Origin of the sequence: Candidatus Thiosymbion oneisti, assembly GCF_004359955.1 — a bacterium.
GTDB lineage: Bacteria > Pseudomonadota > Gammaproteobacteria > Chromatiales > Chromatiaceae > Thiosymbion > Thiosymbion oneisti.
In genome coordinates, this window is record NZ_SMSC01000001.1 from 1 (window position 1) to 57,671 (window position 57,671).

Annotated in this window: 51 protein-coding genes, 1 tRNA gene and 2 pseudogenes (1 of these 54 running past the window's edge); 19 read left to right on the forward strand and 35 right to left on the reverse strand. The window is 58.8% G+C overall.

From position 1 onward, the window contains the following. The first annotated feature begins 123 nt into the window (after positions 1-123). From ssb to E1958_RS00025, 5 genes are all read left to right on the forward strand, one after another. Positions 124-540: a single-stranded DNA-binding protein gene (ssb, locus tag E1958_RS00005; protein ID WP_133510051.1), complete on the forward strand. Its 417-nt coding sequence runs from the start codon at positions 124-126 to the stop codon at positions 538-540. 294 nt (positions 541-834) lie between these two features. After that, complete coding sequence (locus E1958_RS00010) at positions 835-1,416, forward strand: Uma2 family endonuclease (RefSeq protein WP_133510052.1); 582 nt, start codon at positions 835-837, stop codon at positions 1,414-1,416. A gap of 172 nt (positions 1,417-1,588) precedes the next feature. Next, on the forward strand, positions 1,589-2,029 hold the full coding sequence (locus E1958_RS00015; RefSeq protein WP_133510053.1) for a ParA family protein: 441 nt from the start codon (positions 1,589-1,591) through the stop codon (positions 2,027-2,029). Then, entirely contained in the window at positions 1,945-2,400 is a 456-nt protein-coding gene (locus E1958_RS21795) for a ParA family protein (RefSeq protein ID WP_133510054.1), read from the forward strand. The genes E1958_RS00015 and E1958_RS21795 overlap by 85 nt, the downstream gene beginning before the upstream one ends. After that, positions 2,397-2,870, forward strand: coding sequence for a ParB/RepB/Spo0J family partition protein (locus E1958_RS00025; protein ID WP_133510055.1), 474 nt, complete (start codon positions 2,397-2,399; stop codon positions 2,868-2,870). Before E1958_RS21795 ends, E1958_RS00025 begins: the two co-directional genes overlap by 4 nt. 1,502 nt (positions 2,871-4,372) lie before the next feature. Here E1958_RS00025 and E1958_RS00030 read toward each other — a convergent pair. The 4 genes and pseudogenes from E1958_RS00030 to E1958_RS00045 form a co-directional block, all read right to left on the reverse strand. After that, positions 4,373-5,365: pseudogene (locus E1958_RS00030) on the reverse strand (IS481 family transposase). A gap of 228 nt (positions 5,366-5,593) precedes the next feature. Beyond that, on the reverse strand, positions 5,594-7,120 hold the full coding sequence (locus E1958_RS00035; protein ID WP_133510056.1) for a M35 family metallo-endopeptidase: 1,527 nt from the start codon (positions 7,118-7,120) through the stop codon (positions 5,594-5,596). 21 nt (positions 7,121-7,141) lie between these two features. Beyond that, entirely contained in the window at positions 7,142-7,690 is a 549-nt protein-coding gene (locus E1958_RS00040; protein ID WP_133510057.1) for a hypothetical protein, read from the reverse strand. 1 nt (position 7,691) lies between these two features. Then, positions 7,692-8,981 (reverse strand): dicarboxylate/amino acid:cation symporter, encoded by a 1,290-nt coding sequence (locus E1958_RS00045; RefSeq protein ID WP_133510058.1) that lies wholly within the window; start codon positions 8,979-8,981, stop codon positions 7,692-7,694. 2,379 nt (positions 8,982-11,360) lie between these two features. On the opposite strand from E1958_RS00045, the gene E1958_RS00050 reads away from it, so the two are divergent. Next, positions 11,361-11,744, forward strand: a complete 384-nt coding sequence (locus tag E1958_RS00050) for a formylglycine-generating enzyme family protein (RefSeq protein ID WP_133510059.1) — start codon at positions 11,361-11,363, stop codon at positions 11,742-11,744. Between the two features lie 548 nt (positions 11,745-12,292). Here the strand turns inward: E1958_RS00050 and E1958_RS00055 are convergent. The 8 genes from E1958_RS00055 to thiD all read right to left on the reverse strand — a co-directional run bounded on the left by E1958_RS00055 (position 12,293) and on the right by thiD (position 19,373). After that, on the reverse strand, positions 12,293-14,359 hold the full coding sequence (locus E1958_RS00055) for a bifunctional DedA family/phosphatase PAP2 family protein (protein WP_133510060.1): 2,067 nt from the start codon (positions 14,357-14,359) through the stop codon (positions 12,293-12,295). A gap of 691 nt (positions 14,360-15,050) precedes the next feature. Beyond that, the gene (locus E1958_RS00060) at positions 15,051-15,542 is read right to left on the reverse strand and encodes a hypothetical protein (protein ID WP_133510061.1); all 492 of its coding nucleotides are present in this window, start codon (positions 15,540-15,542) and stop codon (positions 15,051-15,053) included. Then, the gene (locus E1958_RS00065; RefSeq protein ID WP_133510062.1) at positions 15,539-15,826 is read right to left on the reverse strand and encodes a hypothetical protein; all 288 of its coding nucleotides are present in this window, start codon (positions 15,824-15,826) and stop codon (positions 15,539-15,541) included. The genes E1958_RS00060 and E1958_RS00065 overlap by 4 nt, the downstream gene beginning before the upstream one ends. 9 nt (positions 15,827-15,835) lie before the next feature. Further along, positions 15,836-16,210, reverse strand: coding sequence for a hypothetical protein (locus E1958_RS00070; RefSeq protein ID WP_133510063.1), 375 nt, complete (start codon positions 16,208-16,210; stop codon positions 15,836-15,838). 86 nt (positions 16,211-16,296) lie between these two features. After that, entirely contained in the window at positions 16,297-16,563 is a 267-nt protein-coding gene (locus tag E1958_RS00075; protein WP_089728994.1) for a hypothetical protein, read from the reverse strand. 61 nt (positions 16,564-16,624) lie between these two features. Beyond that, positions 16,625-17,911 (reverse strand): glutamate-1-semialdehyde 2,1-aminomutase, encoded by a 1,287-nt coding sequence (gene hemL, locus E1958_RS00080; RefSeq protein ID WP_133510064.1) that lies wholly within the window; start codon positions 17,909-17,911, stop codon positions 16,625-16,627. After that, positions 17,908-18,570: a thiamine phosphate synthase gene (gene thiE / locus E1958_RS00085; protein WP_133510065.1), complete on the reverse strand. Its 663-nt coding sequence runs from the start codon at positions 18,568-18,570 to the stop codon at positions 17,908-17,910. Before thiE ends, hemL begins: the two co-directional genes overlap by 4 nt. Further along, positions 18,567-19,373 carry a bifunctional hydroxymethylpyrimidine kinase/phosphomethylpyrimidine kinase gene (gene thiD, locus E1958_RS00090; protein WP_133510201.1) on the reverse strand — a complete coding sequence of 269 codons (807 nt, stop codon included), beginning with the start codon at positions 19,371-19,373 and terminating at the stop codon, positions 18,567-18,569. Before thiD ends, thiE begins: the two co-directional genes overlap by 4 nt. Before the next feature lie 108 nt (positions 19,374-19,481). Between thiD and E1958_RS00095 the strand changes: the two genes are divergently transcribed. Beyond that, a tRNA-Thr gene (locus E1958_RS00095) sits at positions 19,482-19,557 on the forward strand. A gap of 131 nt (positions 19,558-19,688) precedes the next feature. Continuing rightward, entirely contained in the window at positions 19,689-21,356 is a 1,668-nt protein-coding gene (locus E1958_RS00100) for a hypothetical protein (RefSeq protein ID WP_133510066.1), read from the forward strand. Here E1958_RS00100 and E1958_RS00105 read toward each other — a convergent pair. Continuing rightward, positions 21,353-21,847 (reverse strand): hypothetical protein, encoded by a 495-nt coding sequence (locus E1958_RS00105; protein ID WP_133510067.1) that lies wholly within the window; start codon positions 21,845-21,847, stop codon positions 21,353-21,355. The genes E1958_RS00100 and E1958_RS00105 overlap by 4 nt on opposite strands. A 229-nt stretch (positions 21,848-22,076) precedes the next feature. Between E1958_RS00105 and E1958_RS00110 the strand changes: the two genes are divergently transcribed. Further along, positions 22,077-22,394, forward strand: coding sequence for a BolA family protein (locus tag E1958_RS00110; protein WP_089724896.1), 318 nt, complete (start codon positions 22,077-22,079; stop codon positions 22,392-22,394). 312 nt (positions 22,395-22,706) lie between these two features. Here E1958_RS00110 and E1958_RS00115 read toward each other — a convergent pair whose 3' ends face one another. Beyond that, entirely contained in the window at positions 22,707-24,131 is a 1,425-nt protein-coding gene (locus tag E1958_RS00115; RefSeq protein ID WP_424945056.1) for an alanine/glycine:cation symporter family protein, read from the reverse strand. Positions 24,132-24,390: 259 nt separating this feature from the next. On the opposite strand from E1958_RS00115, the gene E1958_RS00120 reads away from it, so the two are divergent. Beyond that, on the forward strand, positions 24,391-24,576 hold the full coding sequence (locus E1958_RS00120) for a hypothetical protein (RefSeq protein ID WP_133510069.1): 186 nt from the start codon (positions 24,391-24,393) through the stop codon (positions 24,574-24,576). A 154-nt stretch (positions 24,577-24,730) separates the two neighbouring features. Here E1958_RS00120 and E1958_RS00125 read toward each other — a convergent pair whose 3' ends face one another. The 5 genes from E1958_RS00125 to E1958_RS00145 form a co-directional block, all read right to left on the reverse strand. Then, complete coding sequence (locus E1958_RS00125; RefSeq protein ID WP_133510070.1) at positions 24,731-24,961, reverse strand: FeoC-like transcriptional regulator; 231 nt, start codon at positions 24,959-24,961, stop codon at positions 24,731-24,733. 22 nt (positions 24,962-24,983) lie between these two features. Further along, positions 24,984-27,314 (reverse strand): Fe(2+) transporter permease subunit FeoB, encoded by a 2,331-nt coding sequence (feoB, locus tag E1958_RS00130; RefSeq protein ID WP_133510071.1) that lies wholly within the window; start codon positions 27,312-27,314, stop codon positions 24,984-24,986. Further along, complete coding sequence (locus E1958_RS00135) at positions 27,311-27,547, reverse strand: FeoA family protein (protein WP_089725624.1); 237 nt, start codon at positions 27,545-27,547, stop codon at positions 27,311-27,313. The genes feoB and E1958_RS00135 overlap by 4 nt, the downstream gene beginning before the upstream one ends. Positions 27,548-27,782: 235 nt before the next feature. Further along, complete coding sequence (locus E1958_RS00140) at positions 27,783-28,028, reverse strand: FeoA family protein (RefSeq protein WP_243725206.1); 246 nt, start codon at positions 28,026-28,028, stop codon at positions 27,783-27,785. 10 nt (positions 28,029-28,038) lie between these two features. Further along, positions 28,039-28,392, reverse strand: a complete 354-nt coding sequence (locus E1958_RS00145) for an HMA2 domain-containing protein (protein WP_133510072.1) — start codon at positions 28,390-28,392, stop codon at positions 28,039-28,041. 186 nt (positions 28,393-28,578) lie between these two features. Here E1958_RS00145 and E1958_RS00150 point away from each other — a divergent pair, with 186 nt between their 5' ends. The 6 genes from E1958_RS00150 to E1958_RS00175 all read left to right on the forward strand — a co-directional run bounded on the left by E1958_RS00150 (position 28,579) and on the right by E1958_RS00175 (position 34,855). Continuing rightward, positions 28,579-28,764 (forward strand): addiction module protein, encoded by a 186-nt coding sequence (locus E1958_RS00150; protein ID WP_243448427.1) that lies wholly within the window; start codon positions 28,579-28,581, stop codon positions 28,762-28,764. A gap of 52 nt (positions 28,765-28,816) precedes the next feature. Beyond that, positions 28,817-29,038 (forward strand): hypothetical protein, encoded by a 222-nt coding sequence (locus E1958_RS00155; RefSeq protein ID WP_207787761.1) that lies wholly within the window; start codon positions 28,817-28,819, stop codon positions 29,036-29,038. Positions 29,039-29,317: 279 nt separating this feature from the next. Then, the gene (locus E1958_RS00160; protein WP_089726329.1) at positions 29,318-29,554 is read left to right on the forward strand and encodes a hypothetical protein; all 237 of its coding nucleotides are present in this window, start codon (positions 29,318-29,320) and stop codon (positions 29,552-29,554) included. 5 nt (positions 29,555-29,559) lie between these two features. Beyond that, positions 29,560-29,997: a putative toxin-antitoxin system toxin component, PIN family gene (locus E1958_RS00165; protein WP_243725207.1), complete on the forward strand. Its 438-nt coding sequence runs from the start codon at positions 29,560-29,562 to the stop codon at positions 29,995-29,997. A gap of 333 nt (positions 29,998-30,330) precedes the next feature. After that, positions 30,331-33,495, forward strand: a complete 3,165-nt coding sequence (locus E1958_RS00170; RefSeq protein ID WP_133510074.1) for a hypothetical protein — start codon at positions 30,331-30,333, stop codon at positions 33,493-33,495. A gap of 301 nt (positions 33,496-33,796) precedes the next feature. After that, positions 33,797-34,855 (forward strand): Fic family protein, encoded by a 1,059-nt coding sequence (locus tag E1958_RS00175; protein WP_133510075.1) that lies wholly within the window; start codon positions 33,797-33,799, stop codon positions 34,853-34,855. A gap of 103 nt (positions 34,856-34,958) precedes the next feature. Here the strand turns inward: E1958_RS00175 and E1958_RS00180 are convergent, their stop codons facing one another. Both E1958_RS00180 and E1958_RS00185 read right to left on the reverse strand, forming a co-directional pair. After that, positions 34,959-35,243 (reverse strand): type 2 periplasmic-binding domain-containing protein, encoded by a 285-nt coding sequence (locus E1958_RS00180; RefSeq protein WP_133510076.1) that lies wholly within the window; start codon positions 35,241-35,243, stop codon positions 34,959-34,961. A gap of 152 nt (positions 35,244-35,395) precedes the next feature. Then, entirely contained in the window at positions 35,396-35,890 is a 495-nt protein-coding gene (locus tag E1958_RS00185) for a peroxiredoxin (protein ID WP_133510077.1), read from the reverse strand. Positions 35,891-35,982: 92 nt separating this feature from the next. Here E1958_RS00185 and E1958_RS20725 point away from each other — a divergent pair, with 92 nt between their 5' ends. After that, entirely contained in the window at positions 35,983-36,105 is a 123-nt protein-coding gene (locus tag E1958_RS20725) for a cobaltochelatase subunit CobN (RefSeq protein ID WP_207787763.1), read from the forward strand. Between the two features lie 507 nt (positions 36,106-36,612). Here E1958_RS20725 and E1958_RS00190 read toward each other — a convergent pair. The 3 genes from E1958_RS00190 to E1958_RS00200 are packed head-to-tail and all read right to left on the reverse strand — an operon-like array spanning position 36,613 to position 40,396. Then, entirely contained in the window at positions 36,613-38,388 is a 1,776-nt protein-coding gene (locus E1958_RS00190; RefSeq protein ID WP_133510078.1) for an AAA family ATPase, read from the reverse strand. A 23-nt stretch (positions 38,389-38,411) separates the two neighbouring features. After that, positions 38,412-40,187, reverse strand: coding sequence for an AAA family ATPase (locus E1958_RS00195; protein ID WP_133510079.1), 1,776 nt, complete (start codon positions 40,185-40,187; stop codon positions 38,412-38,414). A gap of 2 nt (positions 40,188-40,189) precedes the next feature. Then, the gene (locus E1958_RS00200; RefSeq protein WP_089726609.1) at positions 40,190-40,396 is read right to left on the reverse strand and encodes a hypothetical protein; all 207 of its coding nucleotides are present in this window, start codon (positions 40,394-40,396) and stop codon (positions 40,190-40,192) included. 196 nt (positions 40,397-40,592) lie between these two features. Between E1958_RS00200 and E1958_RS00205 the strand changes: the two genes are divergently transcribed. Then, positions 40,593-41,768: an IS4 family transposase gene (locus E1958_RS00205; RefSeq protein ID WP_133510080.1), complete on the forward strand. Its 1,176-nt coding sequence runs from the start codon at positions 40,593-40,595 to the stop codon at positions 41,766-41,768. A gap of 43 nt (positions 41,769-41,811) precedes the next feature. Here E1958_RS00205 and E1958_RS00210 read toward each other — a convergent pair whose 3' ends face one another. The 11 genes and pseudogenes from E1958_RS00210 to E1958_RS00260 all read right to left on the reverse strand — a co-directional run bounded on the left by E1958_RS00210 (position 41,812) and on the right by E1958_RS00260 (position 56,060). After that, the gene (locus E1958_RS00210) at positions 41,812-42,258 is read right to left on the reverse strand and encodes a DUF29 domain-containing protein (protein WP_133510081.1); all 447 of its coding nucleotides are present in this window, start codon (positions 42,256-42,258) and stop codon (positions 41,812-41,814) included. Positions 42,259-42,329: 71 nt separating this feature from the next. Further along, complete coding sequence (locus E1958_RS00215; RefSeq protein WP_133510082.1) at positions 42,330-43,484, reverse strand: FlgD immunoglobulin-like domain containing protein; 1,155 nt, start codon at positions 43,482-43,484, stop codon at positions 42,330-42,332. A gap of 4 nt (positions 43,485-43,488) precedes the next feature. Beyond that, complete coding sequence (locus E1958_RS00220; protein WP_165742345.1) at positions 43,489-44,376, reverse strand: TolB family protein; 888 nt, start codon at positions 44,374-44,376, stop codon at positions 43,489-43,491. Between the two features lie 312 nt (positions 44,377-44,688). Further along, positions 44,689-45,018 (reverse strand): type II toxin-antitoxin system RelE/ParE family toxin, encoded by a 330-nt coding sequence (locus E1958_RS00225; RefSeq protein ID WP_089725798.1) that lies wholly within the window; start codon positions 45,016-45,018, stop codon positions 44,689-44,691. Positions 45,019-45,023: 5 nt separating this feature from the next. Beyond that, positions 45,024-45,254, reverse strand: a complete 231-nt coding sequence (locus tag E1958_RS00230) for a hypothetical protein (protein WP_089725800.1) — start codon at positions 45,252-45,254, stop codon at positions 45,024-45,026. Between the two features lie 250 nt (positions 45,255-45,504). Next, positions 45,505-45,699: a hypothetical protein gene (locus E1958_RS00235; RefSeq protein ID WP_089725802.1), complete on the reverse strand. Its 195-nt coding sequence runs from the start codon at positions 45,697-45,699 to the stop codon at positions 45,505-45,507. A gap of 15 nt (positions 45,700-45,714) precedes the next feature. Continuing rightward, entirely contained in the window at positions 45,715-46,803 is a 1,089-nt protein-coding gene (locus tag E1958_RS00240) for a transposase (RefSeq protein ID WP_133510084.1), read from the reverse strand. A gap of 90 nt (positions 46,804-46,893) precedes the next feature. Continuing rightward, positions 46,894-47,436, reverse strand: a pseudogene (locus tag E1958_RS00245) (transposase); the annotation flags it as partial. Between the two features lie 541 nt (positions 47,437-47,977). Then, on the reverse strand, positions 47,978-52,129 hold the full coding sequence (locus E1958_RS00250) for an RHS repeat-associated core domain-containing protein (protein WP_133510085.1): 4,152 nt from the start codon (positions 52,127-52,129) through the stop codon (positions 47,978-47,980). Continuing rightward, the gene (locus tag E1958_RS00255) at positions 52,129-52,599 is read right to left on the reverse strand and encodes a voltage-gated chloride channel family protein (protein ID WP_133510086.1); all 471 of its coding nucleotides are present in this window, start codon (positions 52,597-52,599) and stop codon (positions 52,129-52,131) included. The genes E1958_RS00250 and E1958_RS00255 overlap by 1 nt, the downstream gene beginning before the upstream one ends. Positions 52,600-52,628: 29 nt before the next feature. Then, positions 52,629-56,060: a PKD domain-containing protein gene (locus E1958_RS00260; RefSeq protein WP_133510087.1), complete on the reverse strand. Its 3,432-nt coding sequence runs from the start codon at positions 56,058-56,060 to the stop codon at positions 52,629-52,631. A gap of 378 nt (positions 56,061-56,438) precedes the next feature. On the opposite strand from E1958_RS00260, the gene gpmI reads away from it, so the two are divergent. Beyond that, positions 56,439-57,671, forward strand: partial view of a 2,3-bisphosphoglycerate-independent phosphoglycerate mutase gene (gene gpmI, locus E1958_RS00265; protein WP_133510088.1) — the 5' portion only. 417 nt of this gene lie beyond the right edge of the window; only the first 1,233 of its 1,650 coding nucleotides appear in the window; it begins with the start codon at positions 56,439-56,441; the stop codon falls past the right edge of the window.

Here is a 57,671-nt window from a genome sequence, read left to right on the forward strand (position 1 = left end):
TCCAAAAATATCGAGCATGACACCGCAAATCAGGTGGCAGCAGGATGCACTTCAGCCACCGATAGCGGCGGATGTCGATCAGCGTCCTGTTGTCATTTATTTCTACTGCGCAGGAGAGAAAAAATGGCACGTGGAATCAATAAGGTCATTCTGATCAGCAACCTGGGTGCTGACCCGGAGGTACGCTACATGCCCGACAGCAATGCTGTCGTGAATGTAAGTTTGGCAACTGGTGAGTCCTGGAAAGACCGGGATACCGGCGAGGTGAGGGAGCGTACCGAGTGGCATCGGGTCGTCTTCTTCGGGAAGCTGGCCGAGATTGCCAAGGAGTACCTACACAAGGGGTCCAAGATTTACGTTGAAGGTAAGTTACGGACCCGCAAGTGGCAGGATCAGGGTGGGCAAGATCGTTACACCACGGAAGTGGTGGTCGATTTCAACGGCACCATGCAGATGCTCGATGGTCGGAACGGGAGTTCGGAGTCTTCGGGTGCATCGAAGAGTGGTACTTCGGGACCCGACGATGGTGCCCCGTTCTGATTTGGGTATTGTAAAGTGCCGGGATTCCTCGGCACTTCATGCCTATGGGCATTGGAGCCAGCGGCAGGGATGCCGGCCTCGATGCTATGGGCTGGTCCAGGAATGTGAAGGAGAATCAAAGTGCTAGTCACTGAAGAAGCGGGCCCGCGCTGTTGGGCCTATAGTGAGTCCGGCTCGATTTGTGGTAAACTAGTTATCATTGTCGATCCGAACCGTGGTTGCACGGTCTGTGCCGACCACGTTGACCCTATACTGGAGGGAAGGAGAAGTGGATTGGAGAGGGAGGAGTAATCGATGGAACCAGCACTTCAACCCACCCTCTACAAGTCTCTGGAGGCCCTGCCTGAAGGGGTGACCGGGGAGATCCTGAACGGACAGCTGCATACTCACCCACGACCTTCTGTAGCTCATGTGAACGTCGGCTCTATGCTAGGTGCTGAATTAATCGGCCCCTTTCGTAAAGGCAATGGAGGCCCTGGCGGCTGGTGGATCCTTGTCGAGCCGGAAGTGCACTTCGTGCGGAATGTGGAGGTGGTGGTACCGGATCTGGCCGGTTGGCGACGGGAGCGGATGCCCTACTTTCCGGAGGATCATCGCATTGAGGTGGTTCCTGACTGGATTTGCGAGATCCTATCCTCATCCACGGCAAGCAGGGATCGTGAAGTCAAGATGCCATTGTATGCCTACTATGAGGTGCAGTATGCATGGCTGATCGATCCGGCTAAGCGCATGCTGGAGGCGTACCGACTCGATGCCGGCGCCTGGATCGCGATCGGTCGCTTTGCCGATACCGATCAGGTTGCCGTACCGCCATTCGAGGCGGTGAGCCTTGATCTGAGTGCTCTTTGGCCGCCTCAGCGGCCGGTTGTGGTGTAACTTTGGGTAATGTTCCTACCTTACCCATTTAGGATGAGGTAGGAATTTTTCTTTGTAAACCTTTCCTCGAGGTGCCCTGAAAAGTTTCGCATGCGAAACTTGCACTACTGAATATTTATTGTAATTATTCCCATTCCTTCCTGCCCCTGTGGCACGGCCTAGAGAGGTGATCATGAAGATTCTAGCAATTGCGAACCAGAAAGGGGGCGTCGGTAAATCGATGCTCGCCGTTCACTTGACCTGGCTGGCACTGGAGCAGGGCCAGCCAGTCTTGCTGGTTGATCTGGACGGACAGGCAAACAGTTCCCATACCTTCGTTGATGAGTTCAGTGGCCTGACCGCATCGATGCTATTCACCATCGAGCCCGGATCGCTCACCGAGGTTCCACAGACCATCTCCGAACAATTTTCTCTGATCTCAGCCGATACTGCGGTCAATGATGTCGAAGGCCTCGATCTTGGGACCATCGAGAGACCCATTGCGCATCTCCGCAACCTCGTGCAACCGAGTTCGGAGAAAGATTTCACATGCGAAGAAGTTTCGCATGCGAAACTGCTAGACCCAGAAATCCTGGTCATCATCGACACGCCCCAACCCTCGGGCGGCGACTGATCGCTGCACTTATTGCAGCAGATGCTGTGGTGTCACCACTAACACTCAACGGATATTCAGTCCAAGGGATCACAGATCTACTGAAGACAGTTCAAACGGTTAGGAAGCGATTCAATCCGACCATCAAGAACCTGGGGCTCTTAGCGAATATGGTGAACGCCCGGTCCGGTACGCACCGACAGATGTTGGCTGAACTCAGAGATACCCTTGGTGACAAATTCCTTCCCTTCGTGCTTCACAACCGAGTTGCAATCTCAGATGCGATCGACCAGCGAAAGCCAGTCTGGAGAGGTGCGAAAGGACAAAGCTCGCAGAGCACAGCACAGGAGATGCGACAAGTCTGCACGGCGATCCTGGAGCAGCTGCAATGAGCGTTCAGGGAATCAAAAATCTCGCAGAGTTGATCGATGAAGCAACGAATAAGGATGAGCTACGGACGATTCCTCTGTCCATCATCGATCCTGACCCGGACCAGCCAAGGACCCACTTCGATGAAGGGCGCCTGAACGCCCTGGCCGACTCGATCAAAGCGCAGGGAATCATCGAACCCCTGATCGTATCCCCACACCCAGACGATCCACGGCGTTATCTACTGGCAGCCGGAGAGCGTCGGTGGCGGGCCGCTGAACTTGCTGGTCTCGCTGAAGTTCCCGTTGTGATTCGGGAATTTTCCAAAGGACAGCGATTAGCAGTCCAACTCGTCGAAAACATTGATCGGGAAGCGCTGTCCCCTACCGAGGAGTCACTGGCAATCCTACGCCTAACCGAGAAGGGAATACAGAGCCCACATCAACTGATGATGAGAGCGAAGGGCTTATGCAGGACAAGCTCTACTACGTGAAGGCCCAGGATACTATCCAAGACCTGTTGGGAATTTCCACACCAATCCGAGCACCTGGTCCTAACAAGCCTGGCGAGATAAAGATCAAATTTAGAGATAGAGCCGAGCTCGAAGATATCCGACGACTCCTCAATGGAAGCTAATGTCCATTCCCAACGATATAAGGCGCTCAGTGATATCAGCATACCGATATCACTGTGATCGCTCACCTGCAGAATCCGCAAAGTTGCTGGTAGCCTTTGCTATCGATCGTGGCTTCTCGAAGCCACGTAAGCCACCGCCGGGTACTGCGCTGGAGCGGTGGGCTACGGTAACCAAAGCACCCTTGTGGGCAGTTCGAGCTGCGGCTGCTTGGCTTGATTCCAATGTTACGGTGACTGATCAGAATGAGCGAGCCGCCGTCACTGAGGTGCTACAGCGAATCCGGGGTGATGATGGATCGTGACTTTCGCATGCGAAAGAGTTATTTTCTGTGCTAGTGATTCTGCCAACCTGTGTCGGTTTCCCCTTCGACGAGGGTGGCCATAAGTGCATATTTGGCCGGGCAGGAAGCCTGGCTGGACGTAGAAGCCAGGGAGGGCGAACAGGGATGATACCGAGAGGGCATGGATGCCGTCTCGGATTGGTGCAGGGATGCGTGCCTGTCTGTCAGCTGGCAGTGGGGTAACTCCCGAGGTGGTGTGCTTGGCGATGACGAGGCGCCTACGCGGTGTGAGGAGAGACGACGAACATGCGTGGATCGCCGAGGAAGAGTAAGCACATGAGCGAGGAGGCACGTTTACATGAGCTTCACCTTCCGTGGTTCCAACTTGATCATCAATACTAGTACCTAGTGTAGTGCGCCATTCTGTTTGGAACTTAAGCGGCGATTGCGCGCGTCGGGCGTCAAATCGATCGCGGCGCCATTCGCATTCTCTGCCTCTTGTCTGCATCGGCTCTCTACAACCGACCGGGGGCGGCTTTGTTAGTTCTACTATTTACAGCGCACTACACTAGTTTCGACCGTTGTTGTAAGTTCATCGTATCTGCTGACTCACACGCTTGACTTATCCGCTCCAGTATGGGGACTAGTAATATCGACCGAAACTAGGTACTAGAACTTGATTGAAGCATCATGAAAGCTCGCGACAGAAACTTATCTAAAACGGTCAGAAAACCACCTGTAACTCCACCTAAAAGCATTCAGGGGTCTGCTCACGAAACGGGAAAAATCGCACGCTACTAGGGCTCATCGGGCGTTCGAAGCGGCCGGTATTTGCCCTCCGGGCAGCCAGCGTAAGCGAGAGGGTCTGTATGGGTAGCAAATTGTCTAAAGGATCCAAGGGAGTTAAAAGACCACCTGCGGTTCCACCTAAAAGTCTTCAGTACGATCTCTTCACTACATTCCTCGGGGACGCTCCTGAGCTCTCAAACACCATTGAGCTTTGGGATGCAACCCCTAAGTATGCAATCTCTCCCCGTGCTCAAAATGCACTGCGTAGCCCTGAAGGAAGGCTACCTGTTCATGAATGTTGCTTTGTGTCAAATCCCGCCAGATTATAGACACATTTTTTGAACAGATTAGGCTGTTTTTGATACCAGTTTTTCATGGCTTGAAGGGGCGGGATGTGACCCAAAGCCTTTTGGGGAAGGTGTTGATTATAGACCTGGACGTAGCGTTTGAGGGTCTCGGCCAAATGCGCGGATGAATCGAAGCGGGTGGTGCGCAGCACGTCAGCGATACGGCCATTGAAGCGCTCGATCATGCCGTTAGTCTGCGAGGTTCTGGGCTTGATCAGGCGATGTTCGATGTGGTTGTCGGCACACACCCGATCAACAGCGTGGGCGCCGGTGGGCTGGTGCTGGCCGGTGGCACAAAAGCGGTCGGTAAGTTCCTTGCCGTTGTCGGTGAGGAGCTTGGTGATCGTAAACGGCGCCTTCTCGATCAAGCGTTTGAGGAAACCGCTGGCGGCGGCTGACTTGTCCGGGAGGAGTTCCACGTAAACCCAGCGGGTGGCGCGGTCGATGGCGGCGAAGAGATACTGCCGGTGGTCCTCATCGGGCATTTGGGGCAGGTACTTGACATCGACGTGCACGAAGCCGGGCGCAGAAGGACTTTATACGCCTTCCGGTGTCTTAGCGCCTTCCTCCTGGGGCATCAGCGCCTTGAGATTCGACACGCCGTGGCGGCGCAGACAGCGGTCCAGGCCCGAGCGCGAAACCTCCGCGTGGATGAACTCGCGGGTCACCGCCAGCAGGTCGTCCAGGGGCAGAGGAGGGCTCTGGCGCAAGGCCACCACCACCGCTTCCTGGGCCGCGCTGAGGGTCGCCTGGAGCCGGTGCGGACGGTGTAAGGCATCGGCTGTCCCTTCGCGTTGACGCCATTTCGCTACCGTGTGGCGGTTGAGGTGATAGGTTTCCGCCAACCTCCGGTTGCTCACCGACGCGGGCTGAGCCTGGAGTTCCAGACGGATGGCCGGGGTAGTGCGGGCGTTCTGGTGCAGCTGGATGTTCATGATGGGTGTGATCGCTCAACTCAATTGGGGTAGGCTATGAGCTCGGTCAAACACTGCCGACCGGCCCCTCGCTTGCCGTCACGTTTCCTTCCGCGTCCTCTCCCGCTAGCAAGCGTAAAACTTCTCGGGCTTGCAGCAAAGGATCGCTCCTTCTCGGTATATAATCACACGGAACCTGACAACTAACTTGTTAGTGAACCACTCCTTCGGCACAGCTGTACTAGCTTTTCAATACTGCGGACAGGCACTGATCTTACCGTTCAGTGTGAGCGCATCGTTTCCCTGCGCACCGTTCAGGACGTCAAGGGCAATCCGAGACAAGGCGTATTCGGTCGCCCCTTCGTTACTCCCGCCATGGCTGTTGCGCCATTCTTGGCGGCGAGACTCCAAGAGACCGAGATAAAACCCCCTACCACTCGGACCCGGCTCTGCATCTCGATTGAACATATTGCGATAGAGATTGTTGATCAACTCGCTGTCACTCAGCCCGCTGAACCGATTGGTGTACTCTTGGGAGGTCCCAAAGGCCGCAATGATCGAGCCGAGATCACCCCCCTCCGCGTCCAAGCGGGTGCACCAGTACTCGAACCCTTCAAACTCAGCACAGCGGGCATAGTAGCCGATATAGGCCTTGTGAATCCAACGCTTCGCTTGGCTACTACACATCGACAGGGGCGGCGTATTTTCGGCAAAGTACAAGTAGCTGTCTGCGTTATCAATCGCCAGTGACGGGTAACGGGAGGCGAGGTTTATCGCACTGTCTTGACCATAGGCGTAATCATCCGTACCGGCAACGTTCGTGAAATGCGAGATCTCGTGGACGATGGTTCCAGCTTGCGAGTCGATGCCCAACCGTGGAGCCGACCAGAAAACATTGCAAAGATAGATCTCGTAAGGGCGGTTCGCATAAACATAAGCGTAGCTATTATCGTTGCAGCCGCAATCGAAGGTAATATTCCCATCATATAGGGCATTGGAGATCGCACGGAAATTCGATTCCACCGTCGCATACCGCGATTGGGTATAAGTACCGAACCACCGCACATATCGCGGAGCGGTACTGCGTTGATTGGTCGGTGTACTAGTCAACGTGGAGGCCGCCTCATTCGCTATCTGTTGGGCCGAGGCGAAGGCGCTATTGATCGTACCCTGTTGGCTCCCCGTACAGCCGGTGAATGTCGCCTCCTTGGCCATAGGGGACAGTGGAAGCGGGCGATCCTCGCTCAGTACCAGGGTCGCCGCGGCGCTAACGCTCGATGCGGCACCGACCCCGTATGCCTTAGCGTTCGGGCCTCCCAGGATTGCCAGATCCGCATCGTAAGTGATCAAGTAGCTGCCTACATCATAGATAGCATAACCCTCGGCGAGATCCAGCATCGCTGATACGACCTCACCCGGTTCGATCGTGATGTAATCATCGGCGGTCGGGGCGGGGCGCTTGACCATCCGTCCGATATATTCGATCGCTTGCCCACTCTTCTTCACTTTGAAGATCGGCGCTTTGAATTCCTCCTCCAATGGGGTATTCCAAGGCAACACCTGCACGGGTTCGGAGCCATGATTGGTAAGCGAAAACTCAAGGATCAATGCATCATATGCATGATGCGAGGATTTATACACCGCAAGCGATGCCTGTAGGGATCCCGTTGCCGCAACCACGCATTGCAAAACGCCGAGCATGGCAAAAGCCACGAGGGTAAGCAGGAACTGCCCGACCAGGTTTCGACGCATGTATCCTTTGGAAAGATTTGTCATCAGTTCACTCGCATTGCTTACTTAGGGTGCGCGTATAAATTCGATAGGATTCGATTGTACTGCCTGCATTTCCGACTCAACGGAGCCATGTCGCTTGTGGTGTAGCACCGATCGCCGATAGCGCACGAAATAGCTACCTGGTTTATCGAGCGCATACCCTTGGGCCAAGTCGATCTCGGCGCTCAGAACAGCGTTCGGCTCCAGGGTGACAAAATCGCTTGCCGTAGGCGTACCTCGTTTGACGGAAGGTCCCCGATAGGGCACTGGCGTCGCGTGAGGACCAAGCTCGACCGCGAACATGTCGCGTAAGAGTTTCCCCTCCAAGGGCGTGCCCCACTTCAACACTTCCATACGCTCGGGGGTATGGTTTCTCAGCTCGAAGCGAATCAGGACTGGCTCACCGAGCCGATAGGAGGCATTGCCCTCAATGAAGACCTCGAGACCGGGGGATGGGGAGGGCTTTTCCGGATCCTCGAGGAAGAACCCCATAGCGAGTGTCTGTGGGTCCGCAGCGGCCCCGAGTAATCCGGGGCAGATGGCGGCCATCAAGAGAACGAATCGCAAGATCATCTTATGCCCTCCGAGGTTGCTCCTCCAGGATGCCCTGTTCTCCCTCCAGCTTGCCGATGATGACCGCCCCGGCGGAATCGCTCCAGACATTGGTAGCCGTGCGCAGCATATCCAGGACGCGGTCCACGGCCAGGATCAGTCCGATGCCCTCCACCGGCAAGCCCATGGCGGCGAGGATGATGGAGATAGCAACCAGGCTGGCGGCCGGGATTCCGGCCACGCCGATGGATGTCAACAAGGCGATGAGTACGATCGTGAACTGGCTGGCGAAAGTGAGCTCCAGCCCGTAGGCCTGGGCGATGAACATGGCGGCCACGCACTCGTAGAGGGCGGTGCCGTCCATATTGACCGTGGCCCCCAAGGGGAGGACGAAGCTGGTGGTGCGGTTGGACACCCCGGCGTTCTTCTCTACGCACTCCATGGTAATAGGAAGGGTCGCCGAGGAGGAGGCGGTGGAGAAAGCGGTGAGCAGGGCCGAGCCCATGGCCTTGAAGTGCCGGACGGGGTTGACCCCGCCCACGAAATAGAGCAGCAGGGGCAGGGTGACCAGAAAGTGAATCGCCAGTGCCGCTAGGACGCTGAAGAAGAATGTCGCAAGCGGCACGAAGGCGTCGAAGCCGGTGCTGGCCACTACCTTGGCGACCAGGGCGAACACCCCCAGGGGGGCGAAACGCATGATCAGATCGGTGATCTTGAGCATGACCTCGAACACGCCCTGCCAGAAATTGTACTGGACCTCGGCATAGCCCGCGGCGATGCGGGTCATGAAGAAGCCGTAGAGCAGACTGAAGAAGATCAGGCCCAGCATCTGGCCCGCGGCGGCGGCCGCCACGATGTTGGTCGGGACCATGCGCAGGAAGACCTCGATGACATCGCCGGCGCCTCGGCCGGCCACCTGGTCCTCGAAGGTGCTGACGTCGGTGGTAAAACCGATGAGATCTTTGGCCGGCTGGCCGTCAACGATGCCCGGGGCGATGGCGTTGACCACCATGAGCCCCACCAGGATCGCCAACAGACTGGTGCTCATATAGTAGAGCAGGGTCTTGCCGCCGAGCCGGCCAAGGTTCTGAGAGCCGCCGATGCCGGCGATGCCGACGATGATGGAAGAGACGATCAAGGGGACGATCAACATCTTGAGGGCATTGAGGAAGAGCTTGCCCACGAAGTCGAACACCGAATAAAAGGTGACGCCGAACAGCCCCGCCTCGGTGCCCGTCAGCAAGCCGGCGATCACGGCCAGCGCGAGTGCGATCAGGATCTGCCAGTGGAGCTTGAGTCTGAGGAAGGCCATCGGTTATCTCCAAGCGACGTGAAAACCTATAGGTGGCGCCATTCATCTGCCCGCGGGGAGGGTCAACCATAGCATAAGTCCTTGCGAAAAATGCTCCGCATGGGCGCAAAGCAGGGCAACCGAATGATAAACCCTGTTGAAACCAGCTGTTGGCAGGTTAGTCAATGGGAGGGGGCGGGTCATCAGCCCGACTCTTTGGAGTGCGCCGGCAAGACGCCGCGGCCGGATCGGTTCCTAGCGGTGTGCGCTACCAGCGCGGCATTTGCTTAAGAATCGGTAGTACCTAGTGTAGTGCGCCATTCTGTTTGGAACTTAAGCGGCGATTGCGCGCGTCGGGCGTCAAATCGATCGTGGCGCCATTCGCATTCTCTGCCTCTTGTCTGCATCGGCTCTCTACAACCGACCGGGGGCGGCTTTGTTAGTTCTACTATTTACAGCGCACTACACTAGTTTCGACCGCTGTTGCAAGTTCATAGTATCTGCATGCTCACACGCTTGGCTCACATGCTCCAGTGTGTGGACTAGGGGGTGTTGACATTCCGAAGGTCCGCGCAGCGGACCCTACTATCCAGCTGATTCTCTCGTTCCCACGCGCTGCGTGGGAACGCGGAAGCTCCGCGCCGCGGAGTGTCTCGGAGCGGACCTGTGGGATGTTGCGGCCATCTAGCCTGTGAAAACCATTGGTTAGTGCAGATAACAACCGGAAACAGAACCACGGATGAACACGGATCGACACGGATTGGTCTCCATCCGTGTCTATCCGTGGTTCGAGATAGCGAGGATTTTGGCTCGTTCCCACGCTTCAGCGTGGGAATGCCGTTGTGCCGCTCCAGCGGCCGAGATCCCTCGTTCCGCTCGGGACAGGGTTTCATGACGCTGGAGCGTCAGATCCCTCCTCCGTCGGGACCAGGTTGGCTCCCACGCTGGAGCGTGGGAGCCAGAGGTAACCCCAACGCAAGAAAAACGACGCGGTATGAGTATAGGAAAAATGATCCGGTCCTTGTGCTGAGGCTACGGAATAGCTCGCGTAGACCAAGTTAGCCCCGCGGAGCGGTGGGTAACCCAATGCCATTAATTAGCTGTTGGCCGCTTGTCGTGGTGGGTCGGAATACGAAAGAGAAAACGACGGACTGGTGCTGAATCGGCGCGAAGCCATTGGTGAGGATTCGCGGATCTGGGTCGTTTCCTCGCCGTCGGGTTAACATTTTACAATTTGACTCCACGTCTGCCGACAAAACGAAGAGGCTTTTTTACATGGATTCCGGATCATGGAGGCGCCGGCAGCGGCGCGACCGCATCGAACCCTCAGCCACGGGGATACCAGCGGCGTTGGCCGGGAATCCGGCCCTTCGAGTCTCCACCATATGCCGCGGCGTGACGGCGCTTTCCCTGGCCGCAACACCTTTGTTGGGGACGGATGCGGTCCAATCCAAAGCGGCGGCAGATGGTGCCACTTTGGCCGATCCCCTCGGCTTATGCCTCGCGCTGTCGGTTCCGGTAAGCAGCGGGTGAAGTTGCCGCCGCACTCCAAAACGTCCAGTGGACCCTTCTATGATCGTTGGCAGTCCGGAATCCATGTTAATGAAGAACAGGGCTAAAGACATGGCCGACATCTTCATCAGCTATTCGCAACAGGACGCTAACGGGTCGAGCCCCCTGGTCGCCACCTTGACCGCTGAGGGCTCATCAGGTCTGGTGGGACCCGGAGATAGCGTGCCGGTGAGTCCTTCGATGAACTCATCGAGAGCACGCTAGAAAAGGTGCGGTGCGTGGTTACCCCTTTGGTCGCAACACTCAGTCGTCCTTCCAAGGTACGCCGAATCGGCCTGGGCGTATGACCGCGGAAAATTCGTCTCCCATCCGAATCGATGAGGGCAATCGAGCTCCCCTGAAATTTACAAATGTCCATACCCGCAGCCTGGTGGTTGGACAGGCGTCCGGATGCCAGCCGTACTCGGACCTACTGGCGGATATTGCCAGGATCGCCGGCCCGCCCTCGACGCCCGACCGGCCTCCAGCGCCGGAACCAAGGCCTGTACTAACCCCTCCTCAAGATCTGTCGGCGGATATCTCCAAAGCCGGCAGTGCACCCTTGCCGCCCAGTCCAGGGTCCAACGAATGCCCTTAAAGCAAACTTCAATTTCGCCCTGACGGCGGAGTGGCGTGGCCGGGTTGGCTGTAATCGGGACGTTGGTTGGGGTATTGTCATGTTCGGTCCAGGGATAAGCCTGTTCCAGGCGGCACTGTGCCAACTTTGCCATCCCAAGCAGGGACGCCAACACCCCTCGGTATCACTTCGCCAGCCTCGGAATCAGAGAGAGATTCATTTCCCTGACTGTCTTCCACGATACCCTCAAAGACGGCTCCCAGGGACCGGCGATGGTGGTTATCCCCGGCGGCAGCTTCCAAATGGGCTCCCCCACCACCGAGCCTGAGCGCAGTGATAACGAGGGACCGGTCCATGAGGTGACGCTGCGTCCCTTCGCCATGGGCCGTACCGAGGTTACTTTTGCCGAATACGATCATTTTGCCGCGGCCACGGGGCTGCAGCCGACGATGGGCTGGACGGACAAGCGGCCGGTGATTAATGTCTCTTGGGAAGACGCTACGGCATATGCGGCCTGGTTGAGTGATCAGACCGGCGAGCGCTATCGCCTGCCTACCGAGGCCGAGTGGGAATATGCCGCCCGGGCCGGTATCCTCGACCCCTGGACTGGTAATTGTATCCACACCGACCGCGGGCCAACTACGGCGGCAATCTGACCACAACGGCTGTGGGGCCAAGACCGGGGTCCATCGACGGACGGTCTCGGCCGGCAAGTCTCGTCGGCCAATCCCCTGGGGGGCTCCGTGAGATCGTCGGCAAATGTCTGGGGAACGGGATTGCTGGCAAGAACCGGGGTGCCCCCCCGTCCGACGGCAGTGCTTTTGAGTCGTGTTCCGGCGCGACCGTACCCGGCGTGTGGCTCGCGGCGGTGGCTGGACTTCCATCCTTGGTTCTCCGGTCGGCGAACCGGATCAGGTTCACTCACCAGTTTTGCAACGTCATCCTTGGTTTTCGTCTCGCCAGGCGTTAAGACCCTTTGTTCCTCTTTGTGTTTTGTCCCTGTGCAAATTGCATTTTGAATCCAGATTACGCAGATTTTCACAGATTAAAAAATGAAATAATCTGCGTAATCTGTGGAAGAAGCCGCGAACCGCATCATTGATGCGGTTCGCGTCTCCCTCGTAATGCCATCCCAGAAGACCAACCGCGCCTCACCGCATCCTACAAATGGACGCAACAGGTCAAGATTTGTCGATAATGTGAGTTAACTGCGACCGATTTGGTGTTTATTCGCGTTCATTTGCTGCAAAAAATCCGGTGATCGGTAGCCGGACCGGCTCATTAGGAGGCGAGGTTCGGGGATTTGAAGCAGCAGGGGAGCGGTCTGGTCCGGGCGGAAGGGGTGCAGTGTGGAGAGGTCTTCTTGCACGGAATCCAGGGGGCTGTGGGTGTCGGCGTCCGTGGTCGGTACGGCGAGCAGATCGAGAACGACCCGCTTGTGTTGAGCGGTGACGTTTCCGATCCACAGGGGCGTCTCACCATCGATGCGATAGCTGGTCGGCCACAGACGCAACACCAGCCGGCGCTTACCGGGGCCTTGTTTGACCAAGGTCAGGGCTTCGTGGCGGCCTTCGTGGACATGGGGAATGACGGGAAGCTCCGCGAGGGGCAGGGAGGGGGACAGCAGTTTTATGGCCCTGCCCCAGCTCAGCCTGGGTCCCGGCTCCCAACCTTGGTGGGCGAGCTGGTCGCGCAGGTCGGCGAGCTGGCCGGCATACTGGAGGTTCAAGGGATGATGGCCGGCCTGCCGCAGGTCGTCCCGGGTTTGCGGCAGGATACGCCAGACCTTGGTCCTCCAATCGGCGTCGGTGATGGCGGTGGTCGCTAGGGGCCGGTCGTGGAAGGCAGGATCGGGATCTTGAGACAGGATGCTTTGGAGGCCGAAGGCGACTGCACAGGTCCCTAGGGCAATAGATCCGAGCCGATGCCAGGCGGGCTCGCTCTCCCGGTGGCGACGATAGGCCAGTCCCAGGGTAGCCACCCAGGCCAGCCCGAGGGTGAGGCTGCCCAGGACAGCGGTGAGCCAGTGGGCGCCGAAGTAGAGCCGGGAGATGCCCACCAGGGTGATGAGCATACCGGCCCAGGCGTAGGGCAGCCAACGCCAGGTCGGGGTCATGCCGCCGGCGAGCACCACGGCGAGGAAGCCGTAGACCACCGTGGCCCGCAGGGTGTGGCCGCTGGGGAAGGCCCAAGGCGTGAGTCCGTCCGGCCCGGGGTCAGGGCGCGGGATCTGGAGCAGATACCCGAGCAGCGGCCCGGCGAGGATAGCGAAGGTCCCCGCGGCGAGCCAGTAGTTGGCATGACGGTGCTCGCCGCGCCGGTACAACCAGCCGCAGACCACCAGGATCAGGGGCAGGATGACGGCCAGGTCCCCGAGACGGCTGAAGCCGGCCATGAGCTGGTTCGCCGTCGGGGTTTGGAGGCTGAGCGCGAGATGCAGCACCGTCCGGTTCAGCGGTAGATCCGATGCCCCGGCGACGGTGAAGCCGGTGACCAGGGCGAACAACAGGGTGGTCAGGAGCAGGACCCCGGCGAGTGCGGTCAGGGTCGCGGCATCCGGGTGTCCGGGATCGGCGAGGGCACGGGCGATCTCGCCCATCCGCGGATGAAATTCCGCCCGGCGCAGCAGGCCTTCGATCCAGCCCTTAGCACGGGGGCTGTAGCGCAGAAAGACCTGCCGTACCCCCCAGGCCACGGCCCAGACCACGACCGCCAGGGCGAGCAGCAGCAGCACCAGATGGAAGGCGGCCTCGGCGGCCAGCTCCAGGGAGGCGCCGAAGACGATGCCCGGCAGCAGGTAGGCGGGGGCCCAGGCGATGGCGGAGAGGATATTGGCGACCAGGAAGCGCCCCACCGGCATGCCCAGCATACCGGCGACCAGCGGAATGACCGCCCGGATGGGACCCACGAAGCGCCCGAAGGCGACGCTCTTGCCGCCGTATTTTTCGAAGAAGCGGACCCCGCCGGCGAGGCTGTCCGGATAACGGGTGAAGGGCCAGAGGCTTGTCAGCCGTTCCCGGTAGTGGCGCCCGAGCCAGTAGCTGAGTCCGTCCCCGACCACGGCGCCGACGATCGCCCACAGGCACACGGGCCAGAAGTCCAGGGCGCCGGCGGCGATCAGGGTCCCGGTGCCGACCATCATGATCGCACCCGGCACCATGAGCCCGACGATGGCCAGGGATTCGGTCAGGGCTACCAGGAAGACACCCAGATAGGCCCAACCGGGGTTGGCCGCGACCCAGGTCAGCAGATCCCGGAGCAGCTCGGCCATGGGGTAGTGGTCGGGGTCGGCCGACTACTACCTAGTTTCGACCGCTGTTGCAAGTTCATAGTATCTGCATGCTCACACGCTTGGCTCACATGCTCCAGTGTGTGGACTAGGGGGTGTTGACATTCCGAAGGTCCGCGCAGCGGACCCTACTATCCAGCTGATTCTCTCGTTCCCACGCGCTGCGTGGGAACGCGGAAGCTCCGCGCCGCGGAGTGTCTCGGAGCGGACCTGTGGGATGTTGCGGCCATCTAGCCTGTGAAAACCATTGGTTAGTGCAGATAACAACCGGAAACAGAACCACGGATGAACACGGATCGACACGGATTGGTCTCCCATCCGTGTCCATCCGTGGTTCGAGATAGCGAAGATTAGATCGTTTGTTAATTGCGAACACCCCCTAGCAATATCGATCGAAACTAGTGTAGTGCGCCATTCTGTTTGGAACTTAAGCGGCGATTGCGCGCATCGGGCGTCAAATCGATCGCGGCGCCATTCGCATTCTCTGCCTCTTGTCTGCATCGGCTCTCTACAACCGACCGGGGGCGGCTTTGTTAGTTCTACTATTTACAGCGCACTACACTAGGTACTACAGCAGTGCCGAAATACCAATGACATGAGAATTCTCTCTTGCCCCGAATGGACGCAAATGGACCCGGATAGATGTAAAGCAGGAGCAACCGTTAGAGGAAGGTCAGAACCATTGATGGCGCAGATAGAGACCACCCTCCAGTTCTGGAAAATCGATGAAGTTTCCGCCCTTGATGGCGGGCCGAATCTTGTTGAACGCTTTGGGGAAGACCTGCTCGCTGTCGGCACACTCGGCGCCAGGCTCCTTGGCAAAGGCGGGCTCGAAGGTCCGGTTCTTGTTCTCTTCCACACTACCTTCCCGATCCCAGATCGCTTCGGCCGCCTCTGTCGAGACCTTCTTGCAGATAGCCTTTACCTGGGGCAAGGTATAGTCGCCGATCCCGATATAGAAGCCGAGCAGGTCGGAGATCAGATCCTCCTGGCTGAATCCGCTGTTGGTAACGACGTTCCAAGGAAAACTGTTCTGGAACCCCTCGAACAGCACCGAGACCTCCATGAAGATCGCCAAGGCCACCGCGCGTTTTTCCTGCCAGGAGAGTCCGTAGCGGACCAGATAATTGCGCTGGGTACCTGCCGTAAGGCCCCATTTACTCATATCCTGTCTATAGGTGAGGTGACCTTGTATCCCGGCGCGCCGTCGTGAAAATGGGCGAGCCGTTCCAGAGGGTCCACATAGGGAAAACCGCTCGGACCAGGGCGGTCATAGAGCCTGCGAGGATCGACCCCCGGTGGGAGATCGCCGCCCCGGATCTGCTTCCAGAGATTCTTGACGCCGACGAATTCATATTTGGCGTCGTCCTTTACATGGCCCAGATCGATCCAACCACAGTTGCAGGTGTAGATAAGGCGTTTACTTTTAATGTCATCACGATTCGACACCGGTTACTCCTATTCCAGATAGGTGATTTCAAATCGGTCCGGTGGCATGGCTACCAACCTAAGCCAACGGTCATCCTGATGGAAATAGAGGTATTCCCGATCATAAATTTGTCGCTCCGGCCCCTGATAGCCCCGCTCCAGGAGCAGAGCTTGGTAATGGGCGATGGCAGCAGTCGGATCGGACGTATAGCAGTAGCGCGTAACCGTCGAAGGCTTAGGTCCATCGCCGGCACTAGAATGGTAGAGGGCGGGTCCGGTGCAATAATCCAGCGGTAGGTGGTGGATGATGTCCGGTACCAGGAGCCAGTAATCGAGCGAGCAACGCCGGAAATAGCGTGACTCGTCGAAACCGATGGTTAGGAGCCACCAGAATACGACGAGCATTACCAGAAGGATGCCGGTGACAGTCAAAAAAATCGGCGCGCGCATAGCAGCAGCTTGTCGCCCTGTTCGCCATTGATGTAGCCGCGTTAGAAAAAGCTCTTTAGGATCAAGGCTACAATGCCGGCGAATGTGGCACTCAACATCCATTTGACGAGGCGGAACTCGCCATCCATACGCAGCTCAAGTCGCTCGATGTCCTGCTTGAGTCGCTCGATGTCCTGCTTGGTTGCCAACTCTGCCTCACCGGAAGCCTCCTTGAATGCTTCGGCAACGGCTTCGGCCTGGGCCTCCGGGATGCCGGAATCCTTGAGGCGGCGAACGAACTTCAGGGTATCGAAAGTTATGCTGGCCATATTCCGAAGGGTTCCTTGTGGATTTCAGACTTGGTTCACATCCGCATGGGCCGGCCCGACGTTATCCGGGAACAACCGCGAAGGCCTCCGCCGCCGCCCGCAGGGTGGCGGCGATATCTTCCTCGCTATGGGCCGCGGAGAGGAAGCCCGTCTCGAAGGCGGAGGGGGCGAGGTAGACCCCCCGCTCCAGCATGGCGTGGAAGAAGGCGCGGAACTGGTCCTGGTTACAGGCGGTGGCCCCTGCGAAGTCGGTCACCCGTTCCGCGGCGGTGAAGAAGAGACCGAACATGGCCCCGACCCGGTTGCTGGTCAGGGGTACGCCAGCGGCCGCGGCCTGCGCTTCGAGCCCGGTGACCAGCTGCTCGGTCTTGGCCTCCAGGTCCTGGTAAAAGCCAGGCCTACTGATCAGCTCCAGGGTAGTGAGCCCGGCGGCCATAGTCACCGGGTTGCCGGAGAGGGTGCCGGCCTGATAGACGGGACCTAGGGGGGCGATCTTTTCCATGACGTCCCGGCGGCCGCCGAAGGCCCCCACCGGCAGACCGCCGCCGATGACCTTACCCAGGGTCGTGAGATCGGGGGTCACCCCGTAGCGCCCCTGGGCCCCGCCGAGCGCCACCCGGAACCCGGTCATGACCTCGTCGAAGATGAGCAACCCGCCGTAGCGGTCGCACAGCGCGCGCAGTCCTTCCAGAAATCCCGGCTCCGGGGGGATGCAGCCCATGTTGCCGGCCACGGGCTCGACGATGATGCAGGCGATCTCTTCCCCGCTGCGGGCAAAGGTGTCCCGGACCTGATCCAGGTCGTTGTAAGCGAGGGTTACCGTGAGCTCGGCCAGGGCCGCCGGTACGCCGGGCGAGCTGGGCTCGCCCAGGGTCAGGGCGCCGGAGCCTGCCTTGACCAGCAGGGAGTCGGCGTGGCCGTGGTAGCAGCCCTCGAACTTCACCAGCTTGTCCCGACCGGTATGGCCGCGGGCCAGCCGGATGGCGCTCATGGTGGCCTCGGTGCCGGAGCTGACCATGCGCACCAGGTCCAGGGAGGGTATCAGCTCGCAGAGCTGGTCCGCCATCCGGGTCTCCAGCTCCGTAGGGGCGCCGAAGGAGAGGCCCTTGTGCATGCGGTCGGTAACCGCCGCCAAGACCTGGGGGTGAGCATGGCCCAGGATCATGGGGCCCCAGGAGCCCACATAGTCCAGATAGCGGTTGCCGTCCGCATCGAACAGGTAGGGGCCGGCGGCATGCTCGAAGAAGATCGGATCGCCACCGACGCCGCGGAAGGCCCGGACCGGGGAGTTGACGCCGCCGGAGATATGGCGCTGGGCCGCGGCGAAAAGGTCATGGGATCGGGTCATGGGTCGCAATCTCTGGCGTGAAAGAGCGCGTCGAAGGCGGCGGCCGCGGCGCGGATGTCGGGTTGGCCGAAGACGGCGTCGACGGCGGCCAACATGTCCGCGCCGGCCGCAATCGGTAGAGTGCCATTCTCGGGAGTAATACCGCCGATGGCAACCAGCGGCATCGTGAGGTGCCGGCGGGCCTGCCGCAGCAGTTCCGGCGTGGCCTGAACGGCCAAGGGCTTGGTGGTGGAAGGGAAGAAGCGCCCGAAGGCAACATAGTCGGCGCCGATTGCCTGGGCCTGCAGCGCCCGTTGGAGCCGGTCGTAACAGGAGACGCCGATGATGGCCCCCGGTCCCAGGCGGCTTCTCGCCTCCCGCGGGTCGGGGTCGTCTTGGCCCAGGTGCACCCCGTCGGCGCCGATCCGGGCCGCCAGGTCCAGGTCGTCGTTGACGATGAGCGGGACGGCGGCGGCGCGGCAGACCGCAAGCAGGGAACGGGCCGTGCGCAAGCGTGCGGCCGGATCGCCGCCCTTGCTCCGGTATTGGATCAGCCGGGCACCACCGGCGATGGCCTGTTCGACCTGCTCTATCAGGGGCTCTATCAGGGGCGGGGCGGTCCTCGGGAGCTGGCTCGGGACTTGGGGGGTGATGGCGTAGAGCCCGTACAGTCGGCTCATTGCGGTGGTCCCGGACTATCGAGGGCGAAGAGCCGGTTGGGAGTGAGCTGGCAGCGGCCGGTGCGCAGGGCGCGGTTCAGGCTCTCCCAGGTGTAGGCCTGGGCCTCGGCGACGGCGTCCTCCGGATCCAGGCCCCGGACGATCCGGGCCGCGACGGCGCTTGCCAAGGTGCAGCCGGAACCATGATAGGTGCCTTGCAGGCGCGGCCAAGACCACTCCCGGCGGCTGTCATCGTGACCGTAGAGCCGGTTGATCACTTCATCCCCCGGAGCATGGGTGCCGGTGATCAGCACCCAGGGGCAACCGGTCTGCAGTAACCCTTGGGCGCAGTCATCCGGCTCCTTGAAGCTGCTCAGGATCCGGGCCTCCGGGAGGTTCGGCGTCACCAGGGCGCAGCGTCCGAGCAGCTGGTTGCGCAGCTGGTTGACCAGGGCGGTGTCTGCGACCCACCGCCCTTTGCCGGAGGCGAGCACCGGGTCCAGGATCAAGGGTAGCTGCGGATGCCCGGTAGTGAGCTCGCAGAGGACCCGGACGGTCCGCGCGCTGCCGAGCAGGCCGATTTTGAGGGCGCCGACACGGCTGTCGGCGAGCACCCGGCGGCATTGGTCCTCGATCATCCGGGGCCCCTGGGGCCACAGGCGGACGCCGCCGCAGGTGTCCTGATCGGTCAGGCAGCTAATGACGCTGCAGGTATGGACCCCGACCGCCCGCGCGGCCTCCGCATCGGCCTGAATGCCCGCTCCGCCGCTGGGGTCATGCCCGCCTACGCAGAGTAGGACCGGCTCGAGATCAGCGGGTATCATCACCGCAGGTGCCGATCTTTCGGCACCTGGTCGTCGCCTTCATTGGGCTGTCACCGCCGGTAGCTTGAGGGTGTTTTGTCGTTTGCATATAATTAAATGTTCACCCATGCCGATGTAGCTCAGCCGGTAGAGCAACGCATTCGTAATGCGTAGGTCCGCGGTTCGAATCCGCGCATCGGCTCCAAAACCATGGGGTCGCAGATGGTTCCAAACGGCCCCGTGCATCCGTATCTGGCCTTGGATCTCGACGCCGACGGCCCCGCGACGGGGAGCGGTTGACGCGGAGCGATTATAGTGGGTTTTCGGAGGGAGGTTGTGAGCAGGCGTTGCTTCTATCCGCTACCGGTGCTCGTGGCGGTCGTCATGTTCGTCAGCGGCTGCGGCACCACCAAGCTACCTGACCTCGTGGACCTCAGGGGGAACCGGCCATGGGTCTTCCTCGCCGATGCCGAGGTACAGCAGGCGAAATCCCTCGCGATGGGATCGGCGGTAACCAAGGGTTGGAAGATCGCCGACGCCTCGGGCGATAAGCTCCTGGTCAGACGTCCGCTGAGTACCACCACGGCAATGGCAATCGCAGGTGAGCCGGTCTCGACGGCTGCGGTAGAGGTGAAAACGGATTTCAACCAACGCCGAGCGGGTGTCGATGTGGTTGTCGCCGCCACCATGGTGGCCGACAAAATAACGGCCAAGGGACAAAAGTCAGTGCTCAGAATCGATGTTACGGATAGCTACAGAAATGAATTGGATCTTTCTCTTAACGCGTTACGACGGTCGTGGGAGGAGAACCGCTGGCGCATTGCCGCGGCCATGCGGCCCTTACCAACCAAGGATGTGGTCTCCAAAGGCGAGGACACGGAAGATACCTTCGGCGCGATAGCGGGCAGGGAGACCGATACCGCAGCGGCGTCCCCGCCGGAAAAAACCGCCGCGGCACCAATTGCGGCCTCGAGTACCGACGACAGGGCCATGACCGCCGCTGTACCAAGTACCCGCGGCCAGGCCGCGCCGGTCGAAGATCGAGCCCTATCGGCGCCGCCCCCTATTACATCGGGCACCACCGACAGGGCCATGACCGCCGCTGTACCAAGTAGCCGCGGCCGGGTCGCGCCGATCGAAGATCAAGCCCCATCGGCGCCGCCCCCTATTACATCGGGCACCACCGACAGGGCCATGACCGCCGCTGTACCAAGTACCCGCGGCCAGGCCGCGCCGATCGAAGATCAAGCCCTATCGGTGCCGCGCCCCATTACCCCGAGCGCCACCGACAGGGCCATGGCCGCCGTTGCACCAAGTAGCCGCGGCGGGGTCGCGCCGGTCGAAGATCGAGCCCTATCGACGCCGCGCCCCATTACCCCGAGCACCACCGACAGGGCCATGGCCGCCGCTGTACCAAGTAGAAGTAGCCGCGGCGGGGTCGCGCCGATCGAAGATCAAGCCCTATCGGCGCCGCGCCCCATTACCCCGGGCACTACTGACAGGGCCATGGCCGCCGCTGTACCAAGTAGAAGTAGCCGCGGCGGGGTCGCGCCGGTCGAAGATCGGGCCTTATCGATGCTGTACTCCATTACCCCGAGCACCACCGACAGCGCCATGACTACCGCTATACCAAGCGGGGTGGGGGGTATCAACGATGGGGCTATGACCGCCGTTCCACCAGTTGGGGTCTCGAGCAGGGCTGCGCCGATCGAAGATCGTGCCCTATCGACGCCGCGCCACATTACACGGAGCACTCCACCAAGCACCCTATCAGCAGTAGGCCCGACCGGCATATCCGCCCTGGATTATGCGAGGAAAGCGGGCGCTTGGGCCTACTACGCCGAGCAGTATGCAAGGACCCACGGGTGTGAACCCTTGGGTGGCAGGACTACCCTCGAATATACGCATCCCAAGTTCGAGCTGCACCGAGTCCGGTGCGAAAACGGAGGCAATCTTTTCCTCAGATGTAGCGCGGGGACCTGCATCAGGGTGGCGGAAAACTAACGGGGCAACTTGGCCTTTCTCACGGCCTCCTCTGGCGTGAGAAGCAGTCCGGAACCCAACACCCATTGCATCTGTTGCGGCGCCAACGGCGGACCGAATCGACAATGGGCGTAAGGGGCGAAACAGCGCAAGTACCTGATCTGGGGCGAAGTCCCACGGTCCATCCGGAGGGTGGTCTCCTGGAATAGGAGGTCATCGCAACCAAAGCCTCCTATTCCCGCCGGCATCCGCGTGTTGTAATCCCGGATGAATGCCTGCTCGATCCGACCCACCAGGAAGCGCCCGGGCTCGATGCGCCGGGGCTGCTCCGAGACCTCGTCGGTCTCGAGCTCGCACCAGGGATCATAACGATTTACGCCTTGTACCTTACGGCCACGTTGGAATTTCGCGTGCGCCTGATGCGGCGGGATTATGAGCGGCTCTTCGAGCACGAGGAAAAGGGGTGTCCGTACCTCATTGCGTTGCAGACCTTCGCAACCTACGACGAGCAAAACGGCGCATACGATCGGAAGCGCGAAGCTGAAACGCAATCGGCTCGGTGAGAAAGACAATGACGGGAACCGGTTCGGAAACACAATATTATGGATAGTGTTTTAATCTTGTTGTTGCCGAGTACAGGGAACCTTGAATTCTGTGCGTAGCTGTGGAGTCATTCCATCATGCAAATGACTCACTTTACCACTTGAAAATTACCACTACCAAAAATCCGAGTAGGGGCCCATGAACCGTAGAGAACGTATCCAAGAACAGCTGCAATCCACGCTGTCCCCGACTCACCTGGAGGTAACGGACGAGAGCCACATGCACAATGTGCCCGCGGGGGCCGAGTCGCATTTCAAGGTAGTGGCGGTCAGTGAATCCTTCGCCGAGCACAGCTTGGTGGTGCGCCATCGGTTGGTGAATAAGGCGCTTAAAGGGGAATTCGAAAGCGGTCTGCATGCCCTCGCCCTGCATACCTGGACGCCGCAGGAGTGGTTCGAGAAGGGAGGAGTCGCACCCGATTCCCCCCAGTGCATGAGTGGCTCCAAGTCGGATTGAGAAGCTGGGTAGTGGTTAAGGCCTGAATGGAAACAGCGCCACTCGCAGTATATTGGGCACGCCACACACTGTACTCCCTCTCCCTCCGAGGGTGTCGCAAAAGCCCCTCTCCCGCCGGGAGAGGGGTCGGGGAGAGGGGATCAAAAAATCTCCACTTGAGAATTTACCACTACCGTCCTGAATTATCCGGCGTTGGTTGTGGGACAAAGATCCCTCCTGCGTCGGGACAGGTTTGACATGTCGGGTTACGGCATGTTCGGTCCTGTCGCTGTGCTTTCGGGATCAGACAACGCCGAATAATTCAGGATTGCTTCAGACCTTACCCGCCGCCTGGAAATAATCCCGCGTTATCTTGAACACCACGGGACTCAGCAAGAGCAGCGCAATCAGATTCGGCACGGCCATCAAGGCATTCAGGGTATCTGCGACAAGCCACATGAAATCCAGGCTGACGGTTGCCCCGAAGGGGATCGCGAGTACCCAGAGCACCCGGAACGGCACGATGGCGTGGATGCCGAACAGATATTCCACGCAGCGCTCGCCGTAGACGCTCCATCCCAGGACGGTGGTAAAGGCAAACAGGGCCAGCCCCAAGGTCACGATATAACCCCCGATGCCGGGCAGCTCGCTGGAAAAGGCCGCAGCCGACAAGCTGGCACCGGTCTGGACCTTGTCGAACGTCACCGCTTCCCCTTCCGATGCGAGTGCGCAGGTATTTTTTGTCTGCCCGATGCCCCAGGACGCGCTGACCTCCTGCGTCATTTCCCCTCCCTTGCCGACACATTCCAGGTACTCGGGATTCTCGACCTTCCACTGACCCGAGGTCACGATCACGAGCCCGGTTATGGTGCATATGATCAGGGTGTCGATGAAGGTCCCCAGCATCGCCACAGCGCCCTGGCGCACCGGGTTGTCCGTCTTGGCCGCTGCATGCGCGATGGGGGCACTACCCAGCCCGGCCTCGTTGGAGAAGATACCCCGCGCAACCCCGAAGCGAATGGCAAGCATCACGGTTGCCCCCGCAAAGCCGCCAAGCTCGGCGCTGGGGGTAAAGGCATAGGAAAAGATCAATGCCAAGGCGGCGGGGATCTCGGCGCTATTGATCACCAGCACCGTCAGGCCGCCGAGGACATAGGCGACGGCCATGAAGGGGACCAGCTTACCAGCCACCCGGGCTATCCAGCGGATACCCCCGATCAGCACCAGCCCCACCAGCACGGCCATGACCACACCGGTGATCCAGTAGTCGATGTGGAACTTGGTTTCCAAGGCGTCGGCGACCGAATTCGCCTGCACCCCGTTGCCGATGCCGAATCCCGCCAGGGCGCCGAAGACGGCAAAGACGCCGCCCAACCAGATCCAACGCCTCCCCAAACCATTCTTGATGTAGTACATGGGCCCGCCGACGTGATTCCCTTTCGCGTCGACCTCGCGGTACTTCACGGCCAGCACCGCCTCGGCGTATTTGGTCGCCATGCCCACCAATGCCGTACACCACATCCAGAACAGGGCCCCCGGACCACCGATGGCGATCGCCGTGCCGACGCCGGCGATGTTGCCGGTGCCTATGGTCGCCGACAGCGAGGTCATCAGGGCATTGAAGGGTGTGATATCGCCTTTGCCCTGCTGCCTGCGCCCCGTCCACAGCATCCGAAATCCGTATCCCAGCCGCCGCAACGGCATGGCCCGCAGGCCCACCATCAGAAAGAACCCGGTACCCAGGATCAGGACCAGCATGGGCGGTCCCCACACGAGACCGTTCAGGTCCCCGATCAGCGTTTTAATCAGCTCCAAAACAAATCCTCCCCGGTCGTGAGATCGAATGCTAAGCATATCCAAATATCGGTGAACCGTCCCGCACTCCCCATGGCTTACGCCGGGTGGGCGCCTATAAATCTCACCGAGTTTGCAAGCCTGTCCGATTATGTTGGCGAGCCGTTACACCTCGTTTCCAATACTCGATTACCGAACGAATCACCCAATAAAAGAGTTGGTCTTGTCTGGGGCGCTGGCCGGAAAGCCCCTCGGGAATGCACAACAGATCTGCCAACGACGGATCGAGGTCGTCCGCGACCTTGTCGCCGAAGGCAAGCTCCTCGCGATGGACACCGATGACCAGAACCGCCTCAGAGCCCGGGCGATTCTTCAAACCATGGAAGACGCCTGGCATGCCGTGCCTTGACAGTGATTGATCTCGACCGTCAGGTGCGCGATGCCCGGTACCTCGGCAAGCAGCCTTTTATAATGGTCAACGGGACGCGGATTGTGGGTGACGACCGAGTCGATATCTCGGTTCGATCGCCGCCCGAGGACGGGCATCTTCAACGCAGCCCAGCTTAACGCGGGGTGCTCTTCACCCATTCGTAAATCTCAATGGATGCCGGGTCGCATTTGCTGCAGCCGCTGCAGGTGGTTCCCGCGGGCAGTCGGCGAGCACGGCCCTTGCGCTCCAGGATTGCGAGCATGCCGCGTAGCGCCTCTGGATCGGATCCGAAGCGGTGAGACAAGTCAATCAACGAGGCGCGCTTCCGCTCGGCGAGGTAGGCGGTCAGCTCGGACAGAATCATCGAGGTCCTCCTTGTCGCCCGATCAGGCAGCCTCATGTGCGGCCAGCGCAGTCGTTGCCGGGTCACGCTGCACGCGATAGCGCATCACCAGCACGACAAAGGTGAAAATTGCTCCCATGCCGCCGATCCATGCCAGGGAGATCCCAGGGTGGCGCGAAAAGATCGCGGCCTGGTAGAAAAGGGTCGCCAGCATATAGCCCAGACCCGTGGTCCAGGCGGCAACGAAGAGCGTCCACCCCGGCGTGGTCTCGCGGTAGACCGCAGCGATTGCCGCCACGCAAGGGAAGTACAGCAGGATGAAGAGCAGGTAGGCGAATGCCCCGGCGGCGCCATCGAAACGCGCCGCCATGGCGCCGAAGGTCCCGGTGGTCACCTCCTGTGCCTCTGCTGCGGCTGCTTGGTCGCTCACATCCCCTATCCCTAAGCCGAGGGGATCGGCCCAGGTGCCGAGCGCATCGCCAAGGTTCGCGGGGATGCTAGCCAAGGCTTCGGAAATTCCGCCCCCCAGGGAGTAAGGGGTTTCTTCCTCGACTTCGTCCGCCTCCGCGGCAGCGAGTGCGGAGTAGGTGGCATCTAGGGTTCCGACCACGGCCTCCTTCGCTAACACACCGGTGAAGATGCCGACGGCCGCGGGCCAGTTCTCCTCGTCGAGCCCCAGCGGGGAGAAGGCGGGCGCGATGGTGCGGCCGATCTCGGCGAGTAGCGACCTGTCGCTGTCCTCGTTGCCGATGCTGCCATCGGTTCCCACGCTGTTCAGCACGTTGAGCACCAATACCATGGGCACGATGACCTTACCGGCGCGGAACATGAAGCTCTTGGTTCGGTCCCAGGTACGGATCAGCACGCCCTTGAAAGTCGGCAAGTGATAGGGCGGGAGCTCCATGACGAAGGGTGTGCTCTCGCCCTGCAGCAGGGTGGTCTTCATGATGAGCCCGGTCACCACGGCTGCCGCGATTCCGATCAAGTACAGGCCAAACACGACATTCTGGCCACCGACGGGAAAAAAGGCGGCGGCGAACAGGGCATAGACGGGAAGACGGGCACCGCAGGACATGAAGGGGGCCATCAGCACCGTAAGAATCCTATCGCGCTGGTTCTCCAGGGTGCGGGTTGCCATGATCGCGGGCACATTGCACCCAAAACCCACGATCAATGGCACGAAGGACTTGCCAGGCAGCCCGATGGCACGCATGAAGCGGTCCATGACAAAGGCAGCGCGTGCCATGTATCCGGAGTCTTCGAGAAAGGAGAGGAACAGGAAGAGGGCCGCGATGACCGGGATGAAGGTGGCCACGACCTGGATTCCCCCCCCGATACCGCTGGCCAGTCCCACGGTCAGCCACTCGGGAGAGCCGAGTCTACCCAGGACCTCCGCGAAGCCATCCACGAACAGCGTACCGGCAAGGATGTCGAAGAAGTCGATGAAGGCGCCGCCGATGTTGATGGTGAGCATGAACATCAGGTACATGGCTAGCAGAAAGATGGGTATGCCAAGCACCCGGTTGAGCATCACCCGGTCGATGCGGTCGGAGCGGTTCGTAGAGGCTTTGCTCTTCTGTTCGATCACGTCCCGGGCCAGGGCATGGGCTAGGCCATAGCGGGCGTCCGCGAGCAAGATGTCGATCTCTTCGGCCAAATCGCCAGCGATAGCTTTGAGCTCCGTCTCCGACACCGCATCCCCGACCAGCTCGCGCGCCAGGTCGTCGCCCTCGAGCAGACGCGCGGCCAGCCAGCGCGGAGAGTCGCCGTTGCGCTCGGCGACCAATGAAAGCTTTGGCACCAGACCTGTAATGGCGTCTTCCAGGACGGTGTCGTAACGGATCTCGACCGTCGGTACCGGTTTCTGTTCGACGGCCTCGAGCAAAGCCCGCTTGAGCGCCTCGATCCCGTTACCCCGCGAGGCGACCGCCGGCAGCACCGGGCAGCCCAAACGGTTGGCTAGCCCGGTCGCGTTGACGCGCCTCCCTTTCTCTTCAGCGACGTCGACCATATTGAGGACGACGAGCAGGGGAACCCGCATCTCGACCAGCTGGGTCGTGAGATAGAGATTACGCTCCAGATTCGAGGCATCAAGGATGTTGACGATCAGGTCCGCCTCGCGCGCATGGACATAGTCGCGCGCGATCTGCTCGTCCAGCGACACCTCCCGGTCGGTGACATCCAGCGAATAGGTGCCAGGCAGATCGACCAACTCGAAATCCGTCTCTTCGAAGCGGAACTGGCCAATCTTACGTTCCACGGTGACGCCGGGCCAATTGCCCACGCGCTGTTTCGCCCCGGTCAGGGTGTTGAATAGGGTCGTTTTGCCGCAATTCGGATTACCGACGACGCCGATGGTGTAGGTTCCGCTCATGCCTTCTTCTCCACTTGCAGCGTCTCTGCCTCACCCTTGCGCAAGCTGACCGAGGTGCCGCGCACCCTGATTTCTACCGGATCTCCCATCGGAGCGACGCGGACTACTTCGAGCTCAGTCCCCGGCGTCAGTCCCATCGACAGCAGCTTCTTGCGGTAGGCCCTACCGCCTTCTTCGTAACCGGCGACCTGTCCCCGGTCTCCCACCGAGAGGTTTCTCAGGGTCGTGCTCATGACTCTCTCTTTCAGTTGCAACAGGTTTTACTGGGCTCCATACTGCCGGGCGCAGACTTGGCCCCAATGCCATATCGACGCTGGAGCGTCAAGATCCCTCCTCCGTCGGGACCAGGTCTGCTCCCACGCTGGAGCGTGGGGAGCCAGCCGAAAATCAATGTGTTGGTTTTTAGACAGCCTCTTAACTTAATGGCATTGGACTTGGCCCGACATCGAAGCCAGGCGGAGTTTCCGCCTAAACGGGGATCACCAGGATCTTGGCGGCCATGCCGGCCCCCACTGCAATACGGCCCTCGCCCCGAGCAACCAGGAGTCCCGCCCCCTGCCGCTGGACGATACGAATCTCGCCACCAAGGTTCAGCCCGAGATCGGTAAGCCGTTGGGCCAGACTCCGCCCTGCGCGCACCGTGTGAATGCGCACCGGCGCGCCTTCGTCTGCCATGCTCAGCGGGAAAGGCTTCGCATCGTTGTCTGCGGGCACAGACGGCGCCTCAGATGAACGCGCCCACGAGGGTACGTGCGGATTGTTCGACGGCCTTTTGCACGACCGCCCCGACCAGTGCCTTGCCGAACAGCTCGCCGGCCTTGCGGGAAACCTCGTCGCTACGGCTGGCGGCTCCAAGACAGCCGGATTGTTCCAATACGGAAAGAAGGTCCGATTGCCTGAGCAGCACTGGGTCATAGTGTACGGTGATACTCGCGGCATGGGGATTCAGTCGGACCTGACGCACGCCCGTCAAGGCGAGCAGCCTGCTCTCAGCGGCCCTTGCCCTCTCGGAGTGGCAGCGAAATGCCTTGGACCGCACGCGAATACGTCCCGGGACATGGTGGATATACTGGCTCATGGGAAGGGCTCCGGATTCTCGATGAGGCACTGGAAAAGTCGGAGACTATATTAAAGGATATGTTGATGCAAACGCAAACTATTCTCAGTGTTGTTTGATTGTCGGAGTATGTCAAGCGGGTGAAACACCTGGTTATGTGCGGTATGCTTCGAGCCGACAACTACTGCCTTGGACCGGAGGATATCCATGGGGAATCCGGCTATCGACAGCCTGCGAGCTAAAGCCTTCGATCTCTCGGAGAGCGACAGGGCAGAGCTCGCACAGGATCTCCTGGCCAGCCTCGACGGAGCTCCCGACTCCGGTGTCGCACAAGCCTGGGAGACGGAGATCCTGCGGCGTCTGCACCAAGTAGACGACGGGACGCCAAGCTGATCGACCGGGAGGAGCTGCGCCGCCGGATGCGCACCCGCATGGCCGGTGTTTGATGCGATCGGTCAGAGTTCTCGAGGCCGCCGCCGATGAGGCAGCCGAAGCTGCATCCTGGTACGAACGCCAACATCCCGGACTCGGCGTAGCGTTCCAACAGGCAGTTGACGCGGTGCTCGATCTACTGGAAGACAAGCTCGTTCCCCTTGCATCCGTCCCAGGCACCGCTGGAAAACGGGAGCGAAACGTCTTCTACTCAAACGGTTTCCCTTCTCTGTAATCGTTCGTGAACATGGCTCCGGGTTTCTCATGATCGCCTTCACTCACCATTCGAGACGTCCGGGATACTGGCGCGACCGGCTTATCACATAAGCGAATGCCTACTATGTCTGCCCGGCGCTGAGATGAGCCGCAGGCTCAATGCGGAATAGGTGGTCTGCTTGATCCGTGTGTTAGGCGACTTTTTTAACCGGAGCATCTGAAATTGACTGAGCTTGGTCCCTTTTCTGCCCCGTAACGGTCAGAATGAGCCGGATTTACGGATTTCTGAGGAATTACGATGAATGCGTACAAAACCTACGTCGAAGTAGATCCGTCCGGTCGAGTCGTCTTGGAGCACCTTCCATTTCGCGCGGGGGCTCGGGTTGAGGTATTGGTCGTCGATCAGAGCCCCGAGGCCGGAGAAGTGGAAAGCTGGCATGCACTTTTCAGGCACATTCGGAGCTTGCCTCAGTCTCGATCGATCACTGACGAAGATATCACCAAGGAGATCGACGACTATCGGAGTGGCCGGTGAGGGTTGTGATTGACACCAGCGTGCTGGTGTCCGCCGCGATTCGCGACCGGTTGCCCGAGCAGGTGCTGTTGTGGTGCGTTGCTCAGCCCGGACTCGATTGGCTCGTCACCGCCGAGATCCTCGAGGAATACGTCGAGGTCATGAAGCGGCCAAAGTTCGGACTCGAATCCGCAACTATCGCTTGGTGGGTGGAGCTAATCGGCTACCGTACCCGGATAATCACGCCGCAGGTCGAGATCGCGTTTCCGCGGGACCGTAAGGATGCGAAGTTTCTGATCTGCGCCGTATCCGGGGGCGCGGACGTTCTCATCACCGGGGATGGAGATTTCAAAGAGGCCCGAACGTTGATCAGGGCATCCATTGTGAACGTGCGGCAATTCGCGCAGTGTTACATGTCCGATCTGGCCCGAAAGGGATCAGGATCGACTGACCTCTCGACGTGAAACGATGATCGAGCAAGTCGCTTCGGGCTTGGCCCCCTCGTCCGATCCGTCCAAGTGCCTGATAGGAGGTTATATGCTGTCACCGGAATCTCCCGAAACAGGTCTTCAAAGAGTGTTATTGGTGACGAATTTCACCGTAGAAGTTAAGGATCAAGGTGTGCTGAGATACGGTGCACACAGTCTGCAGAAACGGGATAGATAGAAACCATGTCATCCGAAACGCCTCCTCCATTCACGCCTAGCGATTTCATGCGCGCACGCCGTCCAGAATTGTTTCCTGACACTGTGTTGGCGGAAAAACCAGGCATAAGCCGAGATCGCCTGGAGTTCCACTTGGACACACTGACTCAACGAAAGGAGGAGTACCTTTTCGAGAATTTCTGCCGCCAGTTAGCCCAGAAGGAAATCTGCCCGAATCTGATCCCTCAGACCGGACCCATCGGAGGTGGCGATAGTAAAGTGGATTCCGAGACCTATCCGGTGGCCGAACGTGTCGCAGAGCGATGGTACGTCGGAGAACCGGACCGAGCCGCTCGGGAACGCTGGGCATTCGCTTTCAGTGCCAAAAAAGATTGGCGTCCCAAAATCGCCGATGATGTGCGGAAGATTGCTCAGACCGAGCGCGGTTATGCCCGTATCTATTTCATCACCAACCAGGCAGTGTCGGATCGGAACCGAGCGGACATAGAGGATAAGTTGAGCAAAGAGTGGAAAATTCCGGTTCGTCTCCTTGACCGTTCTTGGATCGTCGACAAGGTAGTTCGGAATTCCCGCTGGGACCTGGTGGTTCAGACGCTGGACCTGGAGCAACCGCCGGCCCAATCGCACAGTTTGCCAGGTCCTATGGACGCCGAGCGTTTGCTCGAATTGGATAACCTCGATCGCAAGATCGCCGATCCCACCCAATACCCAGACTTGGATTATCAACTTGCGGAGGACTGCCTGCAAACGGCGTTGCTGGCCCGCGGTCTTGGTCGTCCGAGAGAGGAGATAGACGGACGATTCGCGCGTGCGGAACGTATTGCGAGGAAGGGGCATGGGGATCGGCAACTCTTCCGCGTTCTTTACCACAAAGCATGGACGGCGAACTGGTGGTTCGACGATTTCGATGAGGTGGATCACCTGTACGGTATTGCAGAACCCCTGGTACTGGAAACGGGTACCGTCTGGGAGTTGGAAAAATTGGTGAACCTCTGGTTGGTCGGGCATTCCTGGCTACGCGCAGAACCTCATAGAAGCAGTGACAGCCATTGGTCCGATCGTACGACCCGGTTGCAAAACGCCCTGCTCCGACATGCGATGAACCCAAGTGCACTAACGAGTGCACTCTGGGCGCGAACGCAATTGTCCTTTCTAGACTTGCATACGGCCTGCATGGAGAAAGGAGAATTGCGCGAAATTCTAGGGCGCCTGCGAGCGATAATCGGGGAAGCCGAGCATCGTCTCGATTACCCGATGGAAACTGTTACCAAAATCATCCTGGAACTCGGCAAAGTAGCGAATGACGATGATGCCTATGACGAGTTGGTGGAGAACGTCATTCAACTCCAGGAAAAACGAGCTTCCCGCGCCGCCCAAGGAGAAATGCGGCTGACCTGTGGGTTTCAGAAACTCGAGGCTGGTAAACCTTACGCTGCCATCGATCAGCTCGCCAAGGCCCAGAGCCTGTTGGCCCAGGAAGAGACCGAGGGAAAGTTCCTTCGTGCAGTCGTTGGTACCGCGCTGGGGTACGAAGCGGCAGGCCTGTTGTGGGCGGCGCGTGCCAACTTGATCATTGCCTTGGATCGAGTGCTTTCAGGGTTCGTCAAAGACGGGCAGATCTCACCGCAATCACTACCGTTGCTACGGAAGCTCATCTGGGTCGAGCTGCAGATTGGCCGCGCTCCTTGCGTGCTGGTTTGGATCGAACAACTTTGGATGATTGCCGGAACCCTGGACTTGGATGAAGGCGACCGACAAGCACTGGAATCCGAATATGAGCTGATGGACGCGGTCTTGGGTATCCTGGTATTGCGTACCCGATTTTCGGATTGGCCGGCCCTGGATCACATGCCCGGCCTCATGGACCGCTTGTCCTTGTTCATGGCACGGGCAGCGGCCTTGTTTTCGCTGGGCCATGAAGACCAAGTTCGGTCTGAATATGGACTCGGTGATGAGGATCTTCAGCGATTCTTCTCATTGTGGTTGGTTCAGCCCGCGGCGAGTGATGTATCCGATGAGGCCGAATGGCACTTGGGATCCGTCGTCAAGATGCACACCAACATCCTTGGCTGTCAGATCGAATTGTCAGCAGCAAATAACAATCTCTCCATTTTCCTGGCCGAGGCCATTCTGAGTTTCCTCGAATCCTTCCTGTCAACGGCTATGATTATGGAGCGTGTATATTGCTCAAAACCTTTCCTTAAAATCCACGTTAAGCCATCGGAATATGCCCAAGCGCCGCTAGGACTGCGCGTGGACGAAGACGATTGCGGTGAACGTCGAATACTTATTACACACCCAACGCTCGCAGTGCACGAAATCGTTCAACATTCCCGCTACCAAGACGCATTGTCCGAACTGCTAGCAGCTACGATTAAGCTACTTCATACAACATTTTCCGACGGATCGCTGGAGCAGCTTTTCAGAGACCATCGCGCCCAGGACCGTGCCTCACTATGCGCCCAATCGCCACAATCGCTGTCAAATGTGCTTGGCAGTTCACCACGGTATCATGTGGCGGACTGGCTGGATGACACCCTGACCGAGCGCATCGAGCTTACCCGGTCGATTCCTTGGATTCCCGACCGCGACGTGAAGCCCGAGGGGGACACGCCGCCCCCGAGCATCAAGCATAGTCAACGTCCTGCGGACATTTTTGATTCGAGCAGGCTGAAACATAGTGACTTACAGGTGCTGTCGCCCATCGATCAAGAAATGTGGGATCGCGCGGGTTGGTGCGGAACGGGGTTCATGTTGTTACCGGGCGATCCTCGCATACCGGAACTTGTACTTCTCTTCAAGGATGCCGATGCCGGTGTAAAGATCTTCCGAGGATGGATGAAGCAGTTGGGGAACATCGACCGGAACGAACGGATTGGCGTCACCCTCATACAGGGAATCGATCGCAGAAATCCGGCACATTACCGCGTAGCTATCGGCGTCAATGAAAAACACTTGGAGTCTGAGCGTTTTGGTCCAGGTCAGCAGATGGTGATCGTGTTTCGTCTGAACGACATGGCATCAGCCGACGACACCAATTTGAGCCGGTTTTTGGAGCTCTACCGAAAAAGCGGAAGGTATCGGCTCTTGCCTGGTCTGATGGGATCTGGTTATCCGGTGCCTATCGGAGGTAATTTGAGTATCGAGAAACGCCGCCTGCGAATAGTACCAGCCTGGAAGATCGGGTTGGACGATCCGGTGTGTGGAGCATTGCAAGGCATAGACGAGCCTTATATCCCTGAAGGAGAAACCGCTGCCCCAATCCTGGAAGTGTTGAAGAGATTTAGGAGTTCGTAGCCGAGATGTAGAAACACAACAACACGGTCAACGTATTGACAGCCTAACCATCGTCGCTCCCTTCAAATCCGCCTTATTTACTGGTGCTGACTAAGTTGTGGGCAAAGTTTCCGTTCCATACGTGCAGACGTGTTAGATCGACTTCAAGAACATCCCCACAGACGGAACCATTGCCAAACAATCCTGATACCCCAACCTATCCCACGGCAAGGCAGGTCTCACATCCATTCCAGAAACCACTCCTGATTCAGAACCTTGCTTGCATCCCAAAAGCAGCTCTCCGGGAAATCGGAACGGCCATATGACCAGCCTCCGCCTATTCGCCTCGGCCACCGTACCTGTTCACCCATCCGCGGCCTGGTATCTCGCCGACCTGGGTGAATTTCGGGGCATGCAGACTCTGTACACCCGCCAGTCGCCCCAGCGATTGGAGGTACTACGGGCACACGCCCTGATCGAGAGTGCGATCTCATCCAACCGCATCGAAGGGGTGTCGGTGGCGCCGGAGCGGCTGCGCGAGCTCTGGACGGTAACCAAACCCTTGTTCCGGGACCGGGACGAGGAAGAGGTCCGCGGCTATCGTGATACCTTGACCTGGATTCACGAGGAGGCGGAGAGGATTCCTCTGGACGAGGTTACGATCAAGCGCCTGCACACAATGGCTCGCGGGGAGATTTGGGATGCCGGGCACTACAAGGAGAAGGACGCCGACATCCTCGAACGCTATCCGGACGGCCGGGAGCGGGTCCGTTTTCGGACGGTGCCGGCCGCAGAGACTCCTGAGCGCATGGTGCTGCTCCTGGCTGATTGGCAGCGCTGTCTTGACGAGGCCTGGGTGCATCCCTTAATCACGCTGGCCGCTTTCAACCTGGATTTTCTGTGCATCCACCCCTTCCGCGATGGTAACGGACGGGTATCGCGCCTACTGTGGTTGCTGCAGAGCTACCGGCTTGGCTATGACGTGGGCCGCTTCGTGAGCCTGGAGCGGTTGGTAGAGCAGAACAAGGAACGCTATTACGAGACCCTGGAGCGGAGCTCCAAGGGTTGGCACGAGGGCGAAAACGACCCTTGGCCCTACATAAACTTCGTGTTGTCGATTATGAAAGCGGCCTATCGAGAATTCGCCGAACGGGTGGGGAAAATCAGGGAGCCGCGGGGAGCCAAGCGCGAGCAGGTGCTCAGGGGAATCGAGCAACTGGCGGCTAGGGCAGCCGGAAGCTTCACCTTGAAGGAGCTGGAGCACACCTGCCCCGGTGTCAGCCGGGATATGGTGCGGCGGGTACTGCGGGAACAGCAATCGGCGGGAGTCGTGGAGTGCCGAGGGCGAGGCCCCGGAGCCAGCTGGAGAAAGAGAGGGTAATTACCCTTAAATGGGGGTAACAGTAAGGGTAATATTTCCGACAAGTTCCCAGATCCATACCGCTGGATCTGCTCACTAGCCTTGCTGCGACGGAACGCGAACTTTATTCCGGCATATCGTTCAAGCGCCCGATATCGACCGTGAGCACCAGATCAGCCGGTGTATTTGGCCCTTCCGCCTTGATGCGTTCCAGCATGCCTTGCTTGGCATAGACAAGGTTGACCTTGGTGCCTGTCTCTTCCGTGAACGCATCCATCAGAGGCTGGATCAGGAAGGGCTGACGGTACGAATAGAGGTTGAGCTCATCGACCCGAACATCGGCCGTTCCGGAAAAGGTCGTGGTCCCTGCGATCAGGGCGAGTAGAAGCGGAAGCAGCCTGCGCTTCATGATGGACGTCTCCTCGTTGTTGACTTGTGCCCTGAGGGGCGGTTGCTCACGCAAGTCGATCAGGCATCTATAGAGGCCTATTTAACGAATTAGAAGATTGGAAGACGGCATGCCAAGGGCGCCTCCGCTGCTGTAGGCATTAGAGTCTCTCTTCAGAGCGCTGCGGCATGCTCAGCCAGATAACGGGACACACCTTCACTCGTGTCCTTCATTCCGGACTGGCCCGTGCGCCAGCCCGCGGGACAGACGTCACCATGAGTCTCGTGGAACTGCAGGGCGTCCACCATGCGCAGCATCTCGTCGATATCCCGTCCGAGCGGCAAGTCGTTGACCACCTGGTGTCGGACCACGCCGGAACGGTCGATGAGGAAAGAGCCACGCAGTGCAACATCGCCCGCCGGCGTTTCCACGCCGTAAGACCTACAGATACCGTGCGTTAGGTCGGCCACTAGCGGGTAGCGAACCGGACCGATACCGCCGCGCTCGACGGGCGTGTTGCGCCAGGCGTTGTGCGTGTAATGGGAGTCCACCGAGACGCCGACGACCTCGACCTCCCGCGTCCGAAATTTGCGTCCCCCCGTAGCGGCAGCAACAACCGGGACAATGTTCGAGGGAAGGATGCGACGGAGCTGGAAGGTGATCGCCATACCCGCCCTCGCTGGTTTCCATCCGTTCCGGTTCTGGGCCGATTCACACCTACACCGTTTGGACGACGCTTTCGGCGGATCGCATCGGTCGTATGAAGCCGGAGGTAGTGCGGGACGACCAATGGCAGGGCTTCGTCGGTGTCTATGTGAACGACAGCCTGGAGCTGGGGGTGCGCAACTGGCTCGAATCCAGCAATCCCCAGGCCCTGGCCTAGATCGCCGAGCGCATGCTGGAGGCGGTCCGCAAGGAATACTGGCAGGCCGGCGAGGCCACGGTGAGGCAGCTGGTGGAGCTTTACGCGGATCTGTGCGAGCGCTACCAGGTCGTTTCCACTTGGTGACTGACATCGAGCTGGGGAGCGCTGCGATACGGACCGTCTGTCCGCAGGCCTGACCCTGTTTCACAACGACATCAAGGACTTGATCAACTACGAGTGCATCGCCAACTGCGGACCAGCTACGGGCAAGAATTCCTCCAATGCCATTGAGTTAAGCGTTGGCAACAGCCCGTAGGATGGGCAAAGCAAGCGCCGATCAGGGTGATTTCAAGGTTCGGTTATGCCACGGAAGTTTTCAGGCCACGACGGCTTGATCGGATGCACTAAGCGCCACGTGCCCATCAATGATGGGTACCTCTCTGTCAATATAGGATCTTTCAAGGTGCTCAGTACATTAGAAACAACGAAGTTAAAACACTACCGATTCGGATTATCCATGCCGAATCATTCCCAAACCAACCGCGTAAGCCCGAGGGCCGCCACCGCGTGGGTGGTAAGACGCAGCTTTTCGCCGTAGGTCTGTTCCAGCATGGCGCGGTAGCGGGCCAGCTGTTCCGAGGCTTCGGTCAATTTGTCCTTGACCTGCGGCAGCGCCCGCAATTCCTCGCGGCTTTTCGATTTGATTTCCTCGCTGCTCATGTTCAGCGCTTTCAGCGGTACGTATTTGAATTCCAGCAGGTGATCCAGCAGTTGATACTGGCGCATGTCGGGTCGGACGATCATGCTGAGATCGGCATAACCTGTGTCGATGGCCGTCTCCGAGTCCATGATATAGAAGGTGTCGGAAAAGAGGATCACCAGGAACGCGGTCTTTACCACCAGTTCGTTACTCCAGCGGTAATCTCGGTTGTCAAACACCTGGAAATAGCGATTTTCGATGAAATCGCACAGGAGTTCGAGGTCGCCGCTGCCATAGAAGCGCCTGGTGGCCCGGTGCGCTGTCTCCCGGTCCTCATATCCCGGTAACAGAGCGTCCCAGATGCGTTCCACATACAGACGCCGGATCACCAGGTTGGGGATACGCAGCGCCAAATCCCCCATGCCGTCCCTGCCGTCGATGGTCAAAATACCCAGGTAATACATCAGGGAAGCCAGGAAAGCACGATCCTTGGCGGCCGTCAGCATGTCATGCACGCCGAAACGCCTCGCCAGTTGTCCGATCAGAAGCGGTTCGGTGGCATCCAGGGCCTTGGCCACCAATTCCTGACCATGGGGTAAACAGGCAATGTATTCGATACGGTTCCGATCCATGGCCAGATTATCGTCCAGGATTTCCCGTGGATAGGTACATTCTTCCTGGTAGTTCTGGAGAAAATACAGCGCCAGGGTGGGATTGTAGAGAAGCGGTCCATCTTCATAGCCGAAACGGTATCCATTGTAAAAGGTACGCATGGTGGAAAGGGCCTCCTGCACCTGGGATTCGGGTAAATTGCATTCCGCGCCGATTTTCTCCAGGGTGTTTGCCACTTCGCTTTCGTGAAAACCGCACAGATCACGGTATTTAGGAAGGAAGGAGACATCGCGCGCCACGTTATAGCCGCTGCTGATGTCGCTCATCACTACCGGAGAAACGCCGATGATGAATACCTTGTCGAGACCCTGACCGCTGGCCAGGGATTTAATGGTCTTGAATACCGTTTTGAGGATCCCTTCGCCGTGAACCAGGGTTGCGTACCGGTCCTGTCCGCCATTCAGTTGCGCGGCCATGACCTCGTTGGCGAAGTTGTCGTATTCGTCGATAAACAAATAGAGCTTATAAGGCGTCCGGCCCACCGCGTCGACGACGGCGTGAAAAGAGGCGAGGGCATTATCGGGATTGACGAAAGACACCTGGGGGAGGCGTTCCCGGTAGCGGCCAAGGAAACCTTGCACACAAACGTTGATGTGATCGTGCAATGCCTGCTTGATGGCCTCGGTATTCCCCTGGGTCATCACCGCGGAGAAATCCCAGCGCATGACGAAGTACTGGTTGCGTCGCGGCGTGGGATTCCGGCCGATCGCCAGCTGCCCGAACAGCCGTTCGAATTCATCGCTTTTTGCCACGTCATAATAATTTTCCAGCATCGACAGCACCAGACTCTTGCCGAACCGGCGCGGGCGCAGAAACAGCAGATGGTCGCCGGCCTGCTCCAGAGACGCAATGCAATCCGTGCGATCGGCGTAGAAGTAGCCTTGCGTGATGAGCTTATGGAAATCGGCGATACCGTAGGGGAGTTTCATGAATAATTTTGCTCCGTACCGAATCATTCCCAAACCAGCCGCGTAAGCCCGAGGGCCACCACCGCGTAGGTGGCCAGGCGCAACTTTTCGCCGTAGACCGCCTCCAGCGTGGCGCGGTAGCGGGCCAGCTGTTCCGATGCCTCTGCCAGTTTGGCCTCGACCTGTGGCAGCGTCCGCAACTCCTCGCGGCTTTTTGATTTGATTTCCTCGCTGCTCATGTTCAGCGCCTTCAGCGGTACGTATTTGAATTCCAGCAGGTGATCCAGCAGCTGATACCGGCGCATGTCGGGCCGGACGATCATGCTCAGATCCGCATAGCCCGTATCGATGGCCGTCTCCGAGTCCATGATATAGAAGGTGTCGGAGAAGAGGATGACCAGGAACGCGGTTTTGACTACCAGCTCGTTGCTCCAGCGATAGTCCCGATTGTCGAATACCTGGAAGTAGCGATTCTCGATGAACGCGCACAGGGGCTCGAGGTCGCCGCTGGTGTAGAAGTGTTCCGCGGCACTGCGGGACGTTTCGCGATCCTCGTATTCCGGCAGCGTGGCGTCCCGGATACGTTCCACATACAGACGCCGGATCACCAGATTCGGTATGTCCAGCGTCAATCGACCCATGGCATCCCGATGGGTGATGGTCAAAATCCCTAAGTAATACATCAAGGAGGCCAGGAAGGGTTGGTCTTTAGTGGCCTTCAGCATGTCCTCGACGCCGAAACGGTCGGCCAACTCGCCGATTAAGGGCGGATTGGTGGGATCGAGCGCCCTGGTAACCAGTTCGTCGCCGTGGGGGAGCGCCGCGATGTACTCGATGCGGTTGCGATCCATGGCCAAATTGCTGTCGAGAATGGCCCGCGGATAGGCGCAATCACGGCTGTATTCATCGAAGAAATACAGGGCCAGGGTGGGGTTGTACAGCAGGGGGCCGTCCCCGTAGCCGAAGCGGTAGCCATTGTAGAAGGTGCGCATCATGACAAGGGCCTCCGCCACCTGGGCCTCCGCCAATCCGCATTCCTCGCCGATTTTTTCCAGCGCACCGGCCACCTCGCTTTCATGGAAACCGCACAGATCATGGTATTCGGGACGCAGGGAAATGTTTTTGACGACGTTGTAACCGCTGCTGATATCGCTCATGACCACCGGCGACACCCCGATGATGAATACCCGATCCAGACCCTGCCCACTGCCCAGGAATTTGATCGTCTTGAATACCGTTTTCAGTATCCCCTCGCCATGGACCAGCGTCGCGTAGCGGTCCTGTCCGCCATTCAGTTGCGCGGCCATGACCTCGTTGGCGAAGTTGTCGTATTCGTCGATGAACAAATAGAAGTTGTAGGGCGTTCGGTTTACGGCGTCGATGGTGGATTGAAAGGATGACAGGGCATCGTCGGGATGGATCTCGACCGTCTGGGGCAAAATGTCATGATAGTGCGTGATGAAACTTCGCACGCAGGCATTGATATGGTTATACAAGGCTCGCCCGATGGCCTCGGTGTCCCCATGGGTCATCACCGCGGAGAAATCCCAGCGCATCACGAGATAGCGGTTGTGCAGCGGTGTGGGGTTCCGGCCAATCTCCAGATGTCCGAACAGCCGTTCGAATTCGTCGCTTTTTGCTACATCGTAATAGTTTTCCAGCATCGAGAGCACCAAGCTCTTGCCGAACCGGCGCGGACGCAGGAATAGCAGATGCTTACCCGCTTCTTCGATGAAGGCGATACGGTCCGTACGATCGGCGTAAAAATAGCCTTCCGTAATCAGGGCATAGAAATCGGCGATGCCATAGGGGAGTTTCATGATTAGCATCCGCGTTCAAGGCGTTCGTCGGGAAGGTGAGAATGAATAGGTGCAGCTATGATTTTTCTGCCGTTTGATCGTTGCCGCCTGCGCGCGTCCTTCAAAATACGCTGGATGTCGTAATCCACGGATCGCGCCAGGGTTTCCTTGGTGGCCCTGACTTCTCGAATAATCTCATCGGTGGTCGGAGCCTCGTCTATTTGTGCCATAATCTCAGTCTCCTATTAACTCAATGCCATTAAGTTAACACCTAACGTTCTGTATTTGTTAAACTATTCCCTATCTTCGACCAGCACGATGAGGAGTCAACCATGGTTCTCAGACCAAAGCCGGTCCAACTTACCGAAGTAGAAACCAAGTTAATCAGTCAGGTTTGAGAATATTTATACCCCCCTAAAAGATTTCTTGTACTCCGCGGAATTTGCCGACCTCGCCCGCATCCATCCCGAGGATTTCACCCGCCAACGCGCGCTTCCGCTGCCTCATCTGGTGTCCATGCTGTTGAACCTGCGCAAGGGCAGTATCGGCGACGAACTCGATCAACCACTGGCCGATGGCGTGTCCTCTTCGGCCTTTTGCCAAGCGCGCTTGAAGCTTGACCCTCGCGCCCTGATGGCACTCAACCGACCCTTGCTGGAAGGCTTCGAACGCGACTTCTCTGCGCGTCTGTGGCATGACTTACGCTTGTTGGCAGTCGATGGCTCGACGGCACGTTTGCCTCACACCGATGATGTAATGGCAACCTTCGGGGCTCCACCTGAGGGGAGCGCGGTTCCACTGGCCCGGTTCTCGCGGCTGTATGATGTCCTCAACAACCTGGTGATCGCGGCCGATTTCGAATCCCGCCAAGTCGGCGAGCGCGTACTCGCCGGTGAGCATCTGGCCGCGACGCGGGCCAACGATCTGATCTTGTATGACCGTGGCTATCCGGCCTTCTGGCTATTTGCCTTGCACCGCCAGGAACACCGTCACTTCGGTGCCCGCATGCCGTTGGATTTTTCCCACGAGGTCAGCGACTTCCTGGCCGGCGGCAAAAAAAGTGAGGCTGTGCTGTTCACACCAGGCCCCCACGCACGCCGGCAATGTCAGGTGTATGGGTTGGCGCCCGATCCGATTCCCTTGCGCTTGATCCGCGTGAAACTCAAAAACGGCGAGACCGAGGTCCTTGCGACTTCATTACTTGATGAAGCCGCCTATCTCAGTACCTGGTTTAAGCACCTCTACCACCTGCGTTGGGGCGTGCAAGAGGGCTATAAACGCGAGAAGTGCTGGCTCGAAATCGAGAATTTCTCCGGCCTCAGCGCCCAGGTTGTGAAGCAGGATTTCTACCCCAAACTCTTCGCGCTCAACCTGACTGCAGTCCTCTCCTGGATCGCTCACGCGATCGCCGATCGTCTCTACCGAGACCGTAAGCAGGCCTATCGGGTGAAGTTCACCCATGCGTTCTCCAAGATGAAGGATAATCTGGTCCGGTTGTTCGTCTCCAACTCCTCGCCGCAACTGCTCACCGCGTTAATATTGGCGATGGCGGCAAGCCTCGAAGCCGTCCGATCAGACCGCTCTTTCCCGCGAAAGCGCTGAAGGCGGGATGCGCTGCGCTTTCCCGCTACGCGGGCTCGATAAGTCACTCCGGCCAAAAATCGCTATCTATGATCGTTTCAAAGCCGAATGGACATACCTCAGGAAAAGTCGATTCGTCCAGATTGGTTTCCCTGGTAGCTACGAGTACCGCCGTAGTAAAAGCATCCCGGAGGATCGTATCGAGATACGACTTCAAGCCCGGATTGGACTCCAGCACCCGACGGATGCGGTAACGCTGCTCCTTGATGGTCGCCTGCCAGCTCCTTCCGCGCCCCTTGGCCTGGTATTGCCATTTCAGCAGATGAGCCAAGAGGACAATCAACCGACTTTCGAGTTCTCGCCATTCGCTTTTCCCCACCGCTTCGATCTCCTCGGCAACATGCTCCCAGTCCACTTCGCTGAAGCGGTGGGCACGAATCAGCTCCGCATTCCGCAAGGCCCAGGTGTAGGCGTCTTGCTCATATAACAGCGATAAGGAAGTGTCAGACATTGTTTCGTCTTGAAAATTTACCACTACCGAATTCTAGTCGGGCGCCTGACCCGACCTCAAGAACAGCCTCATCACGGCTGCTTAACCACTTTCAGCTTGCGGCTCGCGATCGCGAACTGGTTCTTGGGTGTGATGATATTCACGGTGAGTACGTGCTCACCCTCCGGTACCCCGCTCACGTCCAGCGGATAGTTGAAAGGAATGTAACCGCGCTCCTCTTCCGCGTAATAGACCGTATCGATAAAGAGTATGATCTCGAATCTTTGGCCAAGTAGTATCTCCCGGTCTTCTTGGCTCGGAACATCGATGCGAACGACGACGGCGTCCTTGACCTCCGGGACGGCCTTCTCTTCGGATTTGTCAAATTCAGGAAAGCTCAAAGTGGCCGCGAGCTCCCGGTCCTGGAGGCGTGATGCCAGGAAATGCGGAGAGACTCGCCGCCGGTTGACCATGGGTCGATCTGCCTTCTTGGGCCTCGCAGTGCTCAATCCGTGCTTGTAGGTGCGGTAATCAAGGGTACTGTTGCCATAGGCGATGACGCTGGTCTCCGGCAACGTGAAGTAGCTGATGACGATCTTGTGATCCTCCAGGTCCCAAAGGTTGATGAGATTATCCCGGTCCTTGCCGTTCCAGTATTCGGTGATGGTTCCGGCGATCCGTGGCTCCCAATCCACCAGCGTTCTCAAGAGGGCACTGCTCGCCACGCCGGCCCGCACGCTGACTCGGGAGGGCTTTGACAATCGGTAAGACAGGGTTCCCCCTTCGCGGTCAATGCGCCCCTCGGTGATCTCGAATGGCTCACCGCCGCTGAAGGTGATCGGGTCGTAGACAATCTGGGAACCGGTTGCGTCTTCTGCCTCGATGGTGAAGAAGTACGCCTCGTTGGGTACGACCCTAGCGTCCAGGTCCTTGCCATCCCACGCCAGCTTGTGTGGCCCCTGGCTCTGTTCAACATCCTTGCTCAAGACCCGGATCAATTCACGGTCGGGGTCGAAGATCTTGACAGTGACCTTGGCGCTCCGGGACAGCCGATAGTTCAGCTCGACCGCTTGTCCCCGAGAGGGATCAAAGGAGCTTTTGGAGAGGGTGACATTAAAAATAGCCAGACTCTGGGAAGGGCTTATGTCTGGTGACTGCTGCGCCAGGCACACCGAAGCGATCGACCACAGAGCGATGAGCCAGACGAACCACCCGACGGTCGGCATTCTTTGCCACTTTAGAATCACCAGCTTATCTCCAATGCGGATCACGGATACCCACCCATTTTTCTCCGAACGGCCGCAGCTCTTCTACCTGCCCCGTGCCGACATCGACCAGCTCCAGGTCCATCCGGCCTTGCTTCACCGCGACATAGAGTACCCTCTTTCCATCCGGCGACCAGGCTGGGTGCATCTCCGCTTCTGGTGTGTCCGTGAGCCGCCTCAGGCCGCTGCCATCGGCACGGATCAACCAGAGATCCGTCCGACCGGAGCGGTTGGATGAGAAGACGATGTGTTTTCCGTCCGGGGACCAAGCCGGTTCCGTATCCTCACCGCGGGTCGGCAACGGGGTTCGCGCGGTACCGTCCACCAAAGATACGAGCCAGAGTTGCCTCAGCAGGCTTGTCCCCATGCCGGGAACCGTAATGGTCGTGGTGGAAGAATAGGCAAGACTGCTGCCCTGCGGCGATAGCGCTGGCGAATCCTGGACCCCTCGCTGCATGACGACCGGCTCGATCTTCCCGGTCTCCAACGAATAGCGCCTGATCTCGGCGTTTTCCTCCTTCTCCGATAGGTCGTAGGCCACGTAAAGCAACGATTTGCCATCAGGAGACCAAACCGGTGCGGCATATTGCCCGGCGGGGAGGGGCAACCTCTCCGTCTTTCCTGGAGGCAGATCCGCCAACCAAAGTTCGCCATGGCTGTTGGCGTAGGCTACTTGCGAGCCGTCCGGGGAGAGTGCCGGCGTAAGCTCATCGATACCTGTCGCGGTGAGCTGTACCGGTTTCCGGCTCGCCATATCCAGCTCGAACAGGTTCCAGTTCTCACCCACAAACGCAACAAAGGCGATTCTTCCCTGTTCCACTCGATCCTCGGCGCGACCGGAATCTGCGAAGGCACATAAAGCGATTCCGCACATCAGGAGGCTCCAAGGCCAAGACACGTATTGGATCATCGAACGATTTTCAGTGTTGGTTATAGGCCCCCGTCGCCGGCGGTCGGCGTGGACCGCGCCTGACGCAGGACGCGCAGCCAAGCGGTCCCGTCGGGGCAGGAGAGGAGTGCATCGCCGAGATCCTCCAGCCGCGGGGGATCGGAAATCGCTGTGCGATTCGTAGTTTTCTCTTTCGTATTCTAACCCACCACGACAAGCGGCCAACAGCTAACTTAATGGCATTGCCTTGCAAAGGAGCCTTGATTCTAAAGGCGGGATGCACTGCGCTTTCCCGCCCTACGCGCGCTCTTCTTGCATGATCTTCCTGATCTCATCAGCACTGATATCCGACTGCTCTATCTTTGAGTAAATGGCTACCAGCAAGACATCATCCTCTGTTTGAAGATAGTAGATGATTCGATAACCGCCGCTGGTACCACGTTGGGCATCACGATTAGGTGCCCGCACCTTGTAAAGCGTATAGCCCGTACCGGAGATCTGATCGCCTGGATATTCGCCTGAATCCAGTTGCTCAAAGACAGGTGTAATGTCATGACGAATACGCCTGTATTTCCGGCTCAAGCGTCTGAGCTGGCGCTTGAACGCTTCAGTGTACTGTAGCGCCATATCCGCTAGTCTGCATCGATACCATCCCACAGGGTACTGATCGGCTGTATACGCCTGGCCTTAGCGTCACCTAGTCCTTCTCGGAAGCTCTCAGCTGCCGTAGGCCACGGCTCATCCTCTTCTATGCCCTCACGAAACGAGTGGACCAAGCGCAACAACAGCGGGCGATAACGCTTCGGTGTACGTTCAATTTCGGCATATAGCTGTTCAGTGGTATCCGGTGTCTCGGTTGCCATCGTGAAACCTCATGCTTACGGGAGATTGTAGCAGTAGTAACACCGCCCTTCTTTAGCTGCTAAGGAACCGGAGCCTTCCTTCGCGATTATCCGTTCCTGTTCCTACCTCTCGACCTTACGCAAACAGTATATACAAGGTGCATGTGAAGCAGGAGATCGAGAAAGGGCTGTCCGATATCGAGGCAGGCTGTACCGTTCTACACGATCAGGACCGTAGGGCGGGAAAGCGCAGCGCATCCCGCCGCATCGGTCATTCCAGACCCAATTCCTTTACAACTTTCGGAATCCGGGCCGAGAACTGTGCCTCGATGTCGTGCCAACAGGTGGAGAAACCGTCAGCCCCCAAAGGCAAGGGCCACACCGCGTGAAGGTGATCGGGTAAGACAACGACCGCATCGATGATGAAAGGTCGGCGACGGCGGGCATCGGTAAAGACGATTCGCAATCTGACTCAACCCCATCACGCCGCCTGTTTGGCTACAAACACCGCTCGCGCAGCCTGGATGCCACGCAGATACTTGGCCTGACGCCGGGCACAGAGATTCACGAGTGATGCCGGTGCGCCGACCGCCGTTCCAAACGCCTTAAGAAGACGTTCGGAATAGCCGGTAAACTGCTCCCCATTGATGCCCAAGCGCGTGAAGATCTTGGGTTCTCGTGCTTCGATGTATCCAGACTTATCCTCACGTAACGCCTGGCCCGTCCAATCGACCAGCTCCAGGTAATCATCGAAGGCAAACGGCACCGCCCAGGGGGTCCGTGCGGTGGCATCAAAGGGCATCAGCGGAGCCTGGGGCAAGACTTGCGTCTCGGTTTCCGGCCGTAACCGCTCCCCATCGAGCGTTACTTCAGGCGCTGTGACGGTTGCGGTCTCCTGCGAGCCGGCTTCGGACCCGATTTCTTCCGGCAATCCGACGACCCGCTCCTGAATCGAAGTGTAGTCCGAGGTCTCCGGCGTCTCGGCCAGCCCCGCCCGCACCGGATTCAGATCCACATAGGCCATCGCCGCCAGTAACGCCCTCTCATCGAGCAACGCCTGGCTCTTGAAGCGACCCTCCCAAAACCGCCCCTTCACCCTATCCTCGGCATTGGCCCGGCGGGCGATGTGCTCGTTGAGAGTACGCATGAGCCAGGACAAATCGTGCAACCGCCCTCGGTAGACCTCGGCAAGTGCCTCGACCTCGGCGACCTCCGCCTGGGTCATCTCTGCTCGTGAGTCCGAAAGATAACGGTTCACCAGCAAGGGTCCCGTGAAGAGCGCCGTCCAGCGCCGCAGCACTTCCTCTATCGACCATTCCAAGGCCCGTTCCCGGTCGATGCGCACCACAAGGTGATAGTGATTACTCATCACCGCGTAGGCGGCCACATCGATGGCGAACAGGGAGGTAAGCTGCTGGATACGCTCGACAATCCAGCCGCGGCGGTGGTCGAAATTCATACCTGAGAGTTGATCCTCCCCACACAGGAAGGCACGACGCACGCAACGGCATACGCAGTGATACCAAGGGGTGTCTTCAAGCGAGACGAGAACGGAACGAGGAGCAGTCATCGTGGGCCCTCTGTTGTTTCGGTGTCGAGAAGAAGCTTAACTTGGGGTGGGGAAGATGTCAAACAAAGTGGGTGTCCTTTTTTAGGTCACAGCCAGTAACGCCCTCTCATCGAGCAACGCCTGGCTCTTGAAACGACCCTCCCAAAATCGCCTCTTCACCACATCCTCCGCATTGGCCCGGCGGGCGATGTGCTCGTTGAGAGTGCGCATGAACCAGGACAAATCGTGCAACCGCCCCCGATAGACCTTGGCAAGTTCTTCAACCTTGGCAACCTCTGCTTGACTCATCTCTGCCCGTGACGCCGAGAGGTAACGTGTCACCAACAAGGGCCCGGTGAAGAGCGCCGTCCAGCGCCTCAACACCTCTTCTACCGACCACCCCAAGGCTCGTTCCCGGTCGATACGTACCACAAGGTGATAGTGATTACTCATCACCGCGTAGGCGGCTACATCAATGGCGAACAGACTAGCAAGCTGCTGCATGCGTTCGACGATCCAGCCGCGACGGTGGTCGAAATTCAGGCCTGAGAACGGGTCCTCACCACACAAGAAGGCACGGCGTACACAGCGGCATACGCAGTGATACCAAGGGGTGTCCTCAAGGGAGACAAGAACGGAGCAGGGGGCAGTCATGATGGACCCTCTGTGGTTTCGGTGTCGAGAAGAAGCTCAGCTTGGGGTGGGGAAGATGTCAAACAAAATGGGTGTCCTTTTAATTATCCTTTTAATTATACTCCTTCACATAGGCTTCTAAATCGACTGGCGTGAGCTGCAACAGTGCGAGCTTGATCTCGTGCCAAGTTCTCTCGTTCTGCTCTCGAAACTGCAATAGCCGTCGTGTAGACACGGTTAGCACTTATGTCGGTAACAGACAGTTTCCGGGAAGCTACACAAGTTCGTACTACTTCCTTTCCTTCCTTTTTATATCTCGTTTCCGAACCGCTCTATAAATCTCCTCTTCAATTGTCGAAAAAGGTGCAACTCCAACGAAGGATCCAAATCTTCTGCCAGGAGGATGGCCCTTACAAATTGGTCGGCTTGATAGTACTGGCAAGATACAATCTCCTCAACCTGTTGAGGCGACAAGCAAAAGCCAAGCTCGACACAAATTTCGTCAAGGAAAACCCGAATATTTTTCTCGTAGCTCACTGCAAATGACCTTTCAACGAGATTTTCAATCTCCAAGATACTTATCAATGCTCTTGATAAGCTGTTGCTCTTCTGCTTGGCGTTGCCCATGTGGTTTATGACTGCCGTGTTCTATGTTTTTCTTGATTCTTTGCTGAACACTCTGCTTCAGTTCATCTCTGAGCTGTCGTAATTCTTCCTTAGGATACTTCTTAATATCTTTTGGTTTTGGCAATTTCCCATGAACTTTCCCTGTCCGATCGAGCGCGGGCAGAATCCCTCCATTCTTTTTCAGAAGATCGCGAGCTCTCTTTCCTTTTTTGAATATCTTGCTGCCAGGAAGCCAATTCCAGGGTTTCAGACAATCCATTGCACAAGTCGCCGCCACACCAGCTAGGCTTGGTGGACATGCCGCACCTAATGCACCTATCGCAGCTTCAATAGCCGCACACTCCCCTAGGCAGCGCAGATAAGCCACACCAGCAACGCACCAAGGACACAATCCTGCTTCATCGCTGAAGGATAACGGGTTGCCATCAGCATAGGCGTAGGTGCTGAGACCCCCGACGATGCCGATTGGATCTGACTGCACATATCGCCCAATCGCCGGATCATAATCACGAAAGTAGTTGTAGTGCCGATCGGTCTCGGCGTCGAAATACTGACCAAGGAAGCGCAGGTTGAGGACGAAAGACGTACCATTGCCGTCCGGGTCTTGATTCGGTGTGGATTTACCGAAAGGATCGCTGACCCAATGCCAGACAACGGTTTGGCTCTGGTCGCTGACCAATCGGGGTGTGCCGAGATGGTCGGTATGGATGTAGTAGAGGGTGCCATTACGGACGGTGGCGACGGGAATGTTGCCGAAATAGAGGATCTCTTCGCGTGCGTTACCCGTCGCTGCATCATAGACCCCGATCAGTTGACCTTCGGGTCCATACAGGAAATGACTGGTTTGTCCGCCGACAGTCTTGGCGACCCGTTGGCCTTCGGCGTTGTAGAGATAGGCAGCGACGGTGATACCGTTCTGCCTGACTTCGGCAAGGCGGTTGGCCTGGTTATAGACATAGGTGAAGCGGTCGTCCTGGATCAGGTTGCCGGCGGCATCGTAGGTGTAGCTGCCGGGGTCGGCGCCGGTGGTCTCTTGCAGGCGATTGCTGTCCGTCGCATAGCGATAGTTGGTGATGCCGGCCCCGATAGTCTCCGACAGGCGATTACCCACTGAGTCGTAGCTGAAATCGATAGCACCGTAGGGACCATCGGCATCGATGAGGTGGTCCAGCGCATCATAGGCAAAGCTTTGGGTGTTGGTGGTGTCGAGGGTGTCGGTCCAGTCGGTGAAGTTGTCGGCGGCGTCGTAGGCGTAACCAAAATCCTGGATGCCGCCGATGGTGATCCCGGTCGGGCGGTAGTCGGTATCGAAGGTCTTGGCGTGGTCGAGGCCCGAACCGTCGGTCCAGGTGGTAGCCGGGCCAAAGGACAGGTAGGCGATGTCGCTCAGGATCGGCTGGCTGTCGGCTGTAATAGTCTGTATCCGCCCCTGGCCGTCATAGCTGTATCGGACAGTCAGGCCACTCGGGTAGGTCAGACTGGTCAGACGATCGGCACTGTCATAGCCGTAGCCGAGACTGTAGGTCTGGCCTTGGATGGTTCGGGTCTCGGAGATGCGGTTGCCGCGGGCATCATAGACGAAGCGGGTCTGTCCGCTCTGGTCATCATAGCTGGTCAGGCGGCCGGTACCGTTGGCGCCCTGGTCGTAGAGATAGTTCCGGTCCTCGCCAGGTATCGGAAAGCTGGTGCCGATACGTCGGTCAAGGGCGTCGTAGTTGTGGGTAACGGTGATACCGCGGCTGTCGGTCTGCTTGGTCAGGTTGCCGTTGGCATCGTACTCGGTGCCGGTGATTCCCGTATCTGGGCTATCGAGTCGGTCCTGGCGGTCGAGGGCGTTGTAGCCGTAGCCGGTAATCAGGCCGCGGGGATCGGTGACACCGGTCAGATTACCGACACGGTCGTAGGCATAGTGGGTGATACCGGTTGCGGCATCGGTGAGCTGAGCAACGCGATCCAGGGCGTCGTAGGCGCGGGTCGTGATCCGGCCCAGGGGATCGGTGACCGTCGTTAGATTGCCGTTGGGATCATAGTCCAGCTGCGTTATCTGCCCCATGCCGGCGATGATTTGGATGGCCTGGGACAGCTCATCGTAGGCGATGGTTTCCCTGTAGAAGGCTTGATTCGTACTGTCTTTGCGTTCGGTGCCGGTCCGGTTGCCGAGCTTGTCGTAGGTGTAGGTCTCTTGGTTACCAGCGGAGTCGATCAGCCCGGTCGGGCGGTCGATGGCATCGAAGGTCTGCTCGGTGCGTACACCAGTGGGGTCGATAACCGCGGTCCGGTTACCGGCCTTGTCGTACTCGTATTGGTAGGCGGCGGAACCAGGTAAGGTCTCGGTGATGAGCTGGTCGGCGGCATCATAGCCGTAGGTCTGGGTGTTGCCGGCGACATCGGTGACCGAGGTCAGGTTGCCATTGCGGTCATAGCCACGGGTCTCGGTTTGGGACAGGGCATTGGTCATGCCGGTCTGCCGATTGCGACTGTCGTAGGCGTAGGTGGTGATATGGCCGCGTGGGTCGGTGATGCTGGTGAGGTTGCCGTTGGCATCGTAGGCGAATTTGGTTTCACCGCCCAAGGCATCGAGGATCTTGGTGCGGCGGTTCAGGCCATCGTATTCGAAACGGGTCGTTCGGCCCTCGGCATCGGTCACACTCAGCAGGTTGCCGACCGCGTCGAATGTCATGGCCGCAGTGTTGCCGAGTGCGTCGGTAACGCGGGTCAGATTGCCGGCGGCATCGTAACCATAGCGTGTGGTATTACGGCGGGGGTCGGTGGCGGATGTGAGCCGACCTTGGGCGTCGTAGGTCAGGATGGCCTCATTGCCCTGGGCGTCAATGATCTTGATGAGGTTGCCGCGGCTGTCGTACTGGAAGTGGGTGACATTGCCTTCGGCGTCAGTCTCGCTGGTGACCTGATTGTATGTTGGCTCGTAGGTATAGGTGGTTACCTGGCTAAGCGCATCGGTCTCGGTGAGCAGGTTGCCGTTGGCATCATAGGTGAAAGTCGTGGTGTGGCCGTTGCCGTCGGTCTGGCTCAGGCGGTTGTAGTTGGCGTCCCAGGTCGATTGGGTAACACGCCCGAGTGGATCGGTGATCTCGATTGGGTTTCCGGTTTCGTTGAACTTGTAGACAGTCGTGTTACCGCGCTCGTCGGTTACCCGAGTCTCGGTATCGGTATCGCTGACATAGTTGAACCGGATAGTCGCACCATCGGCGAAGACCTGGCGGGTAACCCGATCTTCGTTGTCATAGGTATTGGTGACGACGGTATCGCCCCGTGGATCGACGACTGTCAAGAGATCGCCATCGGCGTTGTAGCCGTAGGCCATGACACCGCCGATCGGGTCTGTCACGGCAACCAGGTCACCATTCGCATCGTAACTGTAGGAATAGGTACGGCCCAGAGGGTCCGTCACGCTGGCAACCTTGCCGTTGGCGCCCTTGGCGAAGCTCAAGGTTCGCCCTGCATCGTCGGTGACGCTCGTCAGGAACCCGGTGCCGTCGTATGTAAAGTGCAGGGTGTTGCCATAGCGGTCGCGACGCTCGATGATGCGGCCATTCACATCGAACTTTTCGACATCGCCGTAGCGCCCGGTCAGGGTGATGCTCCCGTCTGAATTGAGGTCGAGCGTTTGGTAGGTACCGGCGGCAGCCTCGAAGGTGCCGTCCGGGTTTCGGGTGAAGCGCTTGCGCTTACCGTCCCCTTGGCGGACGATCGCATAGGTCTGCTCACCGTCGGTGACGGCGATGGCGGTGGCCGTCAGGTTGCTGTGCCAGCCGCGGCCGAAGCGTCCGTCGATACGATCCTGGCAATGGTAGGTGCGCGTCAGCCCGAGCCTGGGACCAACCCCAGGGATGTCGAAGTCAGTATAAAGTTCTATGTTGTCCCCGGTAGCTGCGTTCACAGGGTTGCCCAAGGGGCATTGGTTGTCGTCCGGCGTCGGGTTGTCCTTTTCTCCATCCCCCTCCTCTGGGTTAAAACCTTGATGTCCAGTATCCCAAGGAGGCGTGTCGTAGGCTGCTACTGGGGAGACGGCTAGAAAGAGCGCAAGAACGGCAAGGATGCCGAAAAGATCGCGGACAGAGCTCATCACTCGATTCCCTCCTGCTTCGTCTCCATCACGGCCTCCACCTGTTGGGCAAAGCCTTCGACTTGACCGCTAAGGTCATCGATTTCGTTCATCAGGTCGGGATTATTATCGAGGTAACTTCTGACAGCTCTACCATCGGTGCTCATGAACCGCATGTAGTCATCGTAGGTTGTCGCGTAGCTCGCATAGCGCTGCTCTCGTTGCGCTCGATACGTTTGCTCCACTGCCTGGAGAGCGCTACTCAGTTCCTCTTTGGACGCGTTCTGATTCCGGTTCGCGACCCGTGCTTTCTCGCGCCATTCCTGTACGGAGAACGCCATCAGATCGCGGGATAGTGTGCAGTACTCCTCCACGGTCAAGGCCATGGCCGGACCAGCCACCAGAATCGCTAAGAGCGGGCCAACCACGATGGAAGCCGTCAACCGACGCGGAGCTTGTTTCCCGGCTTGTGCAACGAACAGGAATCTCATGGCCTTGATCCCTCCCCAAACATGTCTGCTCAGTAGAAGACGCGCACGCGCATATAGCGAACCAGCGATTGATTACCTTGGGTGTCGATGGCCTTGAGCGCGAGGCGGTAGTCCCCCTTGTCGACGAAGATGTTCTCCTCGTTGCGGCCGTTCCATTCGACTGTCTGCGTGCCGGCGCTTACGGGTTGGCTAATGGTCTTCATCAATCGATTGGAGCCCGCACGGAAGACCTGCAGGACGGCAGTCGCATCCTTGGACACATCGAAGGTGATGGTGACCGTGGGTGTGTTCGGTGTCAGGAAATCCGGCGTTGCTGGGTCGAAGTAATTCGGCTCGGCCGAAAAGTTGGTGATCCGCGGCGCACCCTCGACGAAGATGCCGTTATTGGGCAGTGTGAAGGCGGTGACCCCGAAGATGAACTGGCGCCCCGGAGGTGGGTGGGCGAAGTTGCCGAAAGCATCGGCCCCATCCCACTTGAGGTGGTGCAGGCCACGCCCGAGCGGCCTGCGATCCATCAGCCGCACCACCTCGTTGGCGAGCCTGAATACCCGCACCGAGACGGTCACCTCGGCTGCACGAGTCAAGGTCATATCGACATCGAGGAAGTCGTCCTCCAGCGGCTGGAAGACGTACTGACAGTTAGAGCAGCTCGATCCTTCCATGCGCCAGCTCGGGTTGAACAGTTGACCGCCGCTGGTTTGGGACTCATCGAGCGTCCGCGTCTGTCCGTTAGCGTCTTCGTATTCCAAGACGGCGAAGTAGACACCCTCTGTTACGAACACACCCGTGTCCGCAGTGCAGTCCCAGGTATCGGTGTAGGAACCGGCAGCCCGGCTCTCGCGATTGACCAGCGTGCGCACTCGGTCACCGGCCTTATTCTTCAGGAAAATGGTAACCGGCGTCGTCCCGCCGATCCTTGTGCGGATGTCGACTGAGCTTCCGCCAACGGGTGCGGAACAGGTATCTGTCAACAGTTCCAGTCGAGTGTCGATCGTGACCTTGACCTCGATTGTGTCGACGCCGGTCAGTCCGTCATTGTCTATCACTCGGAAGGCAACGACATAGAGACCCGGCGAGCTGTAGGTGAAATTTGTCGAAGCTGAGGTGGGCGACGAGGCATCGTAGACGCCGTCACCGTCGAGATCCCACTCATACTGCACAATGGTGCCGCCGCCATCGCTGCCTGTCCCGTTGAAGGAGACGGAGCAGGGTGCATTGCAGTTTACGGGGCTGCTCGGAGATGTGATCGTGGCGGTTGGCGACCCGCGTGGTCCGACTCTCACCGCAGTCGCAGTTGCACTTGCCATTGCCGTCAGGCCATCGTTATCGGTCACCCGGAAAACGGCATTAAAAGTCCCCGATGAGGGATAGGTGTGGCTGGTACTTCCAGTCGTTGTCGAGGAGAAATCGAATACCCCGTCGCCCTCGAAATCCCACTCATAGAGCACGATCCGGCCGTCGGCGTCGCTACCCACGCCAGTGAAGTTGACCGTAAGCGGTACCTGGCCGTTCGAGGGATCGATGCTCGCCGTAGCCGCTGGAGGATTCCCGGTTATCGTGATTCTGACGGACGCGACGGCCGTCTCGTTCTGGTCGTTCAGTACCTCCAGGACCGCATCGAACACCCCCTTGGATGTATAGGTATGGGTGTAATTTTGCTCACCGGGATCGTTCGTATCGAAGATTCCGTCACCTTGGAAATCCCAGCGGTATCGCAGTATCGCTCCCCCGCTGTACTCGGCGTTAGTCGTGAAGTTAACGGTCAGCGGAACGGGCCCGGTCGTCGGGCTAGCCTCGGGCAGGGCCCGAAAGACAGATACCCTGAAATCAGAGCGCACTTGGGCAAGATTTCCGGCCTTGTCCTGCACTGCCGCGTGCAGGGTATGAAGCCCTGCAGACAGATCACTCGTAAGCTGGTAGGTCGCGCCATATTCGTCGATGGCGAACGAGTCGCCGATTGCTACGCCATTCAGCTGCGCAGTGAAACTGCTTGTGTCGATTCCCGAACCATCGTCGTCGAAGGTTACATTGATGTTCGGACGCAGCGTATCTGCGACCGCGCCATCGACCGGCGCCGTGATGCTGATCGTCGGCGGCGTGCCGTCGGCGAAGACGGAGGTGTTGTCGCCATCCTGGTACTCACCGTCATCCACCTCGATGCGAGCGATATAGCCACCCTCCACATCCGGCGTGAAGCGGGCGATCGCTTGCTCCGCATCGGCGATATCGGCATTTGCTGCGTTGCTTGCGGATGGCCGTGCGACGAGGCTCCACCGGTAGGTGATCGGCGCTGGACCGGAATCCGGGTCCCGGCTCAGGCTGCCGTCGAGTGTTACTTCCTCACCAGGCTTGACGGCACGATCGGTGCCCGCATCCGCAACGGGCGGTACATTGGTTGCCAGGACGGAAATCGAAACGCCGTCGGTATCGGATCGGCTGCCGTTATCGACCCTGAGATCCAAGCTATAGGTCCCCAACGCGTCCGGCATGAACCCGGCCTCGGCGCTGTCGCTGTCCGTGATGTCCGCGTCCGTCAAGGCGCTGGTTCCCGGAAGTCCCGTAAAAGACCAGGAATAGGTCAGCGGCAGGCCGTTCGGATCATCGCTGCCGGTACCGTCCAAGGTTACCGTGGCCCCATAGGGCACTTCCTGGTCGCGTCCGGCATCGGCGTTCGGCGGCGCATCGCTGTGAGTAGCGGAGACGGTAACCTGATCCGGCACGCTGGCCGCCTGCCCGTTATCGACGGTGAGTGCAAAGACGTAATCACCCTCCACATCGGGTACGAAGGTGGGATCAGGCCGTCCCGGATCGTTCAACGCGGCAGTGCTCCCCGCCGGGACACCGGTAGTTGCCCAGCCGAACCTGAGCATGCCCCCGCCGGGGTCGTAGCTGGCACTGCCATCGAGCTTGACCTCGGTGTCGGTCAAGGCATTGCTGTCGGCCCCGGCGTCGGCTATGGGAGCGGAACTCGGATAATAGGCCGTCGCCTCATACGCCAAACTCCGCCAGCGGGCGACGGCCTTGCGGTACGCCTGCCACCATCCCGGCGGCCGTGGCCTCTCCTCGAGCAGCCGGCGTTGGACCTCATTGACGAGCTCGACCCTGATCTTGAGCGAACGCCCAGATCCGAAATCGGACGTATTCAGCTCGAAGTAAGGGATGCCCTCTGCGCTCACGGCCTGGGCATTGGCAACCAAGATACCTTCCGGTGCTTTGATAGCGAAGGCGAGGAGAATGCTATCTGCTGGGAAAGGGGCGGAGGAGACGTTACGCAGGCGGACGTGGAGCCGCCGTATTTCAGGCCGGGAGGTCCGTTTGAGCGGCTGGGGTTCGACCCGGACTACCGAGGGATCGATGGCCTCGAGGCCGTGGATTCGGAGCTCGGCCTGTACCGGAAAAGCGGACAGTGCCCAGCAAAAGGCCAATGCCCAGTAACCAAACAGAAGAATAGGCTTTCTCATCCTGCGGCCTCCCTACGAGACGACCCCTCTGTCAGATCCCAGGTAATCACGTCCTTATTGCAGCTACAGCCTGTACCACAACAAATTTGAGGTTGTCCGAGAGCAGTTTGAGGTCATCCATGATACGGGTAATCCTGGTACGCCTTCAGTACCCTGTCAAGCTCCACTCCGGCCCGGAAGGCAAAGCAGAACAATCCAGTCCTGCAGCACAACGCGGCCAACCTGTAGCGCGCCGAAGGATTGATGGGTGACGGATGAACATCTACGCAAATCCCGACAGAAACCATGTGCGACGGGTAGCGCTGGGTTTATACTGCGCCGATTCGCAATTTCCCCTCATCCGCAATAATTTCCAAGCCTGTATCGAGGAGGACCGGGATGGAAGAACTCAGGAAAAACGGGGCCTTCGATGGACCGGAAGGACCGCTGGTGCTGGTGATCATGGATGGGGTCGGGATCGGCAAGTACCCGGAAAGCGACTTCGTCAAGATCGCGCATACCCCCAATCTGGACTGGCTGCGCACGCATGCGGTCTATACCCAGGTCAAGGCCCATGGGACGGCGGTCGGCCTGCCGGACGACACCGACATGGGAAACTCGGAGGTCGGTCACAATGCGATCGGCTGCGGTCGTGTCTTCTCGCAAGGGGCGGCACTGGTCGACCAGGCCATCGCCTCCGGCTCCCTATTCGAGGGTGCGGTCTGGAAGGAGCTGGCGGCGAATGTCAAAGACCACCAATCGACACTGCACTTTATCGGTCTGTTTTCGGACGGCAACGTGCACTCCAACCTCAACCACCTGGAGGCGATGTTGCGCCGGGCCAAGGCAGAGGGGGTCCAAAAGGCCCGCATCCACCCTTTGATCGACGGGCGCGATGTGCCCCCGACCTCGGTGCTGGATTATGTCGAACGCTTCGACAAATTCCTGGAAGGCATCAATGCGGATGGCACCCTGGACTATTGTGTGGCGTCGGGCGGTGGGCGCATGCACATCACCATGGACCGCTATAACGCCGACTGGAGCATGGTCGAGCGCGGCTGGAATACCCACGTCAGGGGCCAGGGCCGCTACTTCGCCACCATGCGCGAGGCGGTGGAGACTTTCCGCAAGGAAAAGCCGGGCATCCTCGACCAGGATCTGCCGGCCTTCGTCATCGCGCACGACGGCGCCCCGGTGGGGCCGATCCTGGCGGGAGACAGCGTCATCTTCTTCAACTTTCGCGGCGACCGCTCCCTGGAGATCACCAAGGCCTTCGAGGCCGAGGCGCTGAGCGAGTTCGACCGCGGTCCCAAACCGGATGTGCGGTACGCCGGTATGATGCAATATGATGGCGACCTTTGCGTACCGGAGAAGTATCTGGTATCGCCACCGGCGATCGATCGTACCATGAGCGAATACCTCTCCAACGCAAGCATCAAGCAATTCGCTATCTCCGAGACCCAAAAATACGGTCACGTCACCTACTTCTTCAATGGTAACAACTCGGGCAAATTCACCACCGAAACCTGGCGGGAGATCCCCTCGGACATCTGCCCGTTCGAAGCGGCACCGCGGATGAAGGCGACCGAGATCACCGATGCCGTGGTGACGGCGATCAAAAGCGGCGAGTAC

What these genes read in the sequence shown, in the direction of transcription:
- ssb (WP_133510051.1), top strand. Translation starts at nt 124, where the DNA reads ATGGCACGTGGAATCAATAAGGTCATTCTGATCAGCAACCTGGGTGCT.
- E1958_RS00010 (WP_133510052.1), top strand. Translation starts at nt 835, where the DNA reads ATGGAACCAGCACTTCAACCCACCCTCTACAAGTCTCTGGAGGCCCTG.
- E1958_RS00015 (WP_133510053.1), top strand. Translation starts at nt 1,589, where the DNA reads ATGAAGATTCTAGCAATTGCGAACCAGAAAGGGGGCGTCGGTAAATCG.
- E1958_RS21795 (WP_133510054.1), top strand. Translation starts at nt 1,945, where the DNA reads ATGCGAAGAAGTTTCGCATGCGAAACTGCTAGACCCAGAAATCCTGGT.
- E1958_RS00025 (WP_133510055.1), top strand. Translation starts at nt 2,397, where the DNA reads ATGAGCGTTCAGGGAATCAAAAATCTCGCAGAGTTGATCGATGAAGCA.
- E1958_RS00035 (WP_133510056.1), bottom strand. Translation starts at nt 7,120, where the DNA reads ATGACAAATCTTTCCAAAGGATACATGCGTCGAAACCTGGTCGGGCAG.
- E1958_RS00040 (WP_133510057.1), bottom strand. Translation starts at nt 7,690, where the DNA reads ATGATCTTGCGATTCGTTCTCTTGATGGCCGCCATCTGCCCCGGATTA.
- E1958_RS00045 (WP_133510058.1), bottom strand. Translation starts at nt 8,981, where the DNA reads ATGGCCTTCCTCAGACTCAAGCTCCACTGGCAGATCCTGATCGCACTC.
- E1958_RS00050 (WP_133510059.1), top strand. Translation starts at nt 11,361, where the DNA reads ATGGTGGTTATCCCCGGCGGCAGCTTCCAAATGGGCTCCCCCACCACC.
- E1958_RS00055 (WP_133510060.1), bottom strand. Translation starts at nt 14,359, where the DNA reads ATGGCCGAGCTGCTCCGGGATCTGCTGACCTGGGTCGCGGCCAACCCC.
- E1958_RS00060 (WP_133510061.1), bottom strand. Translation starts at nt 15,542, where the DNA reads ATGAGTAAATGGGGCCTTACGGCAGGTACCCAGCGCAATTATCTGGTC.
- E1958_RS00070 (WP_133510063.1), bottom strand. Translation starts at nt 16,210, where the DNA reads ATGCTCGTCGTATTCTGGTGGCTCCTAACCATCGGTTTCGACGAGTCA.
- E1958_RS00075 (WP_089728994.1), bottom strand. Translation starts at nt 16,563, where the DNA reads ATGGCCAGCATAACTTTCGATACCCTGAAGTTCGTTCGCCGCCTCAAG.
- hemL (WP_133510064.1), bottom strand. Translation starts at nt 17,911, where the DNA reads ATGACCCGATCCCATGACCTTTTCGCCGCGGCCCAGCGCCATATCTCC.
- thiE (WP_133510065.1), bottom strand. Translation starts at nt 18,570, where the DNA reads ATGAGCCGACTGTACGGGCTCTACGCCATCACCCCCCAAGTCCCGAGC.
- thiD (WP_133510201.1), bottom strand. Translation starts at nt 19,373, where the DNA reads ATGATACCCGCTGATCTCGAGCCGGTCCTACTCTGCGTAGGCGGGCAT.
- E1958_RS00110 (WP_089724896.1), top strand. Translation starts at nt 22,077, where the DNA reads ATGAACCGTAGAGAACGTATCCAAGAACAGCTGCAATCCACGCTGTCC.
- E1958_RS00115 (WP_424945056.1), bottom strand. Translation starts at nt 24,131, where the DNA reads ATGCTGGTCCTGATCCTGGGTACCGGGTTCTTTCTGATGGTGGGCCTG.
- E1958_RS00125 (WP_133510070.1), bottom strand. Translation starts at nt 24,961, where the DNA reads ATGATTCTGTCCGAGCTGACCGCCTACCTCGCCGAGCGGAAGCGCGCC.
- feoB (WP_133510071.1), bottom strand. Translation starts at nt 27,314, where the DNA reads ATGAGCGGAACCTACACCATCGGCGTCGTCGGTAATCCGAATTGCGGC.
- E1958_RS00135 (WP_089725624.1), bottom strand. Translation starts at nt 27,547, where the DNA reads ATGAGCACGACCCTGAGAAACCTCTCGGTGGGAGACCGGGGACAGGTC.
- E1958_RS00145 (WP_133510072.1), bottom strand. Translation starts at nt 28,392, where the DNA reads ATGAGCCAGTATATCCACCATGTCCCGGGACGTATTCGCGTGCGGTCC.
- E1958_RS00150 (WP_243448427.1), top strand. Translation starts at nt 28,579, where the DNA reads ATGGGGAATCCGGCTATCGACAGCCTGCGAGCTAAAGCCTTCGATCTC.
- E1958_RS00155 (WP_207787761.1), top strand. Translation starts at nt 28,817, where the DNA reads ATGCGATCGGTCAGAGTTCTCGAGGCCGCCGCCGATGAGGCAGCCGAA.
- E1958_RS00160 (WP_089726329.1), top strand. Translation starts at nt 29,318, where the DNA reads ATGAATGCGTACAAAACCTACGTCGAAGTAGATCCGTCCGGTCGAGTC.
- E1958_RS00175 (WP_133510075.1), top strand. Translation starts at nt 33,797, where the DNA reads ATGACCAGCCTCCGCCTATTCGCCTCGGCCACCGTACCTGTTCACCCA.
- E1958_RS00180 (WP_133510076.1), bottom strand. Translation starts at nt 35,243, where the DNA reads ATGAAGCGCAGGCTGCTTCCGCTTCTACTCGCCCTGATCGCAGGGACC.
- E1958_RS00185 (WP_133510077.1), bottom strand. Translation starts at nt 35,890, where the DNA reads ATGGCGATCACCTTCCAGCTCCGTCGCATCCTTCCCTCGAACATTGTC.
- E1958_RS20725 (WP_207787763.1), top strand. Translation starts at nt 35,983, where the DNA reads ATGAAGCCGGAGGTAGTGCGGGACGACCAATGGCAGGGCTTCGTCGGT.
- E1958_RS00190 (WP_133510078.1), bottom strand. Translation starts at nt 38,388, where the DNA reads ATGAAACTCCCCTACGGTATCGCCGATTTCCATAAGCTCATCACGCAA.
- E1958_RS00195 (WP_133510079.1), bottom strand. Translation starts at nt 40,187, where the DNA reads ATGAAACTCCCCTATGGCATCGCCGATTTCTATGCCCTGATTACGGAA.
- E1958_RS00200 (WP_089726609.1), bottom strand. Translation starts at nt 40,396, where the DNA reads ATGGCACAAATAGACGAGGCTCCGACCACCGATGAGATTATTCGAGAA.
- E1958_RS00210 (WP_133510081.1), bottom strand. Translation starts at nt 42,258, where the DNA reads ATGTCTGACACTTCCTTATCGCTGTTATATGAGCAAGACGCCTACACC.
- E1958_RS00220 (WP_165742345.1), bottom strand. Translation starts at nt 44,376, where the DNA reads ATGTGCGGAATCGCTTTATGTGCCTTCGCAGATTCCGGTCGCGCCGAG.
- E1958_RS00225 (WP_089725798.1), bottom strand. Translation starts at nt 45,018, where the DNA reads ATGGCGCTACAGTACACTGAAGCGTTCAAGCGCCAGCTCAGACGCTTG.
- E1958_RS00230 (WP_089725800.1), bottom strand. Translation starts at nt 45,254, where the DNA reads ATGGCAACCGAGACACCGGATACCACTGAACAGCTATATGCCGAAATT.
- E1958_RS00240 (WP_133510084.1), bottom strand. Translation starts at nt 46,803, where the DNA reads ATGACTGCTCCTCGTTCCGTTCTCGTCTCGCTTGAAGACACCCCTTGG.
- E1958_RS00250 (WP_133510085.1), bottom strand. Translation starts at nt 52,129, where the DNA reads ATGAGCTCTGTCCGCGATCTTTTCGGCATCCTTGCCGTTCTTGCGCTC.
- E1958_RS00255 (WP_133510086.1), bottom strand. Translation starts at nt 52,599, where the DNA reads ATGAGATTCCTGTTCGTTGCACAAGCCGGGAAACAAGCTCCGCGTCGG.
- E1958_RS00260 (WP_133510087.1), bottom strand. Translation starts at nt 56,060, where the DNA reads ATGAGAAAGCCTATTCTTCTGTTTGGTTACTGGGCATTGGCCTTTTGC.